The following is a 57671-nucleotide window of genomic DNA, read 5'->3' on the forward strand; positions in this document are numbered from 1 at the left end:
CGTCGAAATGGTCATCTTTCCATCACAATTGCTCAAAGATTTCTCTCTAATGATATTGACAAACTTCTTGCCCTTGTGGAATGAATCAGCCCTGCTTATAAAGGGGGGCTAAGAACGCCTTATTTTCCCCCTTTTTAAGGGGGATTAAGGGGGATCTCGAATAGACCTCTTGCATAAATCAAAAATAAGAAAGAACCCCACCCCGCCAAAGCTACGCTTTGTCTCCCCTCCCCGCTTGCGGGGAGGGGTTGGGGGTGGGGTTGTTAGGGACTTTTGCAAGAGGTCTAATGACTGACTATGCACCTTAACCGAACAGTATTGCCTCACAGACGAATTACGTTAGCGAATATTCGTTCGCTCTTAGCGTCTCGTAGAGAGCGTCATTACGAATTACGAATTACGAATTATCTGTAGCTCGTTCAGTCAAATTTGCAATCATCAATACTAATTCAGTCAGGTCAAGCGGTTTAGCTAGATGCACTTGGAAACCAGCATCAATTGCCTTTTGCCGCTCTTGTTCGGTGGCATAGGCAGTGATTGCTGCTGCTGGAATTTGTCCCCCAGCTTCAGGTTCAAGCGCTCTCACCTGACGCATCAGGGAAAAACCATCTTGCTCTGGCATCCCAATATCTGCTAGAAGCAGATCGTATTTGCTAGGAGATTCAGTTAAAGCAGCGATCGCTTCCCTTGCCGATGTCACAACTACTACTTCAGCCCCAAAGTCTTCTAACATCCACTTAATTAAGTCGCGGCTATCCTTTTGATCGTCTACAGCCAAGATGCATAACCCTTCAAGGGTAAAGGGTGGATTTTTACCATCTAATATGTCCAGAGTCTCCGACAAAACGCTCGGCTCTAAATAAGTTGGCGGTGTAATCTCCGGCGGCATTAAGCGCAGAGGCAGCCTGATGAGGATGGTGGTTCCTAGTCCCTCGCCTGCACTTTGTGCTTGAACTGTTCCACCATGAAGTTCTACAATATGACGGACGATTGACAAGCCTAATCCAAGTCCCTGAGTTGTTTTGGTGCTGCTGGAATCTCCTTGGCGGAAGCGATCGAAAATGTATGGCAGCAAGTCTGCCCGGATACCAATTCCTGTGTCGCAGACTCGAAGTTCAGCATGAGTATATACAGCTTCGAGCATAACTCCCACTCGTCCACCGGCTGGAGTGAACTTAATCGCGTTAGAAAGTAAATTCCACAAAACTTGCTGTAAGCGATCGAAATCTCCGATAACCGTCGCCGAGTTCAAGTCTGAAACAATTTCAATGTTTTTCGCCTCTGCGGAAAATTCGATAGACTCGATCGCGGCATCCACGACTGAAACCAAATCGATTAGACGAGTGTTTAAATGAAGCTTTCCACTCGTAATCCGGGAGATATCGAGCATATCATCGATTAACTGAGCTTGCACTTTAGCACTCCGCTCCACCACTTCCCAGGCACGAGTGAGTGCTGAAGAATCTAAATTGCGGGTGCGGAAAAGTTGCGCCCAGCCCAGTATAGTATTGAGCGGGTTACGAAGTTCATGGGAGAGGTTCGACAGGAATTCATCTTTGGCTCGGTTGGCAATTTCCGCCTGTTGACGGGCTGATTGCTCCTGTGCTAGAAGATTAGATCGCTCTAACTCGAACTGTTTGCGATCGCTAATATCTTCAATGGCCAGCAAAATCCTTTGGACATCTCCCTGTTGAATAATTTTCCAACCATTGAGCAGCATAATTTTCTTGCCAATCCGCTCAAAACTATGCTCTACTTCCCAGTTTTCAATAGTGGTATCGTTGTCAAGAATATTTTCTAAGAGCGATCGCAGTCCGAGTAGGTTCCATTGACCGTTTCCTAGTTCAAAAATCAGAGATTCGGCTGTCTCAAATCGTGAAACCTGAAATGTTTCATAAAACGAGCGATTGGCTTTGTTCACCCGGAAATCAGAATCAAGGACGATTAACGGCACTTGTACCGTCTCCACAATCGCTTCAGCGTAATTCCGGGCTTCTTCTAACGTTGCGGCACTGCGTTTAAGACCATCAATATCTACTAACACCAACACTACACCGTCAATCTTATTTTCTGTAGTGCGATAAGGACGGATGCGGAGGTTGTACCAATGTCCCCCCAGAGTTTGGACTTCTAATTCTTTGATACTGAGTGTGTCAAGTACCTCCAAAATTAGAGTTTCTAAGTTACCAACATCGAGATTAGCTCTGATGTCGCTCAAAGGTCGTCCAGCATCGGCGGGAATTAAATTGAAAAGTCGCTGCGCCATTGGCGTAAAACGTCGAATGCGTAAGTCCAAAGTCAATATCAAAATGGGAATATTGATACTGGCAAGCAAATTCGGAAGATCGTTGTTAATTTGGTGTAATTCTTGATTTCGAGAGCGAAGTTCTTCATTGGTTGTGTTGAGTTCTTCGTTGGTTGCCTGAATCTCTTCTTTGGCAGTTTCTAGCTCCTCATTGGTGCTTTGCAACTCTTCATTACTGGAGAGGATTTCTTCATTGGCAACTTTCAGGTCTTGATTGATATGCTCCTGCTCTTGGATCACCGCTTGTAGATATTCTTCAGTTGCAGACCGCTCTTGGATGGCGGTTGCAAGTTCAAGCGTGAGCCGAACAATTTCTTGCTCTGAGTCTAGCTGCTCTAATAAACTTTCAGGATTTAGCGTGTTGACGTTGTTAACCGTGAGTGGCGCTTGTTCAAATAAAACCAGAAAGTAGAGTTCTTTGTCAGCCCCAGGCTTGAATGGAATCACTTCAAGATTGATGATTTTTGAAATATCGCCCTCTTCAATTCGTAACCTTTCTCTTCTAACTACAGTTTTTTCCCGTTGTGCCTGATAAATTGTCGCCCGTAGGTCAATGAGCAAGCCTGGGCGCACCATTTTAAATAAGTTAAGACTCGGTTTCCCAGGTACAAGTTTGAGGTATAAATCGATTTCTCCCCGAAATTGCACTACTTCCATCTTGTCGTTGATCGTCACACCCACTGGGGCATAGTGATTCAAGATTAGTTGGTCAACTTTTTTCTCTAAGTCCACCTCATCTGATGGATTCTCATTGCTAGCCTTTGATTCATCTATTTTTGCGACCGGATAATTGCTGGTAATGAACGAAAAAGTTGGACGAATTACAGTTACGTTTTTGCTATAGATTTTATACTTTTTGTCAACTAGAGTAAACAAGTCCGAATATTTACCTGTGCTTTCTGAAGTCCCTAGCAGCAAAAAGCCAGTCGGGTTAAGACTGTAATGAAAGATGGGCAATATCCGTTTTTGCAACGTTTCGTCTAAGTAAATCAGTACATTCCGGCAGCTAACTAAATCTAAGTTAGAAAAAGGGGGATCGGTGCCCAAGTCTTGCCTAGCAAACACACATAGTTCGCGCACAACTTTGTTAATTTGATATCCACCGCCCTCAAGGACATTAAAAAATCGGCGGCGGGTCTCTGGTGAGACTTCCACCATTTGATTCTCTGCATAAATGCCCATTCTCGCTTTGTCAATCGCTATTTCACTGATGTCTGTGGCAAAAATTTGGATCGGCGGCGAGGTTACTTTATCTGACAAAAACTCCAGCAAGGAGATGGCGATGGAATACACTTCTTCGCCCGTCGAACACCCAGGTACCCAAATCCGAATCGGCGACTTTGCTGATTTGTTTTGGATGATGGTAGGAAAGACTCGCTCTTTCAAGAGTTGAAATGCTTTGGGATCGCGGAAAAAATGGGTTACATGGATCAGAATTTCTTCATAGAGCGCCTTGACTTCACCCGGATTATTTTGCAAATACTCGGCATAATCCTGCAAGCGTTCTAGTTTATACAACAGCATTCGGCGCTGGATTCGGCGCTCGAGGGTGTTGGGCTTGTAGTGGCTGAAGTCAACGCCAGTTTGCGATCGCAATAACATAAATATAGTCACCAGGGCATCTCCCAGTTCGGGCAACTTCTCAATTGCGATCGGTGGTAATGAGTCAGAAATAAAAGGATTGCGACTGAGGTTTCCCAGTTCCTCGGCAATTTGTTGAGGTGGCAGAATAAAATCGACATTCCCACTGGCTACAGCAGTATTGGGCATACTATCGAATTTTGCCGTGTCTTCGCACTGAGCAAAAGTCACCCCTCCGGCTTCCTTGATTGCCTTCAGCCCCAGTGAACCATCTCCATCCGCTCCAGATAGAACCACTGCGATCGCTTTGTACCCTCGCTCTGCTGCCAATGAAGTGAAGAACGCATCCGCAGGCATATATTTACCCTGAATTTTCTCTCGCGGCGTGAGTTGCAACACTCCATTAGACAGCATCATCTTAGTGTTAGGCGGAATAACATAGACCTGGTTCGGTTCTACAGTCACGCCGTCTTGCACTTCATTGACGGGCATTTGAGTTTCTCTTCCCAGAATCTCGCTCAATAGACTCTTGTGGTTAGGGTCTAAGTGTTGAATCAGCACAAATGCCATCCCTGTATCAGCAAGCAAATGTTTGAGTACTTGCGTAAATGCCTCTAATCCACCCGCAGAGGCGGCAATGCCAACGATGGGAAATAAAGCATTTGCAATGTCTTGTTGCTTCATATCGAACGCTTCATTAGCGGTAGATTCAGATACAGGTTGCTCAGAAGGTTGCTCGGATGTCATAAAATAAAGTTTAGCACTGCAATGGTTTAGCAACTAAGGTGATTTTTTAGAACAAAATACCTATGTTGACGAGTTTCGATTACTTTGACTTCGCTCAGTACAAGTTCGCTCAACTCTCAACTACTCAGTTAGTTGAGCGTACCCCTGCGGGGAAGCAAGCTACGCGTAGCGTCTCGCAGAGAAGTCGAAACCAACGGCTATGGTAAATTTATTACCATAATTCACCTAAAAGGATGTCTGAGAAGTATTAAATATTTCTTGATCCCCCTAACCCTCCTTAAAAAAGCTACGGTCTACACACAAGTCTCTTGATCTGCACCTTTGATGCATCGCCCTGCACCTTTGTTGCATCGCCCTGCACTTTTGTTGTATCGACTCGCACCTTTGTTGCATCGCCCTGCACCTTTGTTGCATCGCCCTGCACTTTTGTTGTATCGCTCTGCACCTTTGTTGTATCGACTCGCACCTTTGTTGCATCGACCTACAAAAATTAACTCACCCTACGTTCCGCAGCAACTTTAAAAGACTTGTGTGTACACTGTAGCCTTAAAAAAGGGGGGAATAAGAGTCTTAAAGTCCCCCAATTTATCGGGGGCGGGGGATTTACCCGCATTTCTCACAAGCTTGAGGGAAGGGGCAGAGGGGAAAGAACTTGTACAATAACTCTCCCCTGCTCCCCGGTCACTGAGCGTAGCCGTTCGCGCAGCGTCTCGTAGAGAAGTGCTGCACCCCTGCTCCCCTGCTCCCCTGCACAAGCATAGGCTTTGAGCATCGGTGAGAAATCCAGGTTTAGGGGGATCTCCAAGGTTTAGGTGTATACGAAAAAACTTTTCAGACATCCTCTAAATCCAAGTCACTGCCAAGAAGTAAGAAGCTAGAATAAATCCAACCCCAATAATTCCGCTACTCAAAAGCAAAACTAATTGAGTTAAGTCATTGATATGATAAATCCTGAGATTAATCCTATCGTTTATCAAGTTAATTAGTAGTACTTGAAAAATATTTATCCTTATCGATAAATGATCCATAGTATTAGAGGATGTTTGAAAAGTCCTCTTGTTGGTATCAAAACTTTTAGATCCCCCTAAATCCCCCGATAAATTGGGGGACTTTGATTCCGGTTCCCCCCTTTTTAAGGGGAGCCAGCGCGGTCTTCTCCCAAGGGGAGACGCCAAGGGCGATAGCGCAGCGTTAGCGAGTGCGCGAGCGTCTGGGGGTTTCCCCCATGAGCGACTGGCGTGGGTTAGGGGGGATCAAAAGTGCCTAAATTCACAGCGAAATACTTTTCAAACAACCTCTTAATTCTCAAAACTTAAATTACTATATCTAAGACATTAATTAAAGCTAGTTCGCATGAGGATGAGGATTATTAGCAATTGCTAAAATGCCAAGTACAGCAACAAAATTATCAACAACTACGGGTTTAGCAAAGCATAGACTAAACCCAGCTAAAAGAGCGTGTTGATACATATCTTCTGTTACAGTGCTTGTCAGAGCGATCGCTGGCACTACTTTCCCTCACTCTCCCGTAAGTGTTCTCACTTGGTGAATCAGAGCATAGCCATCCTCCTTTGGCGTGGAAATACCATTCAAGAGGACATCAGGTTGCCATTGCACAAATATTTCCAGAGCTTCTCCTAAAAATGCTGCTTGCACTGATGTGGTCGCCCTGCACAAAAATGGTGAGCGGGTTATTACCTTTGAAAATCTCTACTCTCTTACCAGCTTTCATTACAGCGATTACTACCCTAAAGACACTAAATTTTATTGCAGCATCAATTATTTATTTGACCTATTAAAGACAATTTTATTATTACTATTGACGATAACATCTTATTGTTAGAGTTTATGTTTGAATAGATGTTTTAATAACGTATATTTTATCTAATATGTATATTTTAAGGAACAAATTTTCTGACATAAAAAATAAGTTATTCCAATGAACAGAGAAAAAATTACACTACGATCGGCGTGGTAATGCGGCATATTTGTACGTAATCAAGACTGAAGACATTTCAACCCATGTTGCACCAACGATTCACTTGTGTGGTGATAAATTCCGTATTTTTGGGCTAAAAACGGTCAAATATGTTACTGGTATTATGGCGATCGCTATTGTCAAAATACTTGAAAATCTTAGGTAAAAAACAGAGTTAATAAAGGGAGAAGGTTCAGTAAATAATTATTTAACTTAAACCTTCTTCCTAAATAAACTTTCACCTATTACATTCCCGTCAAAATCTACTTACTTGAGCAACTTGTTACAGCGAGGAAAACCTCGATTGCGCTGTACTAATCTAAAGTCTTTTTAACTTCATCTTTGATATTTTCAGTGGTGTGACGAACTTGGGCTTCAGCTTGTTTAGCTTTACCTTCAGCTTTATCTTTAGGATCGCCAGTTACTTCGCCAATTGCCTCTTGTACTTTACCTTCGACGTTTTTAGCGAAAGCTTTTGCTTTATCTTCGATACTCATATTTTTTGTTCCTAAAGTATGTTGCGTAGTCATTAGTTATTGCGTGCTTGAAAAGCGTTGCAATATCTATAGATTACTTTTAAATAACTTTTGATTCTTCTATCTGACGATGTTTTTATAACAAATATTTGTATCCATTGTACATAACTATTTAATGGTTAAATTCATCTTGAGAATTCAACTAATATTCAAAAGAGAGAAAGATACCATTATATTGTTCAGTCTTAAGACAAGATAATTTATAACTTCAGGTAGACAGCCACGATCGTAAACCGCAACTTGGCTTATTACCACTGGATATGGTAAATACAGCGCTCTTTTGGGGGTGAGGGCAAAACGTTGTCACCAAGCAACCCAACAAAGTCCTGCAAATGTTGGGTTTCGTTCTTAGCAAAACGTTACTCTCAGATGCCGATGCTGATTTGTATCAACTAGCGGTAGATTACGCCAAAGCAATGGGAAACCTAGTCAAGCGCTATCCTGATGATTTGGATGCAGCGACATTTTATGCTGAAAGCCTGATGGATCTGCATCCTTGGCAGCATTGGACAAAAGATGGTAAGCCACAGCCAGATACAGAAGAAATTGTGGCTGTTTTAGAATCAGTTCTCAAACGTAACCCGAATCATGCCGGAGCTAATCATTACTATATCCATGCAGTAGAAGCCTCACCTTCTCCAGAACGGGTCCTTGCCAGCGCTAACCGACTCGGAACTCTAGCCCCAAAGAAAAAGACTCGCGATGCTTGCTGCGGTAAGCATCGCAGTTGGTTTGATGGCGGGTTCTCCAAAAGAGTATAAGTCACAATAGTTTTATATTTGTTGCCTGACTCTGCCTTTCGTATTAAAATTTTGAAGTAATACTTCATGGTGAATCCAGTCAAACGTTCAATTCCGATATTAAAGATGCGCCCCTGTATGTCTGATTTTCTATATCACCCTACAGAATTTATCTTATTCCATTTCCAACCCCTTTTTGCGGTGGATTGTACTTAGGGTATGTAGGGGCGGGCGATGGCTTAGGTGCGATCGCATCACTAGTTAACTATCTACTGGGTGCAAAGAGTTGGCTCGTATGTCATCCTAGATTTATGAGAGTTAATTCAGTGATGTCTTTGGTTTTAGTATTGAAAGGCTTTTTCCTTTTAGTATTTACAGACTTCTGAGAGAAATTAAAATCTCTACACAGTGATGATTTTGGAGAGAATCGATGTCAATTTATGTAGGTAACCTCTCTTATGATGTTACACAAGAAGATTTAAGTGGTATTTTTGCAGAATATGGTACTGTAAAGCGCGTTCAAGTACCTACTGACCGTGAAACAGGTCGTCCGCGCGGCTTTGCTTTTGTGGAAATGGGAACTGAAGCTGAAGAAACTGCTGCCATTGAAGCTCTTGACGGTGCTGAGTGGATGGGTCGTGACCTGAAAGTGAATAAGGCTAAACCCAAGGAAGACAGAGGTGATAGAGGTTCCTTTGGTGGTGGTAACAGAGGAGGATACGGCAACCGCGGCGGTGGCGGTGGCGGTGGCGGTGGCGGACGATACTAACCTTGGAAACAAAAACTTACCAAGAGTCTTAAGGTCAGACAAACAAGAGTCTGTCTTTTTTTTGTAATGTTACCGCCTGCATAGCCATTGATGAAGTCAACTTAGTAGGAGAAATAATGACCCAAGTAATTGTAGGTGACAATGAACACATTGAATCAGCCTTACGACGATTTAAACGAGAAGTTTCCAAGGCGGGAATTTTCCCAGACATGAGAAAGCATCGTCATTTTGAAACACCCTTAGAAAAACGCAAGCGCAAAGAAGTTGCCAAGCACAGACAAAGCAAGAGAAGTTTTCGTAACTAAGGGCTGAGATACAGCAGAATTCAGGAGTCAGAATGGGCTACGCCCCGCTGCGCTAACAGGAGTCAAACAGGTTTTATACCTTGCTTTGAGACTTAGCTTGTGTACTTAACCTTCCTGGAAATCCGCTGTAAATATGAATGAATTCCCTCATAGATTCTATGAGGGTTTTTCTTTTGTCTATTTTAAAATCAGGAAACCTAAAGAAACGCTAAAATCAAGTCAGCCTTTGTATTGTAGCGGTTGTGTCCCACATCACTCAGAGTGCGGTTCACTGCATAAATCCTGATTGTCAACGTCCTTATCCTCAGCCTTGGGGAAACAAATTTTGCAACAGCTGTGGCGCACCGCTAGAGTTGTTAGACCGCTATGTTCCACTTCAGCCCTTGGGATCGGGAGGATTTGCTCAAATCTACACAGTTTGGGATGAAACAACTCAAACAGAGAAAGTATTAAAAGTATTGGTAGAAGATTCGCCCAAGGCACTGGAATTATTTACCCAAGAAGCGGCGGTTTTATCTAATTTGCACCATCCGGGTGTCCCCAAAGTCGATGCCGAAGGGTATTTTCAGGTACAACTGTTTAACCCCAAACCCCACCAACTGCCTTGTCTGGTAATGGAAAAAATCAATGGACGGACTTTAGAGGAGATATTAAAAAAGTTTCCCCAAGGGTGTCCAGAGAGTTTGGTTTTAAACTGGTTTGCCCAAGCTGTGCAGATTTTACAAGAATTACACAAACGTCAGATTCTTCACCGGGATATCAAACCTTCTAATTTAATGCTGGGCACTTCTTTGCCATCTGTAACCCCGTCTCCAGGGCAAGCAGAGGGCGATCGCTTAGTGTTAATTGATTTTGGCGGAGCGAAACAATTTAGCGCCTCTAAGCTGCGTTCTAAGTCTAGTTCCACACGATTATTTTCTTCTGGCTACAGTCCACCAGAACAAGTGACTGGAGGTATTGTTGGGCCAAGTGCCGATTTTTATGCTCTTGGTCGAACGGTGATCGAACTACTAACAGGCAAATACCCGCTAGAGTTGGAAGATCAGCAAACGGGTAAATTGCGCTGGCGAACTACGGTAAATGTCAACCCGCAACTAGCAGATTTGCTGGATGAGATGGTGCAGGAGGATGTGCGATCGCGTCCCGCAAATGCAGCTATAATTCAAAAACGTTTGGCGAAGATTTCTCAACCATTACCGCCACCAGGGTTATTTGCTCAACTGCAAGACAAGATAAAACTTGCCTCAACGCAAGTTTCCCAGAGATTTACACTGATAACACAAGCTATTGAACAAGTTTTAGCTAACTTTAGCCAAGCTGTTACCAAAACCGTTATTTTTATCGCTCAGACAATCGTCAAAATTTTCCAAGCTTGTTTGGCGACAATTTGGGCGATGATCTTGAGTACTATCGGCGCTTGTTTTGGTGCGATCGCTGGTTTTATTTTGGCCTATCGCACCAGCTTGGGGCCTCAGATTGTGGAATTGATTGGGAGTCAGCTAAATCAATTAGTACCAAATACTCAACCCGTCTTCGGGGCAGATATTTTGGTGTTCGTCGCCGCAGGCTGGGGAACCGCATGGGGACTGACAGTATCTGGGTGTTTTGGTCAACGGCGGCGGTTTTTAGTGGCTTCCCTGATGGGCATAATTAGCTATGGCTTCGGCTGGTTAATTTTGCAATTAATCACCCCAAAAGATAGCGGCGAGGGCTTAATGGCAGTGATTTTAGTGGCAGTTTGCCTACTCACCTTGAGTTTAGGACTTCGCAGCCATCATGTAGTGTACGCCGTGTTCGCTGCTTTTGGGAGTGCGATCGCCTATGCCGTTTTAATTCTTTTGAAGTTAGCACCTTCAATTTTCCAATTTACCAGTCAACCAGCTTGGTCAGAGTTATACTTGCCTCTGACTTTTTTTGGCTCTGTAGGCTTCTTTATCAGCTTCTGGTTAGGAGTGAGTTACTACCTAATTGTCCCTGGATTGCGCCTTTTGGGATGGCGATGAAGAAGGCAGGGGGCAGGGGGCAGGGAGGGGAGCAGGGGAAGAATTAATAACCAATGCCCCATTTCCAATGCCCCATTCTCCAATGCCTAAAAACAAGATCCCCCTAGTCGTATTTTTATCGAGCTAGGGGGATCACATATTTGGTAGTCTATAATTGGTTCGGTATAGTTCCTTACGATTTGATTCTATAGCCTATATTTCAGTTTGAGTAGTCTTACTATGAGAATTTATGGTATTTTTACAGCTTCTTAATCAATGCTTCATCCCTGTACTTCCTTAGAGAAGCAGTATATGTAAGGATGACAGTACGTAATGTTCGTAACTTGTCATTTTTGTAAATATCAGTAAAAAGTATGAAATTTAAGATTGTTGCCACCGTCTCCCTGTTAGCTTGTTTAGGGTTTGCAGAGCAAGCTCTTGCGTTAAATCAGCTAGACTTGGATCAGTTGAAGGCAACAAGTGCCTGTCCTCGGTGTAATTTGAGTGGCGCTGACCTAAGTAAGCTGAATCTAACTGGAGCAAATTTGCGAGGGGCTGACTTGAGCGCAGCTACATTATCTCAAGCTAATCTCACAAATGCCGATCTCACCGGTGCAAATTTAGAAGGTGCGGTTTTAAATTCGGCGAATCTCAATGGTGCTTCTTTAACAGGAGCAAATTTAAAATCAGCATCCCTGGAAAATGCCGATCTGTCTTTCGCCGGCTTCATCAGTGCCAATTTAGAAGCAGCAAACTTAAAAGATGCCAAATTGCAATTTACTAATTTTCGGGGTGCTAACTACCGATTAACAACTTTAAATAATGGTGTTGTCACCTCCGACAAACCTTATGGCTGGTCGTTAGAGCGTCAAAATCCCAGAGAATGTAACGAGTACAAACCTGAAAATACTCTAGGCACAACCTGCTACTCAAAATAAGCTGGCGTATGGGGCACAAGGGGCACAAGGGGCACAAGGGGCAGAGGGGAAAAACTTACTGCAACTTCTCCCCTGCTCCCCTGCCTCCTGCCTCCTTCAACCACTATCCTTGTATAGCAAAAGCATTTTGTTTGTTAACAGTTCTTTATCATGGGAAAAAAGCCTATAGATTAATTGAATCGATGCTTACCCATATAAAAGACTTAGCAGCAAAACTAGCGCCTCGCTTAATTGAAATTCGCCGCCACATCCACTCTCACCCAGAACTCAGCGGTCAGGAGTACCAAACAGCAGCTTTTGTAGCTGGTGTTTTGTCTTCCAGTGGACTGCACGTACAAGAGGGAGTTGGCAAAACGGGAGTTATTGGAGAACTCCAAGGCACTAGCCAAAATGACCGTTTATTGGCAATTCGCACTGATATGGATGCCTTGCCAATTCAAGAGGGTACTAATTTAGAATATGCCTCTCGTGCAGATGGGATTATGCACGCTTGCGGTCACGATGTCCATACCACTGTGGGGTTAGGAACAGCGATGGTACTGTCCCAAATGGCAGAGGAGTTGGGTGGGAAAGTGCGGTTTTTATTTCAGCCAGCTGAAGAAATTGCTCAAGGGGCAAGCTGGATGGTGAAAGATGGAGCGATGGAAAATGTCTCAGCTTTATTAGGCGTTCATGTTTTCCCTTCTATACCCGCAGGTTCTATTGGTGTGCGTTACGGGGCTTTGACAGCCGCCGCTGATGATTTAGAGATTCAGATTATGGGAGAATCTGGGCACGGGGCGCGTCCCCATGAGGCGATTGATGCGATTTGGATTGCTTGCCAAGTGATTACTGCAATGCAACAAGCCATCAGCCGGACACAAAATCCTTTGCGTCCTGTAGTACTGAGTATCGGGAAGATTAATGGTGGCAGAGCGCCGAATATAATTGCGGATAAAGTGCAGTTATTGGGAACCGTGCGATCGCTTCATCCCGAAACCCGCGCCCAGCTGCCGAACTGGATTGAAAATATTGTATCTAATGTTTGCCATACCTACGGAGCTAAATATCAAGTCCATTATCGCCAAGGTGTACCCAGCGTCCAAAATGATTACGCCCTGACGCAATTGTTACAGTCAGCAGCAGAAGAAGCTTGGAGTAGCGATCGCGTTCAAGTCTTACCCGAACCTTCCCTTGGTGCTGAAGATTTTTCGATGTATTTGGAACACGTCCCTGGTTCTATGTTTCGCTTGGGTGTCGGCTACAAAGAAAGAATCGTTAATCACCCTTTACACCATCCCCAATTTGAAGTCGATGAATCTGCCATTATCACTGGGGTTGTAACTATGGCATACACAGCTTATAAATACTGTCAGCAAAATTCGTAAACAAAAACTCCCAGCAGATAAGCACTGGGAGTCTTTGTTTAACTAACTTTTTTTTAGCGGATATAGAAAGTTCAAAAGCATTCTATACATTCGACTCGCTAACAACGCCCAATTTCTCTTGAATTCGAGTCTTAGCGGCTTTGAATTCAGTAGCCCATTGCTCAGTTTGCTCAGTACTCAAGTTATTGCGAATGGCAGCGAATAGTGTGCTTTCTTCTTGACGAATATGATCGCCAAGTTCATCCAACAGCTGTTTGGCTTTATCTTTGAATTGAGGTGAAGATGGGCTAATAGCCTTGATTTCCTCTAATGCCTGCTTCACATGAGCTTGCTCGTCAAAAAGTTCTTGAGTGTTATCTTGACCGTAGAAAGAACGTACTCTTGGATATACTACTTCCTCTTCAGCTTCGGCGTGAGCAGTTAGATCCTTATAAATTTGACCAAAGTACTCTTGGATCTTTTGTGGATCGTTGCTTTGTAGTAGTTCGGTGAACAGGGTATTTACCTTGTTGTGATCGAGGCGGATGACATCTTGGATATTTAGATCCTTTTTGTCGCTGTTTTGGGTGACAGCACTACCTACCACACCACTGACTGCGGCCATAGCGTCTTGAACACGTGCCCAAATTCCTTGATCTGCATCTTGTCCAGTGAGTTCGCGGACACCCAGAATTTCCAGAATGCCTTTGAGTTGCTCTTGGTGAGCGCGGTTCTCAAAGTTAATAGTATTCAAAGGCCCAATTGCTAGCAACACATCAGCGCCAACTTTTTGAGCAGCTTTGTGAACTATCAAGCCACTCATTACTATTTGATGTTTCAGCAATTCATGCTGAGAGACTTTCTCATACAGGCTCAACTCAGAACCTTTGAACAATTCGCGAGCTTTTTCAATGAATTGTGTAATAGTTTTTTTGGGTTCAGCCTGAATCCCATATTGACCAATTACGGTTTCTAAAATACCAAGGTTTTTTTCATCGTCATTTATGAAATTTCGGATGCGATCGGCAATCTCAGCATCAAGCCCTTGCGTCAAAAGCGATTGTTCATTTTCGATGACCAACTGTTGGAGAGCTTTAAGACTTGCAAGTTTTACGGCAATAGCATTGCGTTTCGTATCATCTAAAGTAGTTACCATCTGTGTTCTCCGTCGGCAAAGTGTTCATAATTCTTACTGATATAACCTTGACACAGAGGTTAGGGAGATTCCATCTTTCTTTTGAGCGATCGCTCTCACAACTATGGGTAGAGAAATAAAACTTTTCGTTACAAAAAAATAGAAGCGATCGCTTCTATTTTTGATTGCCATCAAATCAAGCAGTTTACTATTACATTAAAATTGAATAGATTACCAGTTTGAAAGCAATCTATATCTTTAGAATGAAAATTAACACCAAAAAAACTACTTCTTATTCAAGAGGGCAAAATCGTAACCAGTCCCACTAGAACAAGACTCACAACGCTCAATTTTGACAAGCATTGCTTCTCCTTGACGCTCCCCGGAGGACGAAAACTGAATCATTCCGGTTGCTCCAGATGTTGAAAAAGTGGGATTAGACAATGCCCTTTGTAATCCTTCGCGGGTACTGTCTTCTTTTAATCCAGCAATAATTGCTTGGAGTGCATCATAAGCTCCTGCCGTTCTCTGATTTACTTGAGCATTCCAAAGCTGAAAGGCATTTTTTGCAAATGGGTTATCTTTATTAGCATCACGATGCCAATACACAGGTAATACCATTCCTTCGAGATCCTTGCCATTTTGTAAGGTTGTTGCACTGTACATAGTTTCAGAAGCAAACAGTGGCTTTCTACCTTTAACCTCTTGTGCTACCTTGGTGGCAAAGTATATATTTCTGATTGAAGGCATTAGTAAAAAGCCACTTGCATTTTCTGTTTCTATGGCTTTATCCACAAAAGCTCTAGGGTCAAAATTCTTATCGGCTAAATTGCAAGGCGTACTAATAACGTTGCTGCCATATTTTTTGATAGCTTGAGTGTACTGTTCTACAAGTATCTGATTTGATGAAGAGGTGGAATTATCTCTTGAACTACGAACATCGCCACAAATAGCAACATTTCTTGCTTGTCGAGCAATGTAGCGAGAATGAGTATCTACTAAATTATCATATAACGGATTTACATGAAACAAGTAGTTAGTTGTGGAACTATTAGGCTGACTATTTATTGTATTATTATTTAATTTTTCAGGATTTTCTGCTTGATTTGGTAGCTCGACGGGTAAGACTAAAACCAAACCTTTCTCTTTATATATTTCTGCTTTACGTCTAACACCCACGGCGGCTACAAGGCTTTTATCTTGAGCTAATTCATTATCTAGCCGTGTAGAATCTTCTCTATTATCAGCACTTGCAATTACAATTTGCAATTTTTTACCATTAATTCCTCCTTGGGTATTAACTTCATTTTGAGCTTGAGCTACACCGCGTAAAATTTCTTCTGCTAAACTAGGATCGAAGCTAATTGGTGCGACGATCGCAACTTTTATTGCTGACGAATTATCCCGTTCTATTTTGGCATTGTTTAAATAAATTAAAGTTTCTGGATCATTGCGATTATTTTTCAGAGAATCAGTAAATTTTTTAACGGCAGTACTGAAATCTTTCTCAGCAAAAGCTTTAACTCCATCTGTTTTTTCAGGAGATGTTTGCACTTTCACCAAAATCCTTGTACCCAAATTCATTAATGACGACTTATTTGTAAATGAAGATGAAGTTTGTGTGGGGTTTGATGTTGTTACGATAGTAGAAGAAACTTTGCTAATTAGCCATAAAATAGCTCCTACCATTACCCCAGCTATACCAAGTGAAATAAGCAGTCTCAAGTTTTCTTTTTTATTTGTCATGAATAATTACCAAGATTTTACAAAATTTATCTGTAATAAAGAGATTTATGAAAATTGAACAAAACCAAAAAATTAAAGATATTTAGAAATAAGTTTATTGATTATTTCAGACACACCGACAATAATAACTGTAAATAAACCTGCCAGAATAACTAGCAATCCTACGAGCAGCAGGCCATTTAAACCAGCTTTGAAAAGATTATTGGTTAGGAGATTTCTGAAAGTAAAGACAACGAGTAAATTTGCGACGATAGCAATAAGAATTAAATAAGCTTTGTCCAGAAGTGGGCGAGATTGAATAAAGACTAATCCTCCTAAAATTAGTAACCACAATGCAGAGCTAATCCAAGTAGTTCCGAGGAAACTTATAAGTGCGATCGCTAAAAATGAACTACCAGATCCAGCTATTATTGCTCCAGACAATAATCTACTGTTAGATAATTGTGGTAGATATCGAGTTGATTGATGTTGATTTTGTGGTTGCGATCTCGACCGCAGAGTAGGTGGAATAACTGTAGGAGCCGATGTATACCTTAGCGGTGGCAACTTCTTCAAGTCTTGTAAGACAGCCTGTGCAGATTGATAACGCTGTTCGTGATTTTCTTGTAGTGACTTATTAAGAATCATCTCTAATTCTTGACTTATGGGTTGCGTTAAATGCCGCCGCCAACTAGAAGTCCAACCATAGCCTTGTTTCATCCACAAACTCGAAGGAGAGATATTAGTCAGCAGATGAAAGCAAGTTATTCCTAAACTGTAAATATCACTGGAAGGAAAAACTTTACCCGCTTGCATTTGCTCAATCGGTGCGTAACCTAATGAACCTATAATTGTCCCTATCGCAGTATTTGTAGGTTCCGTTTTCTGCTTTGCCACCCCAAAATCAATTAGTACTAATTTTCCATCATTTTGACGGCGAATAATATTTTCTGGCTTAATATCTCGATGAATTACTTGTTGTTGATGTATGTCTACCAATACAGATAATAAATCTTTTAAAAAATCTCGAATCTTGGCTTCATTAAAAACTCCTTGTTGTTTTAACTCTTGCAACAGATTTTGCCCTTCGATAAACTGCTGCACTAGATAAAGATATTCAGCTTCCTTAAAATATGCATACAAATTGGGGATTTGGAGATGTTCTCCTAGTTCTTTGAGGCGTTTGGCTTCGCGTTCAAACAACTCAGTCGCTTTTTTATGTGCCTGACTACCCTGACTGCCATAAAATTGACTTAGAACCAATTGCTTAACAACACATCGTTCATTGAGCTTGTCTATATCTTCGGCGATATATGTGCGTGCAAACCCTCCTCTCCCTAATGGCGAGATGATTCGGTAACGATTTCTCAAAAGTGATACCAACTCTGTGCCGCAACTGAGGCAGAAATTTGCCCCGTCAGGATTTTGGGGATTCTCGCAATTAGGATTTAGGCAGCAGACCATATAATTATCGCTGTCATTTTATTAGTTTTTAGAATATACCTTACATTCCCTAGAAGCATTACATTGTAAAGTCTCTACATAGACAATGGCGACGCCGAATAGCCCGTCGTACACATCGCTTCTTACTCTCTTAAACAATTAACCCCGCTCTACATTGTGAGAATTCTGTGTAAGTTGAATATTTTTGTAGAGATACCCACCCCATTCTAGTCAAGAAAAACCAGACTTGGCGATCGCTTCTCTTTGATCCCAAACACGAAATAACCTGACTTTTAGCAGCCAGGAACTTCATCTCTCTGGGACAAAGATCGCACTTTTCACCAAAGTATTTCAATGAATAAATTCCTCTATGCGAATCAACCGCAATTCTCAAAAGCAATACTGCCCTTCAGGTAACACCTGTTTGTCACAGACGCTTTTTTTATCCCACCAATGCCGTAATTACCACACATCTACATTGTGGGGTTTACAAAACTCCCCGCAATTGTGACGATTACGCTAGAATTATTAAAGGTTCTTTACAGAGTTTGCCGATCGTTCTCAATTCTGTTAAAACAGCCTAGCATTCAAATGTAAATCTTATAAACACCCTCTAGAGTTCACCAAAAGCTTCTATGACGCTCCCAATTCGCAACGTCGCCATTATCGCCCACGTTGACCACGGCAAAACCACGCTGGTTGACGCACTCCTCAAACAATCCGGCATTTTCCGCGAAGGCGAAGACGTTCCGGATTGCGTTATGGACTCCAACGCCCTAGAACGGGAACGGGGTATTACTATCCTGTCCAAAAATACAGCAGTTCGCTACAAAGAAACACTAATTAATATTGTTGATACTCCTGGACACGCTGACTTTGGTGGTGAAGTTGAACGCGTACTCGGTATGGTTGATGGATGTCTTCTGATTGTCGATGCCAATGAAGGCCCCATGCCCCAAACGCGCTTTGTCCTCAAAAAAGCCTTAGAAAAAGGGCTACGCCCCATTGTTATCATCAACAAAATCGACCGTGGTCAAACTGACCCCCACGTTGCTGTTGATAAAGTTTTGGATCTGTTCTTGGAATTAGGGGCAGACGAAGACCAATGTGATTTTACCTATCTGTTTGCCTCCGGTATGGCAGGTTTCGCCAAAGAAAGCTTGGAAGCAGAATCGGTAGATATGCAACCCCTGTTTAATGCGATTCTGCAACACGTTCCACCACCAGTAGGCGACAGCACTAAGCCTCTGCAATTGCAAGTTACAACCCTAGATTATTCTGAATATCTGGGACGGATTGTCATTGGCAGAATTCACAACGGTACTATCCGCTCAGGACAGCAAGCGGCTTTAGTTACAGAAGATGGCACCATTGTCAAGGGTAAAATTACCAAATTGATGGGCTTTGATGGACTGAAGCGCGTAGATATGGAAGAAGCAACCGCAGGTTATATTGTGGCGGTGGCTGGTTTCGCTGATGCTTATATTGGGGAAACGATTACTGACCCCAATGAACCGCAAGCTTTACCACTAATTAAAGTGGATGAACCAACGTTGCAAATGGCCTTCTGGGTGAATGATTCGCCCTTTGCTGGTCAAGAAGGCAAGTTGGTGACTTCCCGTCAAATACGCGATCGCCTATTTCGCGAACTCGAAACCAACGTGGCTTTGCGTGTCGAAGAAACCGATTCTCCCGATAAATTCCTCGTTTCTGGTCGTGGAGAACTCCACCTGGGTATCTTAATTGAAACCATGCGTCGGGAAGGCTTCGAGTTTCAGGTATCTCAGCCACAGGTAATTTACCGCGAAATCAACGGTCAACCTTGCGAACCTTTTGAACTCTTGGTATTAGACATTCCTGCTGATGGTGTGGGTAGCTGTATCGAACGCCTGGGACAACGCAAAGGCGAAATGCAAGATATGCAACCAGGTAGTGGCGATCGCACCCAACTAGAGTTTGTCATTCCCGCCCGTGGTTTGATTGGTTTCCGGGGTGAATTCATGCGGATGACTCGTGGCGAAGGCATCATGAACCACAGCTTCTTAGACTACCGTCAAATCAGTGGCGATATTGAAGCTCGTAACAAAGGCGTTTTAATCTCCTTTGAAGAAGGTGTTTCTACCTTCTACGCCATGAGAAACGCCGAAGATAGAGGAGCATTCTTTATCACTCCCGGCACAAAGGTTTACAGAGGGATGATTGTGGGAGAACACACTCGTTCCCAAGATTTGGAACTAAATATCTGTAAGACCAAGCAGTTAACTAACCACCGGGCTGCTGGTGGCGATGAATTAGTTCAATTGCAAGCACCAATAGACATGAGCCTAGAGCGTGCTTTGGAATACATCGCGGCCGATGAATTGGTGGAAGTTACACCCCAATCAATTCGTCTGCGGAAGATGTCGAAGAAGTTGGCGAAACGCTAAGTCATATTTAGTTTATTGAATTAAAAGCCCGCATTAGCGGGCTTTTTAATTTGTTAGTTACACCTACCTATCTAATTAGGTTAGGATTCGGCTTGCTATGAAAGATTAAGTGATCAGATGTATCTTTGTAATATAATTTCACTCTGGACGTTTGTGTAAGTGGCGAAGGATGAACAATAAATGGTCAGTTCTAATAGTGCATTGAACATGGCACAAATATCTCTAGATGTTAAAATTGCAAAGCAACAAGTCGGTGAAGAAAAGTTGCAACCTTTAACACAAGGATTTCAACTGCAATATACACATACTCATGGACAGCTTTATCAAGGTAATTCAATTGATTGGCTGGCATCGCTTGATAGTGAAAGTGTTGATTTAGTTTTTGCTGACCCACCTTATAACATTAAAAAAGCTGATTGGGACAACTTTGAGAACCAAGAGAAATATATTGAGTGGTCAATTCAATGGATTAGTCAAGCTTCACGTATTCTAAAGTCAACTGGCTCTTTTTATATTTGTGGTTTTTCCGAAATCTTGGCTGATTTAAAACATCCAGCATCAAAATATTTCAAAAATTGTCGTTGGTTAATTTGGCACTATAAAAACAAAGCTAACTTAGGTAGTGATTGGGGACGTTCCCATGAAAGCATCATTCATTTTCGTAAATCCGATGCCGTTAAACTAAGTATTGACGATGTGCGAATTCCTTATGGCGCACATACATTAAAATATCCATCTCACCCGCAAGCAGAGACAAGTGCCTACGGAAAGGGAGCAATCAAGAAACACAATAACTGGACACCTAACCCAAAAGGTGCGAAGCCCAAAGACGTAATAGAGATTCCTACTACTTGTAACGGGATGGGTGAGACAACACCCCATCCAACTCAAAAGCCAGAAGAATTATTGAGAAAATTTGTTCTTGCATCATCCAAAGAAGGAGATTTGGTCGTTGACCCATTTTCAGGCTCAGGAACAACTCTTGTCGTTGCAGAGCAACTTAACCGTCACTGGATGGGATGCGATCTAAATATTGAGTACAACTGTTGGGCAACTAGACGATTAGAAAATGTCCGTCGCATGACAAAGGAAGAATGGATAGCCTTTGATCGTAAAAATGCCGAACGAAGAGAGTCTATCCGATGAGTCTAAAGGATTTGGTACATCACGCAGTAGACAAAGAACGTTTTCAGACTATTCAAAGTTACATTACCTTTTGTAGAAATTATCTACAATTTATAGAGACGGGTTTACAAGCCAGAATTGTTTCACAAAATGAAAATCATTACCAGTTTTATCAATATCGAGATGATGGTTATTACAATATTACTCGCCCGATAAATACTCAGTTAATGTATGAGGCAGAAACATTTGATATTGCTTCTAATCAGTTTTTGCAAGCTCTTGAACAGTTGCGAGAGAGACAGTTACCTGATGACTCATTGAGACAGGTTGTCATTTCTACCATTTATACAGTTCAGCAAGCTATTGGGGCTACCCTCGACGCATTACCTTCTGGAAAGTCTAATCAAGCTCGTAAAGTGAATGGGGATCTTTTCGAGCGTCTAATTCGTCTTTTGATTGCATCTCTCAACGTAGATTGCGTTTCTGGAACAGTACAAGTTCCAGTTAGAGACGAGAGCGGATCAATATTATTTCATACTAGCTATCAGCATGACTTGTTAATCAGTAAAGACGACGAACTAAAGATAATTGGTTCGGTTAAAACTTCGAGTAAAGACCGTATTGATAAAATTTTTGTAGATAAGTTTTTATACAACAAGCTAACCAGCACTGCTTTGCCTCACATTGCAATTTTCTTGAACGATGTGCAGAGAAAAAAAGCAAAGCAGCAAAATCATTATGGTATTAATGCAACGTTTTTACCAGGGCACTTCAAAGCTTACACCATCAAACTAAATCCACTTGACGGTGTATATTACTGCGATATTCGTCCGAATATGATTACAGATTCATTGCTTTCACAACACATCCAGACCATTGACAACTTATTTTATCGCGATATTTGGCAGTTACTCAGTAGTGATGGGCAGTCTTTGGAAGAAGTTGAAATTGAGGAAGGTAAGAACGAGGAAACAGAATAATAGTGAAGTTTATTGCGATCTAATAATTAGATACCGATGAGAGCGCAGTTGAAAGGTTATCGATGATGAGCGATCTCGCCCATTAATTCAATCACTGCACAAGCCAAGCCATTAGGTGTAGCCCGTCGTAGACCTCGCTAACCAGTAGGCATTCTTACAGAAAGCGATTGCCCTTGCTGTGGATTTAGTCAAATCTTTGAGTAACAATGAAGAGGGCTGAAAAAGGCAATTATCATGACTATTCGTGAAACTGCGATCGCCAATTTGCAGCATAGATTTACAGTGCGATCGCCCTTGCCGTGCATTTAGTCAAATCCTTGAGTAAAAATGAAGAGGACTGAAAAAGGCAATTATCATGACTATTCGTGAAACTGCGATCGCCAATTTGCAGTATAGATTTACACTGTGTAGGTGTAGCCCATCGTATACCTAGCCTCTCCGTACTGCTTTAATTTCACAAAAATAAGATAAGACTGATATATTTAAGGTAAATAATTTTCATCTAATAATTGAACAAGAGTGTAAGGACACTTTTCTAGAAAAATAGTTAAATCGGTTTTAATTTTCACAAAATCAACCGCACTTTGATAAATATTCTCTAAATCATCCTGTAACTTGTTTATTAAATTCGTCGTTAAATGATTATTTAAGTCATATCTAAAGGTTTTAATTTTTCCAATCCAATGGCGATGGTTTCTTTCATATTCCACATGCCAATATTGGAGTAATAATATATGTATAATAATTTGCCTTAAAAGACTTTTGGCTTTAGCTAAATCTCTTTTGCCCAAACTGATTAATTCCTCAATTAAGTTTTCTAAATCAAGTTTGTTAAACTGTTTTTCTTTTAATAATTTAATAGTTTCTTCTAGCCATAAATTTTCATCGGTTTCATAGAGTTGTTTTAAGTTGGTAGTAATTGTCATATTTTTACCTTCTACCTACATTCGATAATTTAATCATATACAATTATAAATTTATAGATGCAAACCACCAAAATCCAGAGAATTGGTAAAGACTATCAATGCACCAAGTTAATTTGAAAGAAGCTGAGACTCGTCTAGCAGAATTAATTGAAGAGGCGGCTGGTGGAGAAGAAGTCATCATCACGCGTAATGATGGGACATCTTTCAAAATTGTGCCACTTAATGTAGAGTTACGCCCCAAGTTTGGTAGTGCTAAGGGTTTAGTAAAAATGTCAGATGATTTTGATGAGCCGTTGGCAGATTTTGAGAAATACGCTCAATGAGGCTCCTGCTCGACACCCATACGTTTTTATGGTTTATTGAGGGCAGTTTCAATCTCAGTGAGACAGCAAAAAACCTGATTGAAGATCAGGAAAATCAAAGGTTTCGATAAGGACATCAGACACAACCCCAGAGACACTGTGAATTTGGGGTGGTGTTGGGTTAAAAAAGAAACATGAAAATCATTAAACCCATCACCAATTGGTTAGAAACCCGCGCTTGTGCCCCTACTTATGGCGGTTGGGTGCTAGCAGCAACGGCTATTTGTTTTTTTGGCGCAGGTATCAATACGATGGCTGGTTGGCTTTACGCCATTAGCGGCATCAGTTTTGCCCTTTTGGGTGTAGCAGCCATCTTACCGCCGCGATCGCTCACAGGTCTATCCATCACCCGCCGTCCCATGCGGCCAGTGTCAGCAGGCGACGATCTAACGGTGGAATTAGAAATCTGCAATCAGACACAGCAGCCTGTAAGCTTATTGCAAGTTGAAGATATACTGCCCTTTATCTTAGGGAAACCAGTACAAAAGGCAATCGAAACAATTCCTAGCCAAGGTAGTTACCGTTGGGTATATTACCACCCGACTCAGCGCCGGGGTGTTTATCGCTGGAATACAGTAGAACTCGGTTCTGGTGCGCCTTTGGGGTTATTTTGGTGTCGCCGTCAGCGTGATTGTGCTGCTACAGCGATCGTTTATCCTACAGTGTTACCCTTGGCTACTTGTCCCTTGGTAGATGAAATGGGGCAAGAAGAGAGCAAAAGGGGCGATCCTCGTGGTAGACCCTTGCAGACAGCGACAACAGGGCTGGTGCGATCGCTCCGTCCTTATCGTGTAGGAGATCCCACCCGTCTGATTCACTGGCGGACTAGCGCCCGTTATGGCGAATTAAGGGTGCGAGAGTTGGAAATGGTAACAGGTGGACAAGAAATAGTTATTGCCCTTGACAGTGCTAGCAATTGGGAAGAAGAAAACTTTGAACAAGCAGTAATTGCCGCAGCATCTCTGTATTTTTATGCACAGCAACAACAATTAGAGGTGCAACTGTGGACAGCATCAACAAATCTAATCAAAGGCGATCGCTTTGTACTAGAAACCTTAGCAGCAACCGCAGCCTTAGAAGATGTCAGTTCAGTTGTTCCTAAAAGCTACCCTTTGATTTGGCTGACTCAAAACCCCCTGAGCCTTGCTAAACTTCCTCAAGGTAGTCGCTGGGTTTTGTGGCCAAATATTTCTGCACCAGCTGAACAAGAGGTAATTAATTGGGAGCATCCTGGTATAGTTTTGCAAAGCGATGGCCCACTGCAACCCCAGCTACAAAAAACATTACATTCATAAATCAATTCAAATTTTATAATTTCAAAGACTGCTGACAAGTTCAGCTTCTGCGATTTCTGAGATTTTCTCCGATCCCAGCACACCGGATATATCAGCCTTTGAGCAAAGGTAAGACAATTTGAGCAGGTCAGGTTGGGGAAATACACCCAGTAATCCCTTAGTGAGGCTGAGGTACAATGCAAAGAAATATTTAAATTATGAACGACATGATCGCATCAGAACATAACACAAAATCCAGCGATAAAAGCCTAGAGGCAATGCGGCATTTTTCCGAACAATACGCCAAGCGTACTGGAACATACTTCTGTTCTGAACCTTCTGTCACCGCAGTTGTGATTGAAGGGCTAGCCAAACATAAAGACGATCTGGGTGCGCCTTTATGTCCTTGTCGCCATTACGAAGATAAAGAAGCTGAGATTCACGCCACATATTGGAACTGTCCTTGTGTGCCAATGAGAGAACGCAAAGAGTGCCATTGTATGTTATTCCTCACCCCTGACAACGAGTTTGCTGGAGAAAAACAAGAAATCTCTCTGGAAACAATCAAAGAAGTACGAGACAGCATGGGATGAGCGAAATCATCCCCCAAGAGTTTTGGCAAGGCGTAGAACAGTTCAATTCTGGAGAGTTCTACGCTTGTCATGACACTTTAGAGGCTTTGTGGATTGAAGCTAGCGAACCGGAAAAAAGCTTTTATCAAGGCATTCTCCAAATTGCTGTGGCACTGTATCATTTGGAAAATCGGAACTGGCGAGGTGCTGTAATTCTATTGGGAGAAGGCAGCAATCGCCTACGCCGTTACCCATCTAGTTACGGCGGCGTTGACGTAGATGAGCTATTGAGTCAGAGCGCAGCGTTGTTGACGAATTTACAACAAATAGGGCCAGATAAAATTGCTGCTGGCGATCTGGGCGAAAATCAAATCTTATCTTTGCCTAGAATTGTGCTGATAACTGATTAGACTTCAGGTGAAATTAATTTGCGTTGCCCGAAATCCCTGGTAGGCAATAATTCATCTAACCGACGACTTCCCGTACCACTACGTGGAAGCAAGCTACGCGTAGCGTCTACGTTAAAAGAAGAGTATTGTGCTTACGTCATTTTCACTCAGATGTCAATTACCTGAAACCTTGAGGTTGGGGGTAGCGTCACTATTTCAGCCAGTAGTTATCGTAAATCACTCCAGATTGTATATTTCATATCTGGATAAAGTACTTGAGATAATTAGAATGCAAGCTGAAATCCTAAATCCCCAATTGCTATGATGCCCTGCTATCAATTGCCCTTATCCCAGATGCGTCGCTTTGGATTAGCTTTAATGCTGCCAGCTGCACTTTTGGGCACTTTTGCCTTCCCTACCCAAGTGCAAACTGCTACTGCACAAACATCTCAGGCAAATCGCCCCCTGACTATCCGCGCTGATGTGCAAGAATATGACGCTAAAAATCAAGTAATTACCGCTCGTGGTAATGTGCAAATGTTGTATCCGGCTCGCCAACTTCAGGCAACATCTGCCCAAGCACAGTATTTTAGTAAGGAACGCCGCATTGATTTCAGTGGTAACGTCTATATTTTGCAACAGGGCGGTAATAGTATCCGAGCAGAGAAAGTAACCTATTTAATTGATGAAGGGCGATTTGTGGCTTTACCCCAATCCAACCGTCAGGTAGAGTCTATCTACATGATCGAGGAATCAAATAATAGCGGACAAACTGCGACACCTGCCCCACAAACACCACCTTTGAAGCCTTCTAATTAGCATTTACCACCAAGAAAGGGTGCTTCCAGCGTGAAAATTGTTTTAGAGAATATTCACAAATCTTACGGCAAGCGAGTAATTGTCAATCGTGTCAATCTTTCTGTTGCTCAGGGCGAAATCGTTGGTTTACTAGGCCCCAATGGGGCTGGTAAAACGACGACTTTTTACATTGCCACAGGTTTAGAAAAACCCAATCAAGGAAAAGTTTGGCTTGGTAATGTAGATGTGACGGGAATGCCAATGCATCAAAGGGCACGACTGGGTATTGGCTATCTAGCACAAGAAGCAAGTGTTTTTCGCCAACTCTCGGTAGAGGATAATATTCTGCTGGTGCTAGAGCAAACTCATGTGCCACGATGGGAGTGGTCAATCCGACTTAGAACTTTACTGCGGGAGTTTCGGTTGGAAAAATTAGCTAAAAGTAAAGGAATTCAACTTTCTGGTGGTGAGCGACGACGGACGGAATTAGCAAGGTCTTTAGCTGCTGGACGAGAAGGTCCCAAATTTTTGCTTTTGGATGAACCTTTCGCGGGAGTCGATCCGATCGCAGTTTCAGAAATTCAACAAATCGTAGCACAACTGCGCGATCGCGGCATGGGAATATTAATTACAGATCATAATGTCCGTGAAACCCTCGCTATCACCGATCGCGCCTACATCATGCGTGAGGGACAAATCCTCGCTTTTGGCGCTGCTGACGAACTCTACAGCAATCCCCTCGTGCGGCAATATTATTTAGGGGATAATTTTCAAGTCTAAATTAACAATTATTTAGTTAATAATTTCAAAGGATATTTTGATTTTTGGTTCTTCAGCATGAATTTATGAATTCATTTTAGTTCTGCTTTCTCGGCTATTGAGAATTAAACTTCGATGCTGAATAAATTAGATACAGTAGTTTGCAATTAAGTGAGGTAGAGAGCCTAACTTCAAGACCAGATATAAAGACTATTTTTCTCCTGCCACCTGCCTCCTGCCTCCTGCTATATACTTTGCTTTCCCAGGGTTGCCAATATTTGAATTTTAAAGTTGCTTATGATATCAAAGAAGCTCACGTCTTTTAATAGTCTCTATTCGCTGCTGCCTTTTACGATCATGGATCGCTACCTTGCCAGCGAATTGTTAGCGCCGTTTTTCTTTGGTGTCGGAGCTTTTTCATCAATTGGCGTCACCATTGATGCTGTATTCGATCTCGTCAGAAAAATTGTCGAATCTGGGCTACCCATAGACATTGCTATTCAAGTTTTTTTGTTAAAATTTCCCAATTTTATTGTTTTAGCTTTCCCCATGTCTACGCTGCTGGCTACTTTGATGACCTACAGTCGTCTTTCTAGCGAGAGCGAATTAATTGCTTTGCGTGGTTGTGGCGTCAGTGTCTATCGCATGGTGCTAACTGCTGTGATGTTAAGTCTTGTGGTTACAGGAATGACATTTGTGTTTAACGAGGAAATTGCACCAGCAGCAAATTATCAAGCGGCGATGACTCTGGATAAAGCGCTGAAATCAGACAAGCCAACTTTTAAACAACAAAATATTTTCTATCCTGAATACCAGGATGTTGTCCAGCCGGATGGCTCTAAGAATCGGATATTGACACGCTTGTTTTACGCCGACCAATTTGATGGTAAGCGGATGAAAGGGTTGACAATTATAGATCGCTCAACAAAAAATCTGAATCAAATTGTGGTATCAGAATCTGCTCAGTGGAATCCTTCTCAAAATGTCTGGGATTTTTACAACGGTACAATCTATTTTGTTGCTGCCGATCGCTCTTATCGCAATATCGTCAAATTTGAACACCAACAACTACAACTACCGCGTACACCATTAAGTTTGGCAGAAAAAAGCCGCGATTATGGTGAAATGAATATTTCTGAAGCACTACAGCAACTAGAAGTGGAAAATCTTGGTGGCGATCGCCAAAAAATTCGTAAACTTGAAGTGCGGATTCAACAAAAAATCTCTTTGCCCTTTGTATGCGTGGTTTTTGGCTTGGTAGGTGCAGCGATGGGAAGCATACCGCAACGGACGGGGAGAGGTACAAGCTTTGGGATTAGTGTCGTAGTTATATTTTCGTACTACTTAATTTTCTTTATTAGTGGGGCGATCGCACAAGCAGGTGTCCTCTCTCCCTTTATGGGGGCTTGGTTGCCCAACTTTATTTTTTTGGGAATAGGTCTATTCTTATTGATGCGAGTTGCCAGACGTTAAATTCAGGTAAATGCGGCAGTACATAAACAATATTAAACATCTGGTGAAATTAAATATGCGTTATCCATAACCCCTGTAGAAATATCGCGGTGGTAAATCTCTACATTCTTTTTCACCAGATGTCTATTATTCTCCCACTTCAATTACGGGTGATAATTTCGACATTGTGGTGCATCGGGGTTTTCCTTGCAGTATTCTTCAAAAGAAACTTTAGCTGATATCATGCCCTCAGCTTTCTGATGAGCTGCTTCTGCCTGAAGTTCTTCTACCTCGTCCCAGGCAGCAGCACAGGGTTTAGAATAAGCACCTTGTTCAGTGCAAATAGCACGAGCTTGCTCAATTGCTTTTTGAATTCTCTCCTCCAGCAGTAGGGCTTTTGGCGCTTCCACAAAGTCGCTTTTAGTTAAAATGTCGGTAATCGAGATGATGCCTAACAACTTGCCTTGAATCACAGGTGCGCGATGAATCCCAGTGTTAGCAAATAACCGCGCTACATATTCCACACCCAAATCAGGATTGACTACGATGCAGGGCTTGCTCATAATTTCATAAACCCGCACTTGCTTTGGATCTTTCCCGTAGGCTGTGATCTTATAAACAATATCTGTTTCTGTAACAATGCCATAAGCATCATTGTCATAGCGACGATCCACAACCAGCGCTCGCAATCCTTTATCCTTCATCAGCCCCACCGCTTCAGCAACAGTTGCCGAACCGCGAATGGTAACTACGTCTTTGGTCATGATATCTTCAGCTTTCATCATTGTTGTAGTCTCCTGGTTAATAGTCCGGTGCAGCACTGCGCCCTCATGGACGTATCGAAGCATTGCAGCGCACAGTTTGCTCTAACTAGAAAGTAAAAAAAGTTGAACTTTTGCCCAGCTACAACAATAAATTAGACCAGTTGTCAACTTCTGATGTTATCCAATGTAACCAATGCCCAAAAACCAAGCATAAATTGTGATAATATTTTGCCGATTAACAAATATTTATTTTTTAATTGCCGAAAATTGCCGCATTTTCCAGAAATAGCTAGAAATTAAATTGGTAATAATATGAGCAACAATCGGCACTAACAAGTTGCCCGTGAGCAGGGCGCTATATGCCAATATCATCCCGACAATTGTTGCCCAAATTACATAAGGCCATTGTTGGGAGCCGCTAAAATGCAAGATGCCAAAGCAAAGACTAGATACAATTACAGCTGTAAGATCGGAGCCTAAAGCTGGTAGCATCACACCCCTAAATAACAATTCTTCACTCAATCCTGGTAGCAACCCCAGCCAAATTAAATCTGGTAAAGCTAAAGGCTTCAATACTACTTCTAGGTAATAATCTGCACTTTTACGATAGGCAGTCCACAGGCGGTAAGTTAAGCCACTTAACGCAGTGAGTACTAACCCCAACCCTACACCTAACAGCAACTCTCTTGGATTCAAGTCCCAAGAAAGTAGCGAAAAGTTGCCCAAGTATAACGAAAGTTTGGCGACTATCAACAAAATGATTGCAGTCGCTCCCATCGCCCCAAGTATTTGGATGCGCGTCAGGTATGGAATTTCTGGCTCTTGCTTTTGTTGTTCAATCACGGGTTTTTTAGGGGAGAGGGGCAGGGGAGTAGGGGGGCAGGGGAGCAAGGGGGCAGGGGAGCAAGGGGGCAGGAGAGCAGGGGAGCAGGGGAGCAGGGGAGCAGGGGAGAATAATTTTTAGCTGTAATTTAGGGAATTAGTATGAATTCTAACTTCATACTCCTGCCTCCTGCTTCCTGCCTCCTGCCTCCTAGCTCCTAACTAATGGACTGCAAAGGTAATAATTTGGGACGGAGAGCGCAGGGATTGATGCCTGCTTTGTGTGCTACCAATACACCCACTGCTTCTAAATATGAGTTTACCTGTATAGATTTGATCCCCAAAGGTTGGGCAGGAACTTTTATCAGAGTTTTATTTTCTTCTACTGTAATTATTTGGCATTGTCTTTGGCTTAAACTCAGTAAGGCACTGCTACCACAAGCATTTGCAGGTACGATCGCAGCATCCACTTCATCTGCCCAAATATCTCCTTTCTCTGATGCGATCGCTGCTTTATCTATTATAAATTGTGGGGCACGACTTAATCCTACAAGCACACACGGCAAAAAGGTATAGCCCAATTCTTCAGCGGCGGAACGGGGCGATAAATTAGGTTGTGGAGGTTCGCTCAAAAGGGCGGGAGAATGGGCGCAAGGAATTTGAAAGGTTCGCACTAGCAAATGGCTAATTACGGCTTCTGCACCCGCTAAAGGATCTACACCTTCACCCTGGCGATATTTTTGTACTGCTTCCTCATCCATATCATCGGGGAAACGGGCAACAACTGCGATCGCTTCTGCCCCCGCTTTTTTAATTAATATCTCAGATGCCCGTAACAAACTATCTGGGTTGCCAATTGTTCCCCAACTCGCTCCCGATGCTGTAGTCCGTAATTCTACATTTAATGGTGCATCAGTAATTACATAATCTGTTAAGGTCAATCCGAGAGTTGCTCTGACTGCATCGGCTGCTTGTATATGTCGTAGCCGTAACTCTGGCTCAATACCTTGGTCTAAAAGCAAACCTACTTTGTTGTTGCGGACTGGACGCAAACCCCAGCATCCAGAAGCGAATTTGTCAAGCCCATAACCTTCAACATAGAAAGCATTAGGGAGATTCCAGTACAAACTTGCGCCATTCAGGACATTGGGGTGAGTAATTAGGCGATCGCAAACCTGTGCTATAACTTTTGCAACAGGCAAAGAATCTCCTGCATAACCCCCAATGGCAGCTCCAACGCCAGTTGGTACGATTAAGATAGCGGTGTATGGACGATTCATCTTAAATTAAGAGTGCTGAGTTATGAATGATGAGTTTATGATTCACTTGCCATCAAATCCTAACTCTTGTACAGACGCGATTAATCGCGTCTCTTCTCCTAACTCTTAACTGTCGTAACAACGGCTTCAACTGTAGCTTTTTGTTCTTCAACGTCCACAGAAGTAACTGCCCAACGCAGAGGTTCGCCTTGTTTCTTTAACTCTGTTTCAATTACTTCTAGTAACTCTGCGGGAGTTTCTTGTAAATCAATTTCTGCGGTAATAAAATGAGTCGTCATTTTGGTAAATCCTGTTGATTTGTAGTTTCTAGAATAGCTGACTTCATCTGCGATGAAATACTTATGTAATTTATCAGATTTGGTAATCTCAATAAACAGTTATTCAGTTATGAATAATCATCCGATATACTGATAACTGTTCGCTGATTATTTGCCTTTGCCAAATTGTAACTGATAAACTACATCTTCTTTTTCTGTCTGAATTTTCAAATCAGAAAGGGGTTTGGCAACACAAAGCAATACGTAACCTTGCTTTTGCAAATCTGGACTAACGCCCATACCATCAGCTTGATCCACAGTTCCCTCGCTTATTTGACCGGCGCAAGTTGTGCAGACACCTGCATTACAAGAACTCGGCAGTTCCAAACCAGCAGCATCGGCAACTGATAAGATCGTTTCATTTTCAGGAACTTGCAAGGTATGAATTTTGCCTTGGTGATCAATTTCTACGGTGTAAGTTTTGGGCATATACAAAAGAAGGTCATGCTACGGACAAATTTATTAGTTTATCTGAATTAGTTAAAAATATCCAGATGTTACTATAAAAATTTAGGTTAAAGATTGATAATTATAGCAACTAATTCTGAACAATTTTTATATTAGTAACATTAATTACTATACAATACACAAATAAATTAGTTAAATTTGCTTACTATAAAATATGCGCGATCGCGTTTCTTTAGAGACTGTATCTGTAAGTCTGCCTTTTGGCATTGGTTCGATGTCGTGGAAGGTTGACACCACACAAAAGAAGGCGGCTTGGTCGCTTTATGTGGAATTGGTGACACGGATTGCTGTGCAACCATTAGAAGTTGACCAGGGTTTGGTACGAGAAGCGATGAACTCTCTTTATAGTTTATTTGGCACTACCCGCGAAGTTCTCAAAGCAGCCGGGCCAGATGTGGGTGCTAGTCGTGATTCAGTGGGGGGAATTGCGATCGCAGTGTTGAATAATGGGTTAAGGCCGTTTTTGGCTAAATGGCATCCGTTGTTGCAAGCGTGGGAAGCTAGACGACCTGTGGGGGTGAGTCCCAAGGAACATGAGCAGAGTTGGTCGGAGGAACCCAAGTTGCGAAGTGAGTTGGAAGTTTTGCGAGGTGGGTTGGAAGATTACGCGAAGGCGTTGGCAAAAATTGCTGGTGTGGAGGAGTAATAAAAATTATTGGAAATGAGAATGTTTAAAAAGTTCTCTTGTTGGTAGCAAAACGTTCTAGATCCCCCTAAATCCCCCTTAAAAAGGGGGACTTTTATTCCGGTTCCCCCCTTAAAAAGGGGGGCTAGGGGGATCTAGAAGTACTTAAAATCACAGCCAATTACTTTTCAAACAGCCTCTTAGATAGTTTTTGTTAATGTGAAAACCCTTGTAGAGATGTTAAAAGAAACATTTCTACTCTACAAAAAATTATTTTGCTTGTTTAAGCACACCGGATGAAATAACAAGGAGTATTTATGGTTCATGATATATTTCTCAGCCATGCATCTGAAGATAAAGAGACATTTGTAGAAGAATTGTACAAAAGACTAACCGAGGCACAATATAAAGTATGGTATGACGAAAATGAACTCGGCTGGGGAGACAATTTAAAAATAAAAATTAAAGAAGGACTAAAGGCATCAAAGTATGGAATTGTGGTAATTAGCAATAACTACTTTGCTAAACATAAAGAATGGACTTTTATGGAGTTCGAGCAGATATTAACAACTAATAATATTCTGCCTATTTTGCATGGTATAAATATGCAAACAATTAGAAATTCTCATCCAAAAGAATATGAGGAAATAAAGAATTGGGTGGCAATCAGTAGTGATAAAGGGATTAATTATATTGTCCAGCAAGCCAAGAAAAAAATCGGCGATCGAGAGTCTGAAAAAGGTATAGACTACACCAGACTGGGCGACTTAGTAGCAGCAAAAAACTGGAAGGAAGCCAACGAAGAAACCTATCGAGTGATGATTCAGGCTGTAGGTAAAAAAGATGGCGACTACTTCACCTCACACGAACTCTTAAATTTTCCTCGCACTGACTTACGCACAATTGACCGCTTATGGGTAAAATACAGCTATGGACACTTTGGCTTCAGCGTCCAGAAGCAAATTTACTTGAGCGTTGGCGGTATAGCTGACGGCAAGTATTACGAAGAAGCCTGGGAAAAGTTAGGCGATCGCGTAGGATGGAGAGTGGAAAGAAGTTGGCTCTCTTACTCAGAAGTTACTTTTGATACCTCTTCCCCAACAGGACACCTCCCTCGCGTTAGGTTTAGTGGGGGGGTGAGGTGGTTGTTGTGGGGGGGGGTTTGGGGTGGGGGTGTAGGTTGGTGTTGGGGTTGGTGTCTCTTCTCTCGCATCGAGACTTTTAAACTGTAACATTTAAGGCTTTCAGATATTTATAAAGATTTATTACCAACCCCAAATGCACGGTAGAATCAACATTTCACAATTCCGATACCTGGCACGGTGCAATTCGCAATTCGCAATTCGTTTAGAGTAAAATAAATAACATTTAAGTCTGGTAAAAAGTATTATTAATTCAGACTCAAATGTATGAATCAAAATATTTCTATTAGCGATAGAACGAAAGCCTTGGCAATCAGGATAGTGAAAGCTTGTACTTTCTTAGATGAAAAGCCTGGAATTTGTCGAACATTATCAAATCAACTACTACGTAGTGGTACTTCCATTGGTGCAAATGTCAGAGAAGCTCAATCTGCTCAATCCAATAAAGATTTCCTTCACAAATTGGAGATTGCACTTAAGGAAGAAAGAGAAACTGAATATTGGTTAGAAATATTAATCGAGTCGGAATTAGTTGAAAAAAATAAATTTGAGTCTCTTCTCCAAGAAACCAAAGAAATTGGTAAAATTCTAGTTGCTTCTACCCGAAAAATCAAAGATAAAATTAACGGCAACCTATCTAGTTAATTGCGAATTGCGAATTGCGAATTGCGAATTGCAAAGTGTATAATTTTCGGTAAATCTTCTGGCTGTTTTGGTTCCAGAAGATAATGCACATGATTGCTCATAATGCACAAAGCATAAAGCTTAAATTGATATTTTTCCTGTGCCTTCTTGATGGCATACAGAAAAACTTCACGGCATTCTAACCGCGTTAGGCGAAATTCGCGGTTATTGCAGCGAGTCGTGATGTGATAGCAGAAACCTGATTGAAAATTGCGTTTTGGGCGAGCCATAAAAAAATCGCTAAAATATCATGCTGCTATAAGAGGATGTTTGAAAAGTCCTCTTGTCGGGATCAAAAATTTTAGATCCCCCTAAATCTCCCGATAAATTGGGGGACTTTGATTCCGGTTCCCCCCTTTTTAAGGGGGGTTAGGGGGGATCTAAAGTGCCTAAAGTCACAGCGAAATACTTTTCAAACAACCTCTAATGCACTCACCAACAAACTTTTGAGAAAATGTTACAACTTTAACTCTTAAAGTTACAACATTAAGCTTTAAGGTTATAACATTAAGCCTTAAGGTTATAACATTAAGCCTTAAAGCTAGAACATTAAGCCTTAAGGTTATATGATTAAGCCTTAGAGCTAGAACATCAAGCCTTAAGGTTACAACATTAAGCCTTAAGGTTAAAGCGATCGCTCATAGCGTTTCTCAATTGCATAGAATACAGATCATTTGTAGGGTCACAGCAATGCTCATAAGTGTCAAATTAAGCTGAAATGCTTACCCAATATACATTTTTCCGCATCCCCAACCCTTCCCTTACCAAGCTACAGTGTACACAAAAGTCGAATTACCCCCCTTAATCCCCCCTTTATAAGGGGGGAAATTAAGATTTCCGGTTCCCTCCCCTTTCCAAGGGGAGGGTTAGGGTGGGGTAAAACTGACACAAAAACTCAGTGAGTAAACTATAAAAGACTTGTGTGTACACCGTAGTTTTACCTTACCAAGAGGAGGGGCGGTTTTGGCTTTAGACAAAACCGGGGTAAAGTGACGCGGTAAGTAATGGTAAGTGAATGAACTCAATTTCACGTCTTGACAAGAGTTTCACGTTAGTTTACACCAATGTGTATTGCATCCATAGACGCGTAGCGGCTACTCTGCCAGAACGCTAAAAGCGAACCCGCAGGGTACAAGAACCGCTATAGAAGTAAAAGTGCGATGCTTTTGCAACAACATTGTAGTTTTCGTACAACTTAAACATAATATTATTTCACTGAAAATCAACCTTTCGTGATTAAACTCAGAGAAATTACTGGCATAAATAAAAACTTTTACTCAGAAAAATGCGCTTTTTGCTGAACCAGAATACAGGTTAATTAAGACAAAATAGTTCTGTAGAGCTATTAAAGGTGTAAAATTGTGCCTCGAACAAAACGTAGTTCCCGGATTTTAGAAAAAGCTGAATTTAGAGTTGCCGGACTGAAAGCTATCGATCCAAATATCAATTTTGATAATATTTACAGCTTGCAACACTTGAGTCAATTAATAGAGCAGTTTCACAATATGCTTAATGATTATAACGCTGCTATAGCTATGATTGACTCTTCTAGAAAAAAGCTGGATGAGATGGAAAAAACCTTAAATCAGGTTTCAGACAAAATGCTGGTAGGGGTTGGTTTTAAGTACGGCAAAAACAGCGATGAATATGAACTTGCAGGTGGCGTTCGAGACAGCGAACGCATCCGTAAAAGTAGATTGACACGCTTGAAAGCTAATACAGATAAAACATTAGATAAAAATGCAATAACCGTTTAGTACCATTGCGCAGAAGTTTAAGCGACTAAAGTTAAGTGCATTTTGGGCGAAGTATAAAAAATTAAAAGTAATGAGCCAAATGTGAAATTCAAGGTGTCTATATCCCCAACTTCTCAAAGAAGTCGGGGATATATTGTCTTACGAATGATTCAGGACTACTATATAATAAAACTTTGCATTAACCCAGAACTTCCGCAATCTTAAAACTGAATGACCCGGTTTATACATGATAAATTTGCTAAAGACTATCTAGAAGAATTATTAAAAGATTACGGAGAAGTCAAAGCATCAGAAAAAGTTGCGGGAGAGATTAAAGAAATAGATGTTTTATTCACTCCTGCCAAACAGCAAAACTCTAATTTACAAATACTGGGTTTGCTAGGAAGATTTGCTGAACATCCTGCGATTATAGAACCCTTCCGAAATCCAGCTTCTACCGATGAAATCTGCGACTGTATTCTAAAATTATTAGAAATCAAAGCTCTCCTGCGACGAGAAGCTAAAACCAATAAAACCAAACTTCAGGATTTAGAAATTCCAAAATTGTGGGTTCTTACACCAACCATATCTGAAACCAGATTGTCTAGCTTTGGAACTATACAAAAAACAGGTTGGTTATCAGGAGTGCATTTTTTGCCAGATGCATTGCGGACAGCAATTGTAGCGATACACCAACTACCCCAAACACCAGAAACATTCCAGAAACATTATGGTTGAGGCTTTTAGGTAGGGGAAGTGTGCAATCACAAGCGATTATCGAGTTGCAAGCGTTACCATTAGATCATCCATACCAGAAAGCAACTCTAGAATTAGTTTACAACTTGCGCGAAAACTTGAGAGTAAACCAACAATTAGAAGCAGATGATAGGGAGTTAATTATGCGACTAGAACCACTTTATCAAAAAGACAGAGAACAAGCTGTACAGTCAGGAGAACAACGTTTAATTACACGTCAACTCAATCGCCGTATTGGTGAGATTGATGCATTTTTAGTTGAGAGAATTAGAGAATTATCTATTGAACAATTAGAGAACTTAGGAGAAGCATTGTTAGACTTTTCCAGCATTTCCGATTTAGAAGCTTGGTTAAATCAACAATCAATCTAATTCATTATTATTAGACCTGGTGACTATAAGTCGCGGCTATATAGACTTGTTTTGCGGAGTGGAAATACAAAACCCACCTTTCCTTATGGAACGCTATGCGAACGTGGGTTAAAAAACCTTAATTTTATTTTAGTCCACCTCCGTGGACTAAGTTTAGTGTAGTAGCGAATGGAATTTGCCCAATACTTTTCAAATACTAAACTTTCAGTATAAAAAAATTGCAGCCACCCGATTACTCGTAAGGCTTTCAGCTATAAAAGTAAGCTAAACTTTTATAGCCAAGTATTGACTAAAAATATTTCATAATTAAAGATAGAACATCCCAATGGAGAACATAAAAATGCTAGAACAATATCGTAAACACGTTGCTGAAAGAGCAGCACTCGGTATTCCCCCTTTACCATTGGATGCCAAGCAAACCTCAGAATTATGTGAATTACTGAAAAATCCGCCAAAGGGTCAAGAGGAGATATTATTACATTTATTGAGCGATCGCGTTTCTCCTGGTGTCGATCCAGCAGCTTATGTTAAAGCTGGATTTCTCACCGCCATTGCCAAGGAGGAAATCACTAGTCCGTTGATTGCGCCTATAGAAGCAGTGCAATTGCTGGGCACAATGATCGGTGGTTACAATGTGCAATCTCTAATCGATTTGTTGCAATTGCCCACTGTATCCCTCTCCGACTCATCTGAAACACCTCTGGTAATGGGCGGACAAGGAAAGGAACCCATTTCCGCCTACGCCGCCAACGCCTTAAGCAAAATCCTTTTGGTGTACGACGCTTACCACGATGTTTTAGAGTTGTCTAAAACCAATCCTTACGCCAAGCGAGTAATTGACTCTTGGGCGGAAGCTGAATGGTTTACCCTTCGCCCCACAGTCCCAGAAGCAATTACTGTCACCGTTTTTAAAGTTCCTGGCGAAACCAATACCGACGATTTATCCCCTGCCCAAAGTGCCACAACTCGCCCGGATATTCCCTTACACGCCTTAGTGATGTTAGAGTCACGGCAACCGGGAAGTTTAGCAACCATTGCCGAACTGAAGAAAAAAGGGCATCCTGTAGCTTACGTGGGAGATGTAGTTGGTACAGGTTCCTCGCGTAAATCTGCCATTAACTCTGTATTGTGGCACATGGGAAATAATATCCCTTTTGTGCCAAACAAACGCGCTGGGGGTTATGTTTTAGGTGGTGCGATCGCGCCAATCTTCTTTAACACTGCTGAAGATGCCGGTGCTTTGCCTATTCAGTGCGATGTCACCAAATTCGAAACCGGCATGGTAATTACCATCCATCCCTACAAAGGCGAAATCACCAACGAAACAGGCGAAGTCATTTCCACCTTCGCCCTCAAACCTGATACCATTCTCGATGAAGTCCGCGCAGGTGGACGCATTCCCCTACTTATTGGACGTACCCTCACCGATAAAACTCGTCTTGCACTTGGTTTAGAACACAGCACCGTTTTCACCCGTCCCCAGCAAGCCTTTGATACAGGCAAAGGCTATAGCCTAGCACAGAAAATGGTAGGTAAAGCTTGTGGATTACCTGGTGTGCGTCCCGGCACATCTTGTGAACCCATCATTACCACCGTTGGTTCTCAAGATACCACAGGCCCCATGACCCGCGACGAATTAAAAGAACTCGCTTGTCTTGGTTTCAGTGCAGACTTAGTGATCCAAAGTTTCTGTCACACAGCAGCTTATCCCAAACCAGTAGATATCCAAACCCATCACGAACTCCCCGATTTCTTTGCTTCTCGTGGCGGTGTCGCCCTCCGTCCCGGTGATGGTATCATCCACTCTTGGTTAAACCGGATGCTGCTACCCGACACCGTGGGAACTGGCGGCGACTCTCACACCCGCTTCCCCTTGGGTATTTCCTTCCCCGCCGGTTCTGGATTAGTAGCCTTTGCAGCCGCCTTGGGTGTCATGCCTTTAGATATGCCAGAGTCAGTTTTGGTAAGATTCAAAGGAGAATTGCAACCAGGTATCACCCTGCGGGATGTCGTGAATGCCATTCCTTACGTGGCAATTCAAAAAGGTTTGCTGACAGCAGAAAAGCAGAATAAGAAAAATGTTTTCTCCGGGCGAATTTTGGAAATAGAAGGTTTGCCAAATTTAAAAGTTGAACAAGCCTTTGAACTCACCGATGCCAGTGCCGAACGTTCTTGTGCTGGATGCACAATTAAGCTGAGTGTAGAGACAGTTTCGGAATATCTGCGTTCTAATGTCGCGTTACTGAAAAATATGATAGCGCGGGGATATCACGATCCGCGTACCATGTTGCGCCGTGTGGCAAAAATGGAAGAATGGTTAGCAAATCCCGTGTTATTAGAAGGCGATGCTGATGCTGAGTATGCCGAAATAATTGAAATTGATTTAAACGAAATCAAAGAACCAATTGTTGCTGCTCCCAATGACCCCGATAATGTTAAATTATTATCGGAAGTTGCTAACGATCCAGTACAAGAAGTATTCGTCGGTTCTTGTATGACAAATATCGGTCATTATCGGGCAACAGCGAAAGTTTTGGAAGGCGCAGGTGAAGTAAAAACTCGCCTGTGGATATCACCACCAACCCGCATGGATGAACACCAATTAAAAGAAGAAGGTGTATACAGCGTTTTTGGGACTGCGGGTGCTAGAACAGAAATACCAGGATGCAGTTTGTGCATGGGTAATCAGGCGCGAGTTGCTGATGGCACAACAGTATTTTCTACCTCTACCCGCAACTTCAATAATCGCATGGGTAAAGATGCGCGAGTGTATCTTGGTTCGGCAGAATTAGCCGCAGTTTGTGCGCTACTGGGACGGCTGCCGACAGTACAGGAATACCTGGATATTGTGGCGAGTAGAATTCATCCTTTTGCAGATGATTTGTATCGGTATTTAAACTTCGATCAAATCACTGGTTTTGAAGATGAAGGGCGAGTGATTTCTAAAGAAGAGCAGGCTTTGTTAGTATAGTTTAATTAGGTGGGTGTTATGCCCACCTAATTTTTAGCGTTTCCAAGAGGAATATTAATGACTAGTCCATCTTTGATAAATGAAAAAAATCTTTATGAACAAGATTTTTACTTGTGGACACAAACAATTTTCCATCAGTTAAAAGAAAATAATTTTAAGGAAATAGATATACTTAATCTAATTGAAGAAATTGAAAGCATGGGGAGGAGTGAAAAACGCAAGTTAAAAAATAGATTAATTGTGCTATTAATGCACTTGCTCAAATGGCAATATGAACCAGACAAACGTAGCGAAAATTGGCGCAGTAATATTTCTGAACAACGTATCTGCATTGAAACATTATTAGAAGATAGTCCAAGTTTGCAACCTCTACTTGCAGAAGTATTTGAAGATTGTTATCAAAAAGCTCGTATTAAAGCATCTGATGAAACAGGGATTAAATTAAATTTCTTTCCTCAAGAATCTCCTTTTACATTAGAAGAAACCTTAAAAAATAGTTATTAAGTTGGAGGAAGGAATGAATTTTTATACCGTCGTACTCAGAAAAAATTCTGGCTATTGGGTTGCTTTATGTTTAGAAAACGGCATTGTCGGGCAGGGAACTAGTCAAGAAGATGCAATTAAAAAGCTAAAAGAAGCAATTGAATCTTTTGAGATTGTTTATGAGTCTGAAAGTAATATTTATAAATCTCCCGTTTCAATAGATGAATTACATGAATTTTTATCTGTTGAAGAAAAAGAACAAGATTTAGAGATATATGAATTAAGGAAGGTTTATGCCTAAAAATATACCTTCCTTGAAACCAAAGGAGTTAATTAAGCTTTTAGAACAAGCAGGTTGCACATTTCATAGAGAAGGAAAAGGCGACCATTGTTTATATACTCGTGAAGTTGATGGTAAAAGAAGAGTAGTTCCTATAGATATGGGTGCAAGAGAAATGTCTCCTGGTTATGTTTTGCGTATTTTTCGGCAGTTTGGCTTTACTGATGAGGATATTGAAAGTTTGTTAAAGTAAGTAATTTTGGGTTGTACTGCATTCAACAAACCTACGACTAAACTTATTTTAATTGATTCTTTCTAGCCATATTTGCAATGCCTTATCAACTAGAGATTTTATATCATCAACAAATATTCCCTGTTTTAAAAAACTGCCTTTATTTTCTGGAACAGAATAATAAATGTGATTGAAGAATTTTTTCCAAAATATACTTCCTTCTTTCACAGGAGCATATCGCCGATATGTGAGATATTCTTCCGTTGGATCAATTTGCATTCTAGCAATAGTTTTATTTTGGCGACTGGGAATAATTAGCCATAAAAATAATAGTATCTTTTTCGATTTTCTATCAAAACATAACTCTGCACATTGCCTCATCTTATCCTTACCATATTTACTTGCATATATGATGCTTTTATTCACTATTAGTTCTTCTAATCTATGATCGAAACTTAATATCTGATGTCTAATTGTCCTTAAATTTTCTATTTCTGTGTTTGTTAAAGAACCTAACCAATCTAATAATAATCTTGGTGCTTCAGGAATATCATCATTTTCTTGATTTTGGAGATTAACTTCTTGATAATTAATTTTTATAATCTTTGTTTCTGATTGATTATGAATTTGAGATAAATGAAAATAGAATTCATTGTTTTCATAAACAATGAAAAAAGTAAATAAAATAAAATTTAATCTACTGTGTTTTTCATCAATTAAATTATGACGATGAAAGCTCGGACATATCGCTAGCAACCGAATTTCCTTATCATAATTAATATTAGTTTTTAAAGGTTGTTCTTCTAACAAATTGTCATAATAGCGTGTAAGTTGATTAATCACATATCTATCTTCTGTATTTTTCAGTTCAATAATAACTAGTTGATTATTTTCTCCTGTTGCTAAGATGTCACAAATTTCTCCTTTTATAGATAATTGGCGCGTTAAGGGCTTTAGTTCAAATATTTCTTCTAAATTATCCCAAACAAAAGTTTCTAATTCAGACTCATCAATAAATTTCCAGCCTTGCTCGGTTTTGCGTAATGCTACGTTCTTTTGCATAATCTAAGTTAAGTAATAATAGTTAGATAAGTCGATTATTTTTTCAATCATCATGAAACATAAAAGTATTTATATAAACTCTTTGGCTAATATATTGTTCCAAACCCATACAGACTTATGTATTTAATTTATACTAAAAACTATCTGATGTCCTTGTTTGGACAAGTGAGAGTAGTGAAGTGCGATCGCATCCTCGCACTTCGCACACAGACCTAACCCCCCAACCCCCTTCCCTACAAGGGAAGGGGGAGAAATCCAGCTCCCCTCTCCGCTTCGGAGAGGGTTGGGGGAGAGGTCAATTCATGCGATCGCGATAAACTGTTAAAATCTAATTACCTGACACCAGATTTTTCACACATAGGAATTACTAAAATGCTTGAAGTTCACAAAAACTATGTTCTTGACGAAAATCAACGACCTATTGCCGTACAAATTCCTATCGCTGAATTTGAAAAGATTGAAGAAATTCTTGAGGATTATGGTTTAGCAAAACTCATGGAGGAAGTAGAGGAAGAAAAACCATTATCAAAAGATGAAGCACTACAATATTATCAATCACTAAAAGAGAAAAATGTGGCAAGTTGAATATACCAAAAGATTCTTGAAAGAACTTGCTGCTTTACCAATTGAGATCCAAAGCCGCATAGAACCTATCGTGTTTCAAGAAATTGAATCAGAGAATCCCTTTGAATTAGGATATCTTGAAAAGCTGAAAGGCTATAGCGATAAATATAAAATTCGAGTTGGTGATTATCGGATTGGCATTACTCTTGATCGAGAAACAAAAACATTAATCTGCAAACGAGTTGCTCATCGTAAAGACATCTACAGAATTTTTCCTTGAAGCACTGTAAAACTTGTTATCATTACTGTATACATACCCTAATACCAGTAAAGCGGCAAATGCTGTGTGATCTCTATGGAAGTGAAGATGTCAAAATCCGCCAAATTACTATAACCTATGGTAAGGGTAAAGACCTGCTAGTAATTTCTGAACAACGTATCTGTATTGAAACATTATTATAAGATAGTCCCAGTTTGCAACCTCTACTTGTAGAAGTCTTTGAAAACTGTTATAAAAAAGCTCGTCTCAAAGCATCTGATGAAACAGTAATTAAAATAAATTTTTTCCTAAAGTATCTCCGTTTACATTAGAAGAAACCTTAAAAAATAGTTATTAATCGCATCCTCGCACTTCGCACACAGACCTAACCCCCCAACTCCCTTCCCTACAAGCGAAGGGGAAGAAATCTGGCTCCCCTCTCTGCTTTGGAGAGGGGTTGGGAGTTAAATCTATGACTCAACTTAGAAGCATAGACTAGATAGCCCTGACAACGGGGCTGAAGCAGGAAATGTAACTGTATTGTAACGGTGGCTTTAGTTGACGTTGCAAAAGTTTACATTTAGAATGGAATCGTCAAAAACAGATAAGTATTTATTCTTATTTATCCTGATAAATTGACATTCAATGAGTATATGTTCTTACCTATGTCAAAAATTTAATATTCATAGAGTTAAAGAATGTTTACAAAAGTATTGATTCCTTAATATAATGAAATTAAAAGCGATAAGCCAAATTGATTGTCAGAAGTGATGAATGCTATTGAATTTCCCTGGCTAACAGCCATAATCCTCTTACCCTTGGTGGCTGCCTTAGCCATCCCCCTAATCCCAGACAAGGAAGGTAGAACTGTCCGCTGGTATGGTCTGGGAGTTGCTTTTGCCGACTTTGCACTGATGATTTATGCCTTTTGGTATAACTACGATTTTCAAAGTTCAACACTCCAACTTGTAGAAAACTATCCTTGGATACCGCAGTTGGGTTTGCATTGGGCTGTGGGGGTTGACGGTTTATCGATGCCCTTACTGCTTCTGACAGGCTTAATAAATACCCTCGCAATATTCGCGGCTTGGAAAGTTAACACCAAGCCGCGATTATTTTATGGTTTGATGTTAGCGATGTACAGCGCCCAACTTGGCGTATTTGTTGCCCAAGATTTGCTGTTGTTCTTCCTAATGTGGGAAATCGAGTTAGTGCCGATTTACCTGCTGATTTCCATCTGGGGAGGACAAAACCGCCGTTATGCCGCTACCAAATTCATTCTTTACACCGCTGCTGCATCAATATTTATCTTGATTGCTGGTTTTGCAATGGCATTCTCTGGAGATACCGTCACCTTCGACATGGCGACTCTAGGAATGAAAGAATATCCCAAAACCTTAGAATTGCTGGTTTATGCAGGTTTCTTGATTGCCTTCGGTGTAAAGTTACCAATTTTCCCTTTACACACTTGGCTACCTGATGCCCACGGTGAAGCATCAGCACCCGGTTCAATGATTTTGGCTGGTGTTTTGTTAAAAATGGGTGGTTATGCTCTTATCCGCTTCAATGTGGAAATGTTGCCCAATGCCCATGTGACTTTTGCTCCAGTGTTAGCAGTTTTGGGTGTGGTTAACATTGTCTACGGTGCTTGCTGTGCCTTTGCTCAAACCAATCTCAAACGCCGTTTGGCTTACTCTTCAATTGCCCACATGGGGTTTGTGCTGATTGGGATTGCCTCTTACACAGAACTGGGTATCAGTGGTGCAGTGTTACAGATGGTTTCCCACGGCTTGATTGCTGCTAGCTTGTTCTTCCTGTCTGGAGTGACTTACGATCGCACCCATACCTTAATGATGGATAAAATGGGCGGTATGGCCAAGGTAATGCCCAAAACCTTTGCTCTGTTTACCATTGGTTCAATGGCTTCTCTCGCATTACCCGGAATGAGTGGTTTTGTGGGTGAGTTGATGGTATTTCTGGGTATCGCCAGCAGTGATGTTTACAGTTCCAGCTTCAAAGTTGTAGTCGTGCTGCTGTCAGCAGTTGGCGTGATTTTGACACCGATTTATTTACTGTCGATGCTGCGTCAAGTGTTCTACGGGGAGCAAAATAAAGAGTTGCACTTGGATGCTGTAATATCTGATGTTAAACCCCGCGAAATATTTATTACTGCTTGTTTGCTACTGCCAATCATCGGAATCGGGTTTTATCCCAAGTTAGCAACGCAGACTTATGATGTAAAAGCAGTAGAATTAGCTGCTCATGCTCGTCAAGTTCTACCAGTTGTTGCTCATCAACAACCATCAAGTTTGTACTCGCGTATTTTCTCTGCACCAACATTGGCTACTTCTCAAGTTGAAAGTTCGATTAACATTCTGAGTAAATTAACTTCCCATTAAGGGGTCTGCAAGTAAATTCTAAATATTAGGAGAATAAAGGGGTGGTTTCATAACCACCCCTAAAATTTTGGCATTATTGAGTTGAAATAGATTTTTAGGTAAGGGCAATTTATGTCGACAATGTTAGTTTTATTCATATCCCAGCAAACTCCAGTTTGAATCCTGACAAAATTTAAGTTTTAATAAGCACCATATTTCCTCACAAGTTCCTCATATTCTTTTTGTAACTTCAAGATAGAGACACTCAACTATTGCAATTAATTAGCTTGAGAGTTTACAGCCTTCTTGCGTTGGGGTCTTTCGGCAAAAGCTAGACTACCTCTTTTTTTAGCAAAGGTATTAAGGCTTAATTCTACTTATGCATCTGTAGGAGAGTTCTCTCATGGATTTTACAGAGAAAGTGCCATTTTTTCATCTCAAGACTTTAGACTATTACAGGTGAGTCTTACGTAGGTGATGCTATACCTACACTAAGTTAATTCCTGCCACAGTTAAAAACGATTTAGTTTCTAAATAAAGTAAACCTTCTAGAGATTTATCCTGCACTAGTTAAATAGTTGAGGGAGATGCATTTTGACTGCATTTTCCATGAAAAAACAACTTTAACAACATAGGTACAATCAATATGAACTTTAAACAATTTGGTGTATTACTATCTCTATCTACAATTCTTGGAATAAATGTGCTTACGACCAAGGTTTTGGCTGAAGAGCCTAGTATTACTTTTGGAGATGCACTCGGTTCTGGTGGATGTAGTGTTGCCGATCAGCTTCCTGGAGATGATGGTAGAAGCTTATCGATTGTCTTGGATAACTTTAGTGCATTCAATGGTCAGCGTCAAAAGTGTATTTTACGTGTTCAAACTTTTATTCCAAGTGGTTTCATCGTCCAAGATGTACAAGTACTGTACCAAGGAACTACTGATATTGATAGAGGGAGTAAAGGTACCAGCTTAAGCAGAACTTATAGCTTTAGTGGTGGTGCTCTTGGTCAAGCCGTAGCTCCCCCTAAAACTACCAAGTTTACATCTAGTAAGGCATTTGCAGAGCAAGATGAGATTACTGTTCTAGCTGCTACAGGTTTATGTAGTGGTGGTGGGCAAGGACTATTAGGTATTAATATGATTGCACAATCCTCACGAGGAAGTTCTATTTTCGTTGATACAGCCGATATCAATGCTGGGGATGTAAGGCTTTATTTTGACCTAAGACGTTGCTAGTCCTCGCTTTTAGCGATTCTGCGGCTAGATGGTGATACACCCAACCAAATTCCAAATTTGGTGGTCTTCAATGAGTGATGGGGTCTAAATCCCCCACTCATTGAATCTACCGAATGTATTCTTCTTTAAGATTACAAATTTCTGTTGATGGAGAGTAAGTTATGTTGAAATTAAGTGATGCACGTAATTTTTTCATATTAATATGCTTGTTTTTTTTCTATTGTTATGATGGCAATTCATCTAGTACTGCTACTGCAATAGACAACCAGCCAAAATTTTTGGTTAATAGAAGATGTAATATAAGTTTCGATCCGCAAATAAATCAGTTTACACTTCGCTCTCCTATAACTGTAAATGCACAATCACCAAGGGCTAGATGTATCGTTAGAATTAATACCTCTAATACTCAAAAGCAATTTAGGCTCGTGCCTTTAGCTTTAAAAGGTGTAGTCAAGAAAGCACCAGCACAAATAGCCATCTCATCATTTTTAATTGGCGATAAACCAACTCCATATCAAATTATCTATGGAAGTCCTATGAATTTTGATTTGACTAATCAAATACTTCCAACTAACTATACAACTACAGGAAAAAGTGTTTTAGGCATTAATTTAGTATTAATGACGAACGGAGGAGAATTAGAGTTGACAGAGATGAAGTTTGCACTTCAACAACAATAAAATGTGGTTTTAGCGATTCTTCAGGAAAAAGGTGAAGAACAGTAAGATGTGGTGGTGCGATCGCGGTTGATTAAATAGCAGTTCTCAATTCCATGTAATACAGTCGGTTTATAATCGCCGATTTAACTATTTGCCGCTTAAATCCAGGGTGGTGAGTTGTTGCAGGTGGGCGCGATCGCTTTTGGCAAGCGTCGTTATTTAGTTGTCGGTTAAATGCAGGGTGGTAAGTTGTTGCAGCCAGGCGATCGCGGCTACTAATTAAGAATGCTGCAAGATATCAAAGCAATTTAGCATCTTGTGTAACACGACACAAGCGCTAAGAATTTTTACTGAATCTTAAAAAGAATTTATCATTACCAATAGCTTAAATTGGCACTTGCAGTTAAAAATATCCCATCCTAGGGGTGAAAGACCTTGCGATGGGATATTTTATTTTTTGCAAGTCCCTAAATTCATTTGATCCAATCGATAACCAAAGATAATCAATCCTCAGATTTTGTTGAATATACAGCAGTGCTACCATTTAATGACACTGCTTCTACTGCTATTTCTTGATGCCGATTTGGTTTGATAAATCGCTCTGTTATCGTCTTAATCACGATATACAAAATTGGTACGACAAACAAACTCAAGAAAGTAGCGATTAACATTCCACCAAAAACTGCTGTTCCCAAAGATTGCCGACTTCCTGCACCAGCACCCGTCGCAGTAGCTAAGGGAAAAATTCCCAAGAGTGTAGAAAAAGCAGTCATCAAAATTGGGCGTAACCGCTCTTGTGAAGCCTCAATTACTGCTTTGGTCATCGAAAGCCCTTGGTCTCGTAATTGGTTAGCAAATTCCACAATCAAAATCGCGTTCTTACTAGCTAAACCGATCAACATTACTAGACCAATTTGACAGTAAACATCATTCGCAAAACCCCGCATTGATTGAGCTATCAGCGCTCCAAAGATAGCTAAGGGAACAGATAACAGAATGATAAAAGGGTCAACGTAGTTTTCATATTGAGCGGCGAGTACCAAAAATACAAAGATGATTCCTAATCCAAATATCAAGGGTGCTAAAGCACCAGAATCTATTTCTTCTAATGCAGTCCCTGACCATTCATAACCATAACCTGCTGGTAAAACTTCTTTAGCAACCTTTTCCATTGCTTTAATTGCGTCTCCCGAACTAGAGCCAGGGGCGGCGGCACCATTAATTTCAATTGAGCGGAATAGATTGTAGTGATTTATCGTTTGCGCTCCCACAGTCGGAGTAACTGTGACTAAGTTACTCAAAGGAATCATTTGATTTTTTTGAGAACGAACGTATAGTTTACCAATATCTTTTGGATTGGAACGAAACTGTTGATCTGCTTGGATATACACCCGATAATTGCGCTGCTGGAGATTGAAATCATTTACATATTGCGATCCTAAAGCAGTTTGTAATGTACTGAAGACATCATCTATAGAAACTTGCAATGCTTTGGCTTTATTGCGGTCTACTTCCACAAGCAATTGTGGTGTATCTGCGGCAAAGGTACTAAATACAGCTTGTAATCCTGGTGTTTGATTAGCTTTACCCAGCAACTGACCCATCGACTGGACTAGATTTTGTAAGCCACTGTTACCTCTGCGGTCTTGCAGTTGAAATACGAAGCCGCCAAAGTTGCCTAAACCCTGAATTGGTGGCGGATTTACAGGAAAAACCCTGGCCTCTGGAATTGCCAATAACTTCCCTTGCAAGCTGCCAATAATCGCCTGTACTGATTGATTGGGTTTTGAGCGCTCGTCCCAAGATTTTAAAGTTGTAAATATAATGCCGCTATTAGCTGTGCTACCACTAAAACCAAATCCACCGATCGCAAAAGTCCCCAGTACTTCTGGAATTTGCAGAATTTCTTTTTCTACCTTTGCAATCACATCACTGGTATATTGCAGCGAAACCCCTTGCGGCCCTTGAATAATTGTGATGAAGTAGCCTTCGTCTTCGTCTGGGAGAAAGGCTGTTGGTACTGTGGTGTACAGCCAAACAGTCATTCCCAAGGAGACGATAAACAACCCGATAATGACACTTTTGAAGCGGGTGAGGAAATTCAGCGATCGCTTATAATTATGCTGTGCCCAATCGAGAAACCGATTAATCTGGCCAAAAATCCAACCCAACCAGCCTGAAGGTCTTTGTCCTTGACGCAGCAGCAGCCCACATAAAGAAGGTGTCAGAGTCAAAGCCAAAAAAGTCGAAATCGCAATGGAAAAGGCAATAGTAAGAGCAAATTGCTTATAAAGTGCGCCTGTAGTTCCTGGGAAAAATGCCACTGGTATAAACACCGCCATCAATACCAGTGAAGTTGCAATCACTGCCCCAAGCAGTTCTGCCATTGATTCGCTAGCGGCTCGGCGAGGACTTATACCTTTATCCTTAATAAAGCGGCTAATTTGCTCCACTATAACGATCGCATCGTCTACCACCATCCCAGATCCTAAAGTTAGACCAAACAAAGTCAAACTATTCATGGAAAAGTTAAAAACTTTGACGAAGGCAAATGTCCCAATTAAGGAAAGTGGAATTGTCAATGCTGGAATTAAGGTAGTTCGCCAGTCCTGCAAGAATACAAAAATTACAATTACAACCAGCACCACCGATTCAATCAGAGTCTTGACCACCTCTGCCAAGGACTCTTCTACAAAGGATGTTGTGTCAAAAGCTACTTGATATTTCATTCCTGGCGGAAAACTCGGAGCCAATCGCGCCAGTTCAGCTTTGACTCCCCTCGCTACATCTAAAGCATTACTGCCAGGAACCTGATAAATTCCTAACCCGACAGCATCATTGCCCCGAAATCGCAGAAATGAACTGTAGTTTTCTGCGCCTAATTCCGCTCTACCGACATCTTTGAGCTTAACTAACGTACCATCATCTTGAGTTTTCAGGACAATTTCTTCAAATTCTGATGGTTCTGCTAATCGGCTGACAGCACGCACATCCAGTTGATATCTTTGTCCTTCAGGAGCCGGTTCTTGTCCAATTCTCCCTGCACCAACTTGCAAGTTTTGTTCGGATAGGGCATTTGCTACATCCTTAGTCGTTAGTCCCCGACTGGCAAGCCGACTCGGATCTAACCACAAACGCATTGCGTAGCGACGTTCGCCAAAAACTTGGGCGTTGCTCACGCCTTTGACTCTTTTTAAGGCATCTGCTAAGTAAAGGTCGGCATAATTGCTTAAAAATATGTTGTCGTACTCTTTATTTTCAGCGAATAAACCAATCGCTAAGAGAATGTTGCTAGATTCTTTAGATACCCGCACTCCCGTGCGCTGCACAGAGTCTGGCAGTTGTGGTTGGGCAACAGAAACACGATTTTGCACATCCACAGCCGCAATATCTTTATTCCGTGATGAATCAAAGGTGGCTGTAATGGTACTAGTACCATCGTTACTGCTACTGGAAGTAATATATCTTAGTCCCTCAACCCCGTTGATTTGCCTTTCTAAGATATTGGTAACGCCGCTTTCTACGACTTCTGCACTAGCTCCGCTATAGTTGGAAGTGACAGTGATTTGGGTGGGACTAATTTCTGGGAATCTAGCGATCGGCAATGTTGCAATACTGATTAATCCTATTAGAAGGATGACGATCGCACATACCGACGCAAAAATTGGCCGCTTAATAAAGAAGTCAACAAACATAGTTTAAAAATTGGGCTTTGGGTATTTGGTATTTGGCATGGGGCATTAAGCATTGGGCATGGAGAAAAGACAAGGTAGACAAGGAAGAGCGGGGAGACAAAGGAGAGACTTATTTAATAATTCCCCCTTGTCCCCTTGTCTCCCTTGCCTCTCTGTCCCCTGTCCCTGTCCCTGTCCCTCTTCAGCTAAGGCTTCTGGCTACCAACTTCTTCTGTTTCAGGAGTAATGGGAGCGCCATTGGTTAAGTTAAGAATGCCGGAAACAACAATTTTGTCCCCCGCTTTTAGTCCTTCGATAACTTGATAATTATTCCCCTCAATGACTCCCAATTTCACCGATTTTTGTTGAGCTACTAAAGCTGGCGCTCCAGGTTTAGACTTTTCCTGCGGCGCTTGCGCTACAAATACAAAAGTCTCTCCACCCAAGCGAGATATTGCTGTAACTGGAATTAAAATTCCTGGACGTTCATTCCAGATCACTTTGGTTTGCACTGACTGAAGATTAAGCAGTCGATTTCTCGAATTGCCAAAGTTGGCTTTTACTAAAACTGTCTGCGAATCGGAACTAGCATTTGGGGAAATAAAACTGATTTTACCCCTTGCGATGGGTTTGTCTTGGACATCCAGCATTTGCACAGGTAAGCCCAAGCGCAACTTTCTGGCTTCAGTTACAGGAACGGAAATATTCAGTTCTAAAGAGTCGTTTCTGGTTAGTGTAGTCAGTTGATCTGCTTTTTCCACATAATCTCCCACTTTTGCTGGAATATCACCAACAATGCCAGTGAAAGGTGCAAAAACTTTTGTGTATTGCACTTGGACTTGAGCGGCTTGAACTTGGGCAGCTGCTTGAGTTACTTGCGATCGCGCTTGAGCAATTTCTTCTGGGCGGGAACCATTTTCTAGTTGTCTTAAGTTTTGTTTCTGTTGTTCCAAAGCACCACCTAGCTCATTAATACTCGATCTTCTGCTTTGGCGGAGTTGATCTAAGCGTTTTTGGGCTACGACCAGGGCAGCTTCAGCGCTTTGCTGTTCTTTGACATATCCTTCTAAGGTGTCTTGGGAAACTGCGCCCTCTTTTCTCAATTGTGCATATCGCTTGGCGCGTGACTGTGCTAGTTCCACATCGGATTTAGCTGACTGAATTTGAGCCTCAGCCTGGGCAATTTCTTCTGGTTGCGATCCCGATTGAGCATCTCTAAAGCGAGCTTGGGCTTGGGCTAACAGCGCTCTACCTTGGGCAACTTCTTCTTGTCGTGTACCTGCTTTGAGTTCAGCAAGACGTGCTTGGGCTTGTTGCAGTGAGCCTCTAGCTTGTAACAATTGAGCTTGGACATTATCACTTTGCAGACTAACAATGACTTGTCCTTGTTGAACGCGGTTGCCCTCTTGGATGAAAATCTCGGTAATTCGCCCTTCAACCTGTGGCTTGATGATTACTGAACGTGGAGCCTCTAAGGAGCCAATAAACTCCGAACTTTCTTGAACGGTTTCAGTTTTCACTGTCGCTAGCTTGACTGGAACTGCTCTAGGTTGACTAGCATTTGCCCCAGCCGCTGGTGCATTCCTAGCATTACTAGTTTGCCACCAGTGCCAAGCAAAACCAACACCTGAAATTAATAGGATAATTCCCAAGATTAGAGGCCAACGCCGTTTTTGAGGTGGCTTAGGCGATCGCTGTGGTAATTGTTGCGACTCTTGACTAGAATCAGTAACAGCAGGCTGTTCTATTTCAATGGGTAAGGGAGAGTCAGGGAACTCAGAATGGGACATCTTCGTTTTCTCGTCTTATGGATTTAGACTTGGGCAATCTACTCTTCGCTAAAAAAGCATTATTTGAATCGTTTTTTAGCCCTTTTTTCTCTATGTTGGTGACAAATATGTTTGGGTATTTGGGCGATCGCTCACGATGTCTAGCACCTAAAATGAAGCAATTTTGTTTAGCACATTATGGTTGATTTGTACATTACTTAACTCCGTTCAATTTCTTAAAGTGTAATTTATAGTTTTTTGTTAGTCAGTATAAACCCAGTGCTTTAGCTCAGAGAGAAAGCACGGTTCATCTTGTTGCAGCTAAAGCGCTTCTGCCTGTAAAGCGTAGGCGTAGCCCGCCGAAGGCATCGCTTCGGTAATTAGAGCAAGTTAGTAGTTGCTTTTCTGTTTTGGAAATTACGAAATAAAGTTACCTCATTGACCGCAGCAACACCAGCAATTTCTCGTGTTGTCACTGTGGTTAAACTTGCCGTTGCAAATACCTTAGTTGCTGACTAGATCAAGGATGCATAAGTTTGTGCCGTACTTGACGCTAAGTTTTCTATGAGTGTTTGCAAGCGCTTGCTTGCATTATAACCACATAGCAGACAAGATTGGTATAAGTTATAAATGAGTTTATCCCCCTTGAGTATTAGTGAATACTGATCTTAAGGAAGAAAAAAGTCTGGAGCGATGCTTTGTTTACGAGACGCTTGTCTCCGACACGCTACGCGTAGCTTTACTTCTTTGCAGGAGTAAGCCAACGCTGATTAATTCAGCTGTCTTAATCAAAGTTGCGAGTTTCATCAAGTTATCCTTACCAAGAACGACGTGCAATCAGCCAGTGTTCTCTAGATTCCTATTTTTGAGCAGTCTCAACTTCCTACAGTTAGTTCACCCGATCGGTTGATCTTTAACTCACCCGAATGGGTGATTTAATTTATTCCAATCGCAGCTTTGTCTGTATAGCCGACGAGTGAGAAATCCTAAATCCCCTTCAACCATCCACAACTGATTTCTTAGAATCGAATTTCGGTAAAATCCCCACAGTTGATTTTCGGTTGGTAACAATATGAGAAAAAAGCCACTCATACCGATCGAGCGCTTGTTCTAAGGAATAGTTTTCTTCGGCAAATTGTCTTCCTGTGTTACCTAGCTTCCTCACTAGAGCCGGATTAGCATATAAATCATGCACCGCAGCGGCCATTGCCTGGGGCGATTCTGGTTCAACAACTATCCCACCACCGCTGAGTTCGATAGCTTTAGCAGCAGTACCAGTGGCGGGAACTGAACCCACAATTGGGCGACCACTCGCCAACAAAAGTGGTATTTTTGAAGGCATATTGAACGAAATCACATTGTGCTTTTGCACAATTAGCCCGACATCAGAAGCTGCTAGCATTTCAGGTAGTTTTTCTCGCGGCTGTAACGGTAGTAGCAAAACATTATCTGCTCCATTTGATAAACAATATTCCTGCAACCTTTGCAATGCTCTTGATTCGCCAACAATGACAAAGACAATATCTTTGATATGACGTAAACAAACGGCTGCTTCGATTACTGTCTCTAAACCTTGCGTTAGAGCAATATTGCCTGAATAAAGTACTACAAATTTCCCATTTAGTTGATGGTTAGATATCCAAGAGTTACTCTGTTTCGGTAACGGGCGAATGAAATTTACATTTACCCAATTGGGAATACAAACAATTTTATTAACCGGTACTCCCTTATTTACTAAATTCTCACGAAACCCATCAGCGATCACACTAATAGTGTGTGCAGTTCGATATGCAAATTTCTCTAAAGCTGCAAGAGTTCGGATCATCCACTTGTTTTTTAATAGCCCGATACGCACAGCAGCTTCTGGTAAAATATCTTGCACATTTAGAACTACTGGGCAGTTGTATAACCAGCCCAATGTTGTTGCTGGCAACGTACCTAGTAGCGGCGGAACTGTTAAGATAATTACATCTGGTCGCCCACCTTTAAAGGCTTGGGGTAAGCTCGTGAAAACAAAGCTCAACTCCAGTAGCAGGCGATCTACGAGGTTAGGTTTAGACTTAATTCGCACGTAACTTCGCGCAATTGTGACGCCGTTTTTTTGTTCCGTAAGATACCATTTATTTTGATAGCCATCGTAAATTTCGCGCTGAGGATAGTTGGGCATTCCCGTAATCACTCGCACTTTATGACCTCGCTTGACTAGTCCTTCTGCCAATTCAGTCATTAACGGAGCAATTCCAATTGGCTCTGGATGATAGTTGTAGGAATAAATCAGAATATGCATGAAATATTTGTGAATTTTGTGAAGATAGCATGAGACGATCGGATTACTTATGAATAGCCAGTGGGGGCTGCTATTTTTATTATTTACAGAATTTTTTTGCATGAAGTACAAAGCTACCGTTTTGGAAGCAGTAGGCAGAGATAGAAACTCTTTATATCTGATTTGTATGCCTGCATTTTGTTACCTCATTTATTTACAAATGCTGTATTTCGACTGGTTAAATTGTTTGATTAAAAAAAATGTGTTAAACATTGCTTATAAATTTTCTTCGTAGTTTTCAAAAGATAATTTTTGTACTGCATAAAACACTTAAAAATTAAAATATGACTTTGTATAGACAGGTTAGGCTATTGATAAATATAGACTTTATTTTCTAGTGATTAGGATAATAGTTGGTCTGTTTATCTCCGAACTAATGCCTCAATTTATACTTGGAGAATTGTAACATTATATTCACTGTTATGCATATAACCCTCATTCCGCCTTTTCAACTGGCACATGAAGTATTTTTAACCAAGTTATCAGTATTGTATTCATTAAGCAAAATCCAACTTTTTGAGTAGTTCAAAGGCACTGACCAAAACAGTGTTGGGTGTTGAGTCATAAATGCTGGGGTAAAAGTAAAAATTAATTTCACTCAGCCCTGAGCTTTGTAAAAGTGTTGATGACAAACTAATAGACATTTGGTGAAATTAAATATGCGTTATCCAGAATCCTTTTAGAGACATAGCACCGCTAAATCTCTACATTCTTTTTCACTCATATTTTAATGAGGTTATATGATAACCCCACTAGTTAACTGAACTAGTAGGGTTAGAATAGAGATTCAGTAAATTTGGCAACCTCTGACTAGAAAGCCCTAATTTCTAGTAGGAGGCTTGCTTTTTCTTGAAAGTTGAAGCTACACCCAAACCAGCAAATGCTAGCAAACCTAAGAGAGAAGCCGGCTCAGGGACTTTGGATACTTGAATAGAACCAGAATTTTGATCTAGTGTTGTTGACGTTCCCTGTTGATCGACATCCTGACGTAAGAACAAAGAGTCGCCAACCGTTCCCTGGAAGAAATATTCTCCAATTACACCCGTTCCTCCGGCGACATCAAAGGGACCAAATAATGTCTGAGTGGAAGTATTAAAATTGAAAGCGAAGAAGTTAGATTCTGATACTCCACTACTAACGGTGTTATAGGTTCCCAGAAGATTTTTAGATGGGTCTAAGAAGGAGACATTCAAGGATTGTAAAAAATTGGTGGCTCCACTACCAAGTTCTGAAATAATTGTTGGTGCTGTAGTTTCGTCGTAGCTGAATGAACCTGTTGCTGAGTAACCAGCATCACCTTGCCAGTTAAAGTTTAATTCAATAGCTTGGGCTGGGTTGTTAGCACTAGTAGCGATCGCAATACTGGTTGCTGCGATCGCGGTGATTTTGGCGAAAATATTTTTCATGGTCATAACTCCAAAATTGATTGTCATGATGCATATATCAGTGCATCAATCAACACTAAGCTTACGATAGAAATATATATCCGTAAATACCGCACAAAATACGGTATGTAATGTAATGAATTTATGAAGAGAAGCACTTATTTTATAAAGTTTTGTATAAAATGTCAAGTCTGTAGTGATATCTGACGACAAACCCCTCTGCATCTATGCTTCTTTGTATGCAATCCACACTGGCTTCACTTCCATTCCTCATTTATCGTAAATTAAAGGGTTTGAAATCCCTGCGTTTTCACGTAGCCCAGTTACTCTGGGGGATATTCTAACAGTAGGAGTTTAAGTACTCGTCTATTTGCATAGCGTGCCGCAGACAAAATGTCTTTGTCTTTAATGTTGAATTTAGAATTGTTAACTGTGGGGTTTTCCCTTTATTCTCTTCAATGACCGATTCAGCTAAAAATCACGAGCGATCGCCTGAGAATAACTGATAAAGTTGAGCTACGCAAAGTTGAAAACAGTGTTATATGCCTGGGTTTCTATTAGAAGTTGGTACAGAAGAACTACCTGCAAGTTTTCTCAGTGATGCTTTAGTGCAATGGCAGGAACGCATTCCCCAAAGCTTGGAAGCAAACAGCCTCAAGGGCGCAAGTGTCCAGGTGTATGGTACTCCCCGGCGGTTGGCGGTATTAATTACAGGACTACCATCCCAGCAACCAGATCGAGAAGAAGAAATTAAAGGGCCCCCTGCCCAAGCCGCTTTTAAAGATGGTCAGCCGACAGCCGCCGCCGCAGGCTTTGCCAAAAAGCAAGGTG

At 41.3% G+C, this 57671-nt stretch carries 55 protein-coding genes and 1 pseudogene (1 of these 56 running past the window's edge); 35 read left to right on the plus strand and 21 right to left on the minus strand.

The window, feature by feature from the left end:
* Positions 1–397: 397 nt before the first annotated feature.
* Complete coding sequence (locus V7K44_RS09440) at positions 398–4633, minus strand: chemotaxis protein CheB (RefSeq protein WP_334930835.1); 4236 nt, start codon at positions 4631–4633, stop codon at positions 398–400.
* Between the two features lie 324 nt (positions 4634–4957).
* Between V7K44_RS09440 and V7K44_RS09445 the strand changes: the two genes are divergently transcribed.
* Positions 4958–5155 carry a hypothetical protein gene (locus V7K44_RS09445; protein WP_334930837.1) on the plus strand — a complete coding sequence of 66 codons (198 nt, stop codon included), beginning with the start codon at positions 4958–4960 and terminating at the stop codon, positions 5153–5155.
* A 94-nt stretch (positions 5156–5249) separates the two neighbouring features.
* Here the strand turns inward: V7K44_RS09445 and V7K44_RS09450 are convergent, their stop codons facing one another.
* The 3 genes from V7K44_RS09450 to V7K44_RS09460 all read right to left on the minus strand — a co-directional run bounded on the left by V7K44_RS09450 (position 5250) and on the right by V7K44_RS09460 (position 6289).
* Complete coding sequence (locus V7K44_RS09450; protein ID WP_334930838.1) at positions 5250–5438, minus strand: hypothetical protein; 189 nt, start codon at positions 5436–5438, stop codon at positions 5250–5252.
* Positions 5439–5977: 539 nt separating this feature from the next.
* Positions 5978–6142 (minus strand): hypothetical protein, encoded by a 165-nt coding sequence (locus V7K44_RS09455; RefSeq protein WP_334930840.1) that lies wholly within the window; start codon positions 6140–6142, stop codon positions 5978–5980.
* Between the two features lie 9 nt (positions 6143–6151).
* Entirely contained in the window at positions 6152–6289 is a 138-nt protein-coding gene (locus tag V7K44_RS09460; RefSeq protein ID WP_334930842.1) for a hypothetical protein, read from the minus strand.
* A gap of 332 nt (positions 6290–6621) precedes the next feature.
* Here V7K44_RS09460 and V7K44_RS09465 point away from each other — a divergent pair, with 332 nt between their 5' ends.
* Positions 6622–6777, plus strand: a complete 156-nt coding sequence (locus V7K44_RS09465) for a hypothetical protein (protein WP_334930844.1) — start codon at positions 6622–6624, stop codon at positions 6775–6777.
* 148 nt (positions 6778–6925) lie between these two features.
* On the opposite strand, the gene V7K44_RS09470 is transcribed toward V7K44_RS09465, so the two are convergent.
* Positions 6926–7108: a CsbD family protein gene (locus V7K44_RS09470; RefSeq protein ID WP_322675236.1), complete on the minus strand. Its 183-nt coding sequence runs from the start codon at positions 7106–7108 to the stop codon at positions 6926–6928.
* Positions 7109–7479: 371 nt separating this feature from the next.
* On the opposite strand from V7K44_RS09470, the gene V7K44_RS09475 reads away from it, so the two are divergent.
* The 6 genes from V7K44_RS09475 (at position 7480) to V7K44_RS09500 (ending at position 13248) form a co-directional block, all read left to right on the plus strand.
* Positions 7480–7908, plus strand: coding sequence for a hypothetical protein (locus tag V7K44_RS09475; RefSeq protein ID WP_334930847.1), 429 nt, complete (start codon positions 7480–7482; stop codon positions 7906–7908).
* Between the two features lie 409 nt (positions 7909–8317).
* Positions 8318–8656, plus strand: coding sequence for an RNA recognition motif domain-containing protein (locus tag V7K44_RS09480; RefSeq protein ID WP_334930849.1), 339 nt, complete (start codon positions 8318–8320; stop codon positions 8654–8656).
* A gap of 116 nt (positions 8657–8772) precedes the next feature.
* Positions 8773–8961, plus strand: a complete 189-nt coding sequence (gene rpsU, locus V7K44_RS09485; protein ID WP_012407716.1) for a 30S ribosomal protein S21 — start codon at positions 8773–8775, stop codon at positions 8959–8961.
* A gap of 242 nt (positions 8962–9203) precedes the next feature.
* Positions 9204–10964 (plus strand): serine/threonine protein kinase, encoded by a 1761-nt coding sequence (locus V7K44_RS09490; protein WP_334930851.1) that lies wholly within the window; start codon positions 9204–9206, stop codon positions 10962–10964.
* Between the two features lie 353 nt (positions 10965–11317).
* On the plus strand, positions 11318–11881 hold the full coding sequence (locus V7K44_RS09495) for a pentapeptide repeat-containing protein (protein ID WP_334930853.1): 564 nt from the start codon (positions 11318–11320) through the stop codon (positions 11879–11881).
* A 182-nt stretch (positions 11882–12063) separates the two neighbouring features.
* Positions 12064–13248 (plus strand): M20 family metallopeptidase, encoded by a 1185-nt coding sequence (locus V7K44_RS09500; protein ID WP_334930855.1) that lies wholly within the window; start codon positions 12064–12066, stop codon positions 13246–13248.
* An 82-nt stretch (positions 13249–13330) separates the two neighbouring features.
* Here V7K44_RS09500 and V7K44_RS09505 read toward each other — a convergent pair whose 3' ends face one another.
* The 4 genes from V7K44_RS09505 to V7K44_RS09520 form a co-directional block, all read right to left on the minus strand.
* Positions 13331–14383: a hemerythrin domain-containing protein gene (locus V7K44_RS09505; RefSeq protein ID WP_334930857.1), complete on the minus strand. Its 1053-nt coding sequence runs from the start codon at positions 14381–14383 to the stop codon at positions 13331–13333.
* Between the two features lie 33 nt (positions 14384–14416).
* Entirely contained in the window at positions 14417–14554 is a 138-nt protein-coding gene (locus tag V7K44_RS09510) for a hypothetical protein (RefSeq protein WP_334930859.1), read from the minus strand.
* Positions 14555–14647: 93 nt separating this feature from the next.
* The gene (locus tag V7K44_RS09515) at positions 14648–16108 is read right to left on the minus strand and encodes an ABC transporter substrate-binding protein (protein WP_334930861.1); all 1461 of its coding nucleotides are present in this window, start codon (positions 16106–16108) and stop codon (positions 14648–14650) included.
* A gap of 72 nt (positions 16109–16180) precedes the next feature.
* Entirely contained in the window at positions 16181–17551 is a 1371-nt protein-coding gene (locus V7K44_RS09520) for a serine/threonine-protein kinase (RefSeq protein ID WP_334930863.1), read from the minus strand.
* Positions 17552–18165: 614 nt separating this feature from the next.
* On the opposite strand from V7K44_RS09520, the gene typA reads away from it, so the two are divergent.
* The 3 genes from typA to V7K44_RS09535 all read left to right on the plus strand — a co-directional run bounded on the left by typA (position 18166) and on the right by V7K44_RS09535 (position 22061).
* The gene (gene typA / locus V7K44_RS09525) at positions 18166–19956 is read left to right on the plus strand and encodes a translational GTPase TypA (protein ID WP_334930864.1); all 1791 of its coding nucleotides are present in this window, start codon (positions 18166–18168) and stop codon (positions 19954–19956) included.
* A gap of 207 nt (positions 19957–20163) precedes the next feature.
* The gene (locus tag V7K44_RS09530; RefSeq protein ID WP_334930865.1) at positions 20164–21102 is read left to right on the plus strand and encodes a DNA-methyltransferase; all 939 of its coding nucleotides are present in this window, start codon (positions 20164–20166) and stop codon (positions 21100–21102) included.
* Entirely contained in the window at positions 21099–22061 is a 963-nt protein-coding gene (locus V7K44_RS09535; RefSeq protein ID WP_334930867.1) for a hypothetical protein, read from the plus strand. The genes V7K44_RS09530 and V7K44_RS09535 overlap by 4 nt, the downstream gene beginning before the upstream one ends.
* Positions 22062–22543: 482 nt before the next feature.
* Here V7K44_RS09535 and V7K44_RS09540 read toward each other — a convergent pair whose 3' ends face one another.
* Positions 22544–22987, minus strand: a complete 444-nt coding sequence (locus V7K44_RS09540) for a DUF29 domain-containing protein (protein WP_334930869.1) — start codon at positions 22985–22987, stop codon at positions 22544–22546.
* A gap of 98 nt (positions 22988–23085) precedes the next feature.
* On the opposite strand from V7K44_RS09540, the gene V7K44_RS09545 reads away from it, so the two are divergent.
* The 7 genes from V7K44_RS09545 to V7K44_RS09575 all read left to right on the plus strand — a co-directional run bounded on the left by V7K44_RS09545 (position 23086) and on the right by V7K44_RS09575 (position 28614).
* The gene (locus V7K44_RS09545; protein ID WP_334930871.1) at positions 23086–23310 is read left to right on the plus strand and encodes a type II toxin-antitoxin system Phd/YefM family antitoxin; all 225 of its coding nucleotides are present in this window, start codon (positions 23086–23088) and stop codon (positions 23308–23310) included.
* Positions 23311–23483: 173 nt separating this feature from the next.
* Entirely contained in the window at positions 23484–24644 is a 1161-nt protein-coding gene (locus tag V7K44_RS09550; RefSeq protein WP_334930873.1) for a DUF58 domain-containing protein, read from the plus strand.
* A gap of 206 nt (positions 24645–24850) precedes the next feature.
* On the plus strand, positions 24851–25216 hold the full coding sequence (locus V7K44_RS09555; RefSeq protein WP_334898252.1) for a ferredoxin thioredoxin reductase catalytic beta subunit: 366 nt from the start codon (positions 24851–24853) through the stop codon (positions 25214–25216).
* Positions 25213–25605 carry a DUF309 domain-containing protein gene (locus V7K44_RS09560; protein ID WP_334930875.1) on the plus strand — a complete coding sequence of 131 codons (393 nt, stop codon included), beginning with the start codon at positions 25213–25215 and terminating at the stop codon, positions 25603–25605. Before V7K44_RS09555 ends, V7K44_RS09560 begins: the two co-directional genes overlap by 4 nt.
* A 300-nt stretch (positions 25606–25905) precedes the next feature.
* Positions 25906–26403 (plus strand): LptA/OstA family protein, encoded by a 498-nt coding sequence (locus V7K44_RS09565; protein ID WP_334930877.1) that lies wholly within the window; start codon positions 25906–25908, stop codon positions 26401–26403.
* Positions 26404–26433: 30 nt separating this feature from the next.
* The gene (lptB, locus tag V7K44_RS09570; RefSeq protein ID WP_094351303.1) at positions 26434–27162 is read left to right on the plus strand and encodes an LPS export ABC transporter ATP-binding protein; all 729 of its coding nucleotides are present in this window, start codon (positions 26434–26436) and stop codon (positions 27160–27162) included.
* Between the two features lie 336 nt (positions 27163–27498).
* A complete protein-coding gene (locus V7K44_RS09575) occupies positions 27499–28614 on the plus strand; it encodes an LptF/LptG family permease (RefSeq protein WP_334930879.1) in 1116 nt (371 codons plus the stop codon).
* Between the two features lie 143 nt (positions 28615–28757).
* Here V7K44_RS09575 and V7K44_RS09580 read toward each other — a convergent pair whose 3' ends face one another.
* The 5 genes from V7K44_RS09580 to V7K44_RS09600 form a co-directional block, all read right to left on the minus strand.
* Positions 28758–29378: a CP12 domain-containing protein gene (locus V7K44_RS09580; RefSeq protein ID WP_292778001.1), complete on the minus strand. Its 621-nt coding sequence runs from the start codon at positions 29376–29378 to the stop codon at positions 28758–28760.
* A 225-nt stretch (positions 29379–29603) separates the two neighbouring features.
* Positions 29604–30200 carry a CPBP family intramembrane glutamic endopeptidase gene (locus V7K44_RS09585; protein ID WP_334930881.1) on the minus strand — a complete coding sequence of 199 codons (597 nt, stop codon included), beginning with the start codon at positions 30198–30200 and terminating at the stop codon, positions 29604–29606.
* A gap of 197 nt (positions 30201–30397) precedes the next feature.
* A complete protein-coding gene (locus V7K44_RS09590) occupies positions 30398–31459 on the minus strand; it encodes a DUF3326 domain-containing protein (RefSeq protein ID WP_334930883.1) in 1062 nt (353 codons plus the stop codon).
* Positions 31460–31557: 98 nt separating this feature from the next.
* Positions 31558–31737: a hypothetical protein gene (locus V7K44_RS09595; RefSeq protein WP_334930885.1), complete on the minus strand. Its 180-nt coding sequence runs from the start codon at positions 31735–31737 to the stop codon at positions 31558–31560.
* Between the two features lie 147 nt (positions 31738–31884).
* Entirely contained in the window at positions 31885–32205 is a 321-nt protein-coding gene (locus tag V7K44_RS09600) for a 2Fe-2S iron-sulfur cluster-binding protein (protein ID WP_334930887.1), read from the minus strand.
* Between the two features lie 193 nt (positions 32206–32398).
* Here V7K44_RS09600 and V7K44_RS09605 point away from each other — a divergent pair, with 193 nt between their 5' ends.
* From V7K44_RS09605 to V7K44_RS09615, 3 genes are all read left to right on the plus strand, one after another.
* On the plus strand, positions 32399–32890 hold the full coding sequence (locus V7K44_RS09605; protein WP_323200641.1) for a hypothetical protein: 492 nt from the start codon (positions 32399–32401) through the stop codon (positions 32888–32890).
* 296 nt (positions 32891–33186) lie between these two features.
* A complete protein-coding gene (locus V7K44_RS09610) occupies positions 33187–34101 on the plus strand; it encodes a GUN4 domain-containing protein (RefSeq protein WP_334930892.1) in 915 nt (304 codons plus the stop codon).
* 177 nt (positions 34102–34278) lie between these two features.
* Positions 34279–34656: a four helix bundle protein gene (locus V7K44_RS09615; RefSeq protein ID WP_334930894.1), complete on the plus strand. Its 378-nt coding sequence runs from the start codon at positions 34279–34281 to the stop codon at positions 34654–34656.
* On the opposite strand, the gene V7K44_RS09620 is transcribed toward V7K44_RS09615, so the two are convergent.
* Positions 34653–34925, minus strand: a complete 273-nt coding sequence (locus V7K44_RS09620; protein ID WP_334930896.1) for a transposase — start codon at positions 34923–34925, stop codon at positions 34653–34655. The genes V7K44_RS09615 and V7K44_RS09620 overlap by 4 nt on opposite strands.
* 1131 nt (positions 34926–36056) lie before the next feature.
* Here V7K44_RS09620 and V7K44_RS09625 point away from each other — a divergent pair.
* The 6 genes and pseudogenes from V7K44_RS09625 to V7K44_RS09650 all read left to right on the plus strand — a co-directional run bounded on the left by V7K44_RS09625 (position 36057) and on the right by V7K44_RS09650 (position 41545).
* On the plus strand, positions 36057–36452 hold the full coding sequence (locus V7K44_RS09625) for a hypothetical protein (protein WP_334930898.1): 396 nt from the start codon (positions 36057–36059) through the stop codon (positions 36450–36452).
* 210 nt (positions 36453–36662) lie between these two features.
* Positions 36663–37558: pseudogene (locus V7K44_RS09630) on the plus strand (DUF4351 domain-containing protein).
* Positions 37559–37898: 340 nt separating this feature from the next.
* Positions 37899–40529: a bifunctional aconitate hydratase 2/2-methylisocitrate dehydratase gene (gene acnB / locus V7K44_RS09635; RefSeq protein WP_334930900.1), complete on the plus strand. Its 2631-nt coding sequence runs from the start codon at positions 37899–37901 to the stop codon at positions 40527–40529.
* Between the two features lie 57 nt (positions 40530–40586).
* Positions 40587–41033: a DUF29 domain-containing protein gene (locus V7K44_RS09640; RefSeq protein ID WP_334930902.1), complete on the plus strand. Its 447-nt coding sequence runs from the start codon at positions 40587–40589 to the stop codon at positions 41031–41033.
* A gap of 13 nt (positions 41034–41046) precedes the next feature.
* On the plus strand, positions 41047–41313 hold the full coding sequence (locus V7K44_RS09645; protein WP_334930904.1) for a type II toxin-antitoxin system HicB family antitoxin: 267 nt from the start codon (positions 41047–41049) through the stop codon (positions 41311–41313).
* Positions 41306–41545, plus strand: coding sequence for a type II toxin-antitoxin system HicA family toxin (locus V7K44_RS09650; RefSeq protein WP_334930906.1), 240 nt, complete (start codon positions 41306–41308; stop codon positions 41543–41545). The genes V7K44_RS09645 and V7K44_RS09650 overlap by 8 nt, the downstream gene beginning before the upstream one ends.
* Positions 41546–41593: 48 nt before the next feature.
* On the opposite strand, the gene V7K44_RS09655 is transcribed toward V7K44_RS09650, so the two are convergent.
* Positions 41594–42586 carry an endonuclease NucS domain-containing protein gene (locus V7K44_RS09655; protein WP_334930908.1) on the minus strand — a complete coding sequence of 331 codons (993 nt, stop codon included), beginning with the start codon at positions 42584–42586 and terminating at the stop codon, positions 41594–41596.
* A 372-nt stretch (positions 42587–42958) separates the two neighbouring features.
* On the opposite strand from V7K44_RS09655, the gene V7K44_RS09660 reads away from it, so the two are divergent.
* From V7K44_RS09660 to V7K44_RS09690, 7 genes are all read left to right on the plus strand, one after another.
* Positions 42959–43171, plus strand: a complete 213-nt coding sequence (locus V7K44_RS09660) for a hypothetical protein (RefSeq protein ID WP_334930910.1) — start codon at positions 42959–42961, stop codon at positions 43169–43171.
* Positions 43158–43430, plus strand: a complete 273-nt coding sequence (locus tag V7K44_RS09665; RefSeq protein ID WP_334930912.1) for a type II toxin-antitoxin system RelE family toxin — start codon at positions 43158–43160, stop codon at positions 43428–43430. Before V7K44_RS09660 ends, V7K44_RS09665 begins: the two co-directional genes overlap by 14 nt.
* A 59-nt stretch (positions 43431–43489) precedes the next feature.
* The gene (locus V7K44_RS09670; protein ID WP_334930914.1) at positions 43490–43612 is read left to right on the plus strand and encodes a hypothetical protein; all 123 of its coding nucleotides are present in this window, start codon (positions 43490–43492) and stop codon (positions 43610–43612) included.
* 12 nt (positions 43613–43624) lie between these two features.
* Positions 43625–43741: a hypothetical protein gene (locus tag V7K44_RS09675; RefSeq protein ID WP_334930917.1), complete on the plus strand. Its 117-nt coding sequence runs from the start codon at positions 43625–43627 to the stop codon at positions 43739–43741.
* A gap of 438 nt (positions 43742–44179) precedes the next feature.
* Entirely contained in the window at positions 44180–45808 is a 1629-nt protein-coding gene (locus V7K44_RS09680) for an NAD(P)H-quinone oxidoreductase subunit 4 (protein WP_334930919.1), read from the plus strand.
* A gap of 682 nt (positions 45809–46490) precedes the next feature.
* Complete coding sequence (locus V7K44_RS09685; protein ID WP_334930921.1) at positions 46491–47027, plus strand: DUF4360 domain-containing protein; 537 nt, start codon at positions 46491–46493, stop codon at positions 47025–47027.
* A gap of 161 nt (positions 47028–47188) precedes the next feature.
* Positions 47189–47707, plus strand: coding sequence for a hypothetical protein (locus V7K44_RS09690; RefSeq protein WP_334930923.1), 519 nt, complete (start codon positions 47189–47191; stop codon positions 47705–47707).
* A 482-nt stretch (positions 47708–48189) separates the two neighbouring features.
* Here the strand turns inward: V7K44_RS09690 and V7K44_RS09695 are convergent, their stop codons facing one another.
* The 4 genes from V7K44_RS09695 to V7K44_RS09710 all read right to left on the minus strand — a co-directional run bounded on the left by V7K44_RS09695 (position 48190) and on the right by V7K44_RS09710 (position 56861).
* Positions 48190–51381, minus strand: a complete 3192-nt coding sequence (locus V7K44_RS09695) for an efflux RND transporter permease subunit (RefSeq protein WP_334930925.1) — start codon at positions 51379–51381, stop codon at positions 48190–48192.
* Positions 51382–51566: 185 nt separating this feature from the next.
* Positions 51567–53150 carry an efflux RND transporter periplasmic adaptor subunit gene (locus V7K44_RS09700; protein WP_334930927.1) on the minus strand — a complete coding sequence of 528 codons (1584 nt, stop codon included), beginning with the start codon at positions 53148–53150 and terminating at the stop codon, positions 51567–51569.
* Positions 53151–54126: 976 nt separating this feature from the next.
* Entirely contained in the window at positions 54127–55416 is a 1290-nt protein-coding gene (locus V7K44_RS09705) for a glycosyltransferase family 4 protein (protein WP_334930929.1), read from the minus strand.
* Between the two features lie 866 nt (positions 55417–56282).
* The gene (locus V7K44_RS09710) at positions 56283–56861 is read right to left on the minus strand and encodes a PEP-CTERM sorting domain-containing protein (RefSeq protein WP_334930931.1); all 579 of its coding nucleotides are present in this window, start codon (positions 56859–56861) and stop codon (positions 56283–56285) included.
* A gap of 521 nt (positions 56862–57382) precedes the next feature.
* Between V7K44_RS09710 and glyS the strand changes: the two genes are divergently transcribed.
* Positions 57383–57671 carry the 5' portion of a glycine--tRNA ligase subunit beta gene (glyS, locus tag V7K44_RS09715; protein ID WP_334930933.1) on the plus strand. 1865 nt of this gene lie beyond the right edge of the window, so the window shows 289 of its 2154 coding nt (coding positions 1–289); the start codon lies at positions 57383–57385; the stop codon falls past the right edge of the window.

It is taken from the genome of Nostoc sp., assembly GCF_036917235.1.
GTDB lineage: Bacteria > Cyanobacteriota > Cyanobacteriia > Cyanobacteriales > Nostocaceae > Nostoc.

Excerpts from the sequence above, each read along its gene's own strand:
- V7K44_RS09510 (WP_334930859.1), bottom strand. The coding sequence starts at position 14,554 with ATGGCAATCAAAAATAGAAGCGATCGCTTCTATTTTTTTGTAACGAAA.
- V7K44_RS09700 (WP_334930927.1), bottom strand. The coding sequence starts at position 53,150 with ATGTCCCATTCTGAGTTCCCTGACTCTCCCTTACCCATTGAAATAGAA.
- V7K44_RS09550 (WP_334930873.1), top strand. The coding sequence starts at position 23,484 with ATGAAAATCATTAAACCCATCACCAATTGGTTAGAAACCCGCGCTTGT.
- V7K44_RS09590 (WP_334930883.1), bottom strand. The coding sequence starts at position 31,459 with ATGAATCGTCCATACACCGCTATCTTAATCGTACCAACTGGCGTTGGA.
- V7K44_RS09640 (WP_334930902.1), top strand. The coding sequence starts at position 40,587 with ATGACTAGTCCATCTTTGATAAATGAAAAAAATCTTTATGAACAAGAT.
- V7K44_RS09440 (WP_334930835.1), bottom strand. The coding sequence starts at position 4,633 with ATGACATCCGAGCAACCTTCTGAGCAACCTGTATCTGAATCTACCGCT.
- V7K44_RS09580 (WP_292778001.1), bottom strand. The coding sequence starts at position 29,378 with ATGATGAAAGCTGAAGATATCATGACCAAAGACGTAGTTACCATTCGC.
- V7K44_RS09575 (WP_334930879.1), top strand. The coding sequence starts at position 27,499 with ATGGATCGCTACCTTGCCAGCGAATTGTTAGCGCCGTTTTTCTTTGGT.
- V7K44_RS09565 (WP_334930877.1), top strand. The coding sequence starts at position 25,906 with ATGATGCCCTGCTATCAATTGCCCTTATCCCAGATGCGTCGCTTTGGA.
- V7K44_RS09660 (WP_334930910.1), top strand. The coding sequence starts at position 42,959 with ATGCTTGAAGTTCACAAAAACTATGTTCTTGACGAAAATCAACGACCT.
- V7K44_RS09595 (WP_334930885.1), bottom strand. The coding sequence starts at position 31,737 with ATGACGACTCATTTTATTACCGCAGAAATTGATTTACAAGAAACTCCC.
- V7K44_RS09645 (WP_334930904.1), top strand. The coding sequence starts at position 41,047 with ATGAATTTTTATACCGTCGTACTCAGAAAAAATTCTGGCTATTGGGTT.
- V7K44_RS09520 (WP_334930863.1), bottom strand. The coding sequence starts at position 17,551 with ATGGTCTGCTGCCTAAATCCTAATTGCGAGAATCCCCAAAATCCTGAC.
- V7K44_RS09705 (WP_334930929.1), bottom strand. The coding sequence starts at position 55,416 with ATGCATATTCTGATTTATTCCTACAACTATCATCCAGAGCCAATTGGA.
- typA (WP_334930864.1), top strand. The coding sequence starts at position 18,166 with ATGACGCTCCCAATTCGCAACGTCGCCATTATCGCCCACGTTGACCAC.
- V7K44_RS09615 (WP_334930894.1), top strand. The coding sequence starts at position 34,279 with ATGAATCAAAATATTTCTATTAGCGATAGAACGAAAGCCTTGGCAATC.
- V7K44_RS09495 (WP_334930853.1), top strand. The coding sequence starts at position 11,318 with ATGAAATTTAAGATTGTTGCCACCGTCTCCCTGTTAGCTTGTTTAGGG.
- V7K44_RS09500 (WP_334930855.1), top strand. The coding sequence starts at position 12,064 with ATGCTTACCCATATAAAAGACTTAGCAGCAAAACTAGCGCCTCGCTTA.
- V7K44_RS09655 (WP_334930908.1), bottom strand. The coding sequence starts at position 42,586 with ATGCAAAAGAACGTAGCATTACGCAAAACCGAGCAAGGCTGGAAATTT.
- V7K44_RS09480 (WP_334930849.1), top strand. The coding sequence starts at position 8,318 with ATGTCAATTTATGTAGGTAACCTCTCTTATGATGTTACACAAGAAGAT.
- V7K44_RS09665 (WP_334930912.1), top strand. The coding sequence starts at position 43,158 with ATGTGGCAAGTTGAATATACCAAAAGATTCTTGAAAGAACTTGCTGCT.
- V7K44_RS09535 (WP_334930867.1), top strand. The coding sequence starts at position 21,099 with ATGAGTCTAAAGGATTTGGTACATCACGCAGTAGACAAAGAACGTTTT.
- V7K44_RS09680 (WP_334930919.1), top strand. The coding sequence starts at position 44,180 with ATGAATGCTATTGAATTTCCCTGGCTAACAGCCATAATCCTCTTACCC.
- V7K44_RS09610 (WP_334930892.1), top strand. The coding sequence starts at position 33,187 with ATGGTTCATGATATATTTCTCAGCCATGCATCTGAAGATAAAGAGACA.
- V7K44_RS09545 (WP_334930871.1), top strand. The coding sequence starts at position 23,086 with ATGCACCAAGTTAATTTGAAAGAAGCTGAGACTCGTCTAGCAGAATTA.
- V7K44_RS09560 (WP_334930875.1), top strand. The coding sequence starts at position 25,213 with ATGAGCGAAATCATCCCCCAAGAGTTTTGGCAAGGCGTAGAACAGTTC.
- rpsU (WP_012407716.1), top strand. The coding sequence starts at position 8,773 with ATGACCCAAGTAATTGTAGGTGACAATGAACACATTGAATCAGCCTTA.
- V7K44_RS09695 (WP_334930925.1), bottom strand. The coding sequence starts at position 51,381 with ATGTTTGTTGACTTCTTTATTAAGCGGCCAATTTTTGCGTCGGTATGT.
- V7K44_RS09515 (WP_334930861.1), bottom strand. The coding sequence starts at position 16,108 with ATGACAAATAAAAAAGAAAACTTGAGACTGCTTATTTCACTTGGTATA.
- V7K44_RS09600 (WP_334930887.1), bottom strand. The coding sequence starts at position 32,205 with ATGCCCAAAACTTACACCGTAGAAATTGATCACCAAGGCAAAATTCAT.
- V7K44_RS09710 (WP_334930931.1), bottom strand. The coding sequence starts at position 56,861 with ATGAAAAATATTTTCGCCAAAATCACCGCGATCGCAGCAACCAGTATT.
- V7K44_RS09470 (WP_322675236.1), bottom strand. The coding sequence starts at position 7,108 with ATGAGTATCGAAGATAAAGCAAAAGCTTTCGCTAAAAACGTCGAAGGT.
- V7K44_RS09690 (WP_334930923.1), top strand. The coding sequence starts at position 47,189 with ATGTTGAAATTAAGTGATGCACGTAATTTTTTCATATTAATATGCTTG.
- V7K44_RS09530 (WP_334930865.1), top strand. The coding sequence starts at position 20,164 with ATGGCACAAATATCTCTAGATGTTAAAATTGCAAAGCAACAAGTCGGT.
- V7K44_RS09445 (WP_334930837.1), top strand. The coding sequence starts at position 4,958 with ATGCATCGCCCTGCACCTTTGTTGCATCGCCCTGCACTTTTGTTGTAT.
- V7K44_RS09620 (WP_334930896.1), bottom strand. The coding sequence starts at position 34,925 with ATGGCTCGCCCAAAACGCAATTTTCAATCAGGTTTCTGCTATCACATC.
- V7K44_RS09650 (WP_334930906.1), top strand. The coding sequence starts at position 41,306 with ATGCCTAAAAATATACCTTCCTTGAAACCAAAGGAGTTAATTAAGCTT.
- V7K44_RS09475 (WP_334930847.1), top strand. The coding sequence starts at position 7,480 with ATGTTGGGTTTCGTTCTTAGCAAAACGTTACTCTCAGATGCCGATGCT.
- acnB (WP_334930900.1), top strand. The coding sequence starts at position 37,899 with ATGCTAGAACAATATCGTAAACACGTTGCTGAAAGAGCAGCACTCGGT.
- V7K44_RS09505 (WP_334930857.1), bottom strand. The coding sequence starts at position 14,383 with ATGGTAACTACTTTAGATGATACGAAACGCAATGCTATTGCCGTAAAA.
- V7K44_RS09555 (WP_334898252.1), top strand. The coding sequence starts at position 24,851 with ATGATCGCATCAGAACATAACACAAAATCCAGCGATAAAAGCCTAGAG.
- V7K44_RS09540 (WP_334930869.1), bottom strand. The coding sequence starts at position 22,987 with ATGACAATTACTACCAACTTAAAACAACTCTATGAAACCGATGAAAAT.
- V7K44_RS09670 (WP_334930914.1), top strand. The coding sequence starts at position 43,490 with ATGCTGTGTGATCTCTATGGAAGTGAAGATGTCAAAATCCGCCAAATT.
- V7K44_RS09605 (WP_323200641.1), top strand. The coding sequence starts at position 32,399 with ATGCGCGATCGCGTTTCTTTAGAGACTGTATCTGTAAGTCTGCCTTTT.